We start from the raw sequence: 53,094 nt of genomic DNA, 5'->3' as shown, positions 1-53,094 counted from the left end.
GTACGGTAACACGTACTGGAGGACCGAACCCACATCCGTTGAAAAGGATCGGGATGAGCTGTGCCTAGGGGTGAAAGGCCAATCAAACTCGGAGATAGCTGGTTCTCTGCGAAATCTATTTAGGTAGAGCGTCATCCGTATACCCTCGGGGGTAGAGCACTGGATGGGTAATGGGGCCCCACAGGCTTACTGATCCTAACCAAACTCCGAATACCGAGGAGTACTAGATGGCAGACACACGGCGAATGCTAACGTCCGTCGTGGAGAGGGAAACAACCCTGACCTACAGCTAAGGCCCCTAATTCATGGCTAAGTGGGAAAGCAGGTGAGACGACCAAAACAACCAGGAGGTTGGCTTAGAAGCAGCCATCCTTTAAAGATAGCGTAACAGCTCACTGGTCTAAATAAGTTGTCTTGCGGCGAAGATGTAACGGGGCTCAAGCCATGAGCCGAAGCTTAGGATGCGTTTATCGCATGGTAGCAGAGCGTAGTGTGACATAATTCCATGTTTCCTTATTCCCTTCGGGGATATTGGAGACGCGGAGTTTTCTGTGAAGCCGGCGCGTGAGCGATCCGGTGGAGAGATCACTAGTGAGAATGATGACATGAGTAGCGACAAACAGTGTGAGAGACACTGTCGCCGAAAGTCCAAGGGTTCCTGCTTAAAGCTAATCTGAGCAGGGTAAGCCGACCCCTAAGGCGAGGCCGAAAGGCGTAGTCGATGGGAATCAGGTTAATATTCCTGAGCCAGATGGAAGTGACGAATTGCGAAGGTTGTTCATCCTTATCGGATTTGGATGGGCCGCTCAGCAGTTCCTGGAAATAGCTCCATCATGAGATCGTACCCTAAACCGACACAGGTGGACTGGTAGAGAATACCAAGGCGCTTGAGAGAACGATGTTGAAGGAACTCGGCAAAATACCTCCGTAAGTTCGCGAGAAGGAGGCCCAGTTTCTACGCAAGTATTGGCTGGGGGCACAAACCAGGGGGTGGCGACTGTTTATTAAAAACACAGGGCTCTGCGAAGTCGCAAGACGACGTATAGGGTCTGACGCCTGCCCGGTGCCTGAAGGTTAAAAGGAGAGGTGAGAGCCTTGAATTGAAGCCCAGGTAAACGGCGGCCGTAACTATAACGGTCCTAAGGTAGCGAAATTCCTTGTCGGGTAAGTTCCGACCTGCACGAATGGCGTAACGACTTCCCCGCTGTCTCCAACATCGACTCAGCGAAATTGAATTACCTGTCAAGATGCAGGTTTCCCGCGGTTAGACGGAAAGACCCCGTGCACCTTTACTACAACTTCACACTGGCATTAGGCCGAACATGTGCAGGATAGGTGGTGGGCTTTGAAGCGTGAACGCCAGTTTGCGTGGAGCCTCCCTTGAGATACCACCCTTGTTCTGCTTGATGTCTAACCGCGGTCCGTTATCCGGATCCGGGACCCTGTGTGGTGGGTAGTTTGACTGGGGCGGTCGCCTCCTAAAGCGTAACGGAGGCGCGCGAAGGTTGGCTCAGAGCGGTCGGAAATCGCTCGTTGAGTGCAATGGCAGAAGCCAGCCTGACTGCGAGACTGACAAGTCGAGCAGAGTCGAAAGACGGCCATAGTGATCCGGTGGTCCCGAGTGGAAGGGCCATCGCTCAACGGATAAAAGGTACGCCGGGGATAACAGGCTGATACTGCCCAAGAGTCCATATCGACGGCAGTGTTTGGCACCTCGATGTCGGCTCATCTCATCCTGGGGCTGGAGCAGGTCCCAAGGGTACGGCTGTTCGCCGTTTAAAGAGGTACGTGAGCTGGGTTTAGAACGTCGTGAGACAGTTCGGTCCCTATCTTCCGTGGGTGTAGGATACTTGAGAGGAGTTGCCCCTAGTACGAGAGGACCGGGGTGAACGATCCACTGGTGGACCTGTTGTCGTGCCAACGGCAGTGCAGGGTAGCTATGATCGGACAGGATAACCGCTGAAGGCATCTAAGCGGGAAGCCCCCCTCAAAACAAGGTATCCCTGAGAGCCGAGATAGACCATCTCGTCGATAGGCCAGAGATGTAAGCACAGTAATGTGTTCAGTTGACTGGTACTAATTGCTCGATAGGCTTGATTTGATCCAGTAGAAGAGAGATTTTCTATTGGTATCAGAAGCATACATACACAATCAGATGTGCGTGACTTGGACACAGAGGTTTTTCATGGTTTGGTGGTCATAGCGAGAGCAAAACACCCGGTCCCATCCCGAACCCGGCCGTTAAGTGCCTTAGCGCCGATGGTACTGCGTCTTAAGGCGTGGGAGAGTAGGTCACCGCCAAACCTAGTAAAACCTTTGTGCTCGTATCTCTCTTTCGATGTTTCGGCCTTAAGTAGCGTTTGGCGCGGTAGGCCGCATCAGTTGGCGCGGGATGGAGCAGCCCGGTAGCTCGTCAGGCTCATAACCTGAAGGTCGTAGGTTCAAATCCTACTCCCGCAACCAACTCAAATTTCGTTTGACCCGCCCTTGTGGCGGGTTTTTTGCATTTGAAGGAAACCGGAAGGACTCCGGCAAGAGCACTTCTTACGTCATCAGCATTTCCTCGTCACCGAATGTTATTGCGCGGGTATCATTGCAGCGCAGGACAGCCCTCTGCCCGGCGTACAAATGACGGGTTTTCCCGTCGCATTACAGCGCTCCGAAGATTGCCGACGTAGCAATTTTTGCGCAGCGCGCACGCAGCACAAAGCGAAAATAACTGAGATGCGCTCACTACCACCGCCTTTGTCCAATGCGCTCAATGCGCGCAAGCGGGAGCTGCCCAATTACGCATGATGCTTTGGGTCGGGAGCTAAGACTGCAAAGTCGACAACCCACGTTGATGCCGCGTTGTAGCGGCAGTTGAGCGCCAAACTGACGACCCGGCGCATTGCATTTGTCTATAGTGGAGTGGACCCTCGAATTGACGACACACCATCCTGCGCATGTGAACTCAAAGATCGGGCGCCTGCGCAGTCCAGTTATAAAACGTATGATATGCTTGTCCAAGTGTTAGGATATTGCGATCCGATCCGCGACGCCCGAAAAGCTGCAAGCCCATTGGAAGACCTTGAGCGCCAAACCCCGCTGGAATTGCCAAACAGGGCAACCCGGTCAAGCTGACGGGCACAACGATTTCCATCCAGCGATGATACGTATTCATTTTTGCGCCATTTATCATCTCGGGATATGTCCACTCTACCGGAAACTGCCAAACCTGTGCGGATGGAAGAGTGAACGCGTCATACTCGGTCGATAGGTCAACGAGTTTGCGGAACCAGGCTGATCTGATCTCACTTGCGTCGTGGACATCGCGCGCGCTCAGCAACAGTCCTTGCTCTATCTCCCATATCATCTCGGGTTTCAGAAGCGCGCGTTTTTCAAGATCGTCATAGGCGTCCTTCATCTTGCAGGCATTTGCCCAGGCGCGAAGGGTTCGCCAGGACCACCACAGATCTGTCGCATCAAATGGCGGCACTATTGGTTCGACAATGCAGCCAAGCTGTTCGAAGGCGGCAAGGCCCGTTTCGCACAAACTCAGAATTCCATCTTCACACGGGTAGGCGCCTCCCCAATCGGCAAGCCAACCCATCCGCTTTCCTGTCACTGTACCTTTCAGATCACACAGGTCCGGCGCGACACTGGTATCGTGCGGCAGGCGAGGGTCTGGGCCAGCGATGGTATTCAGGAGTGCGGCTAGATCCGCGGGTGAGCGTCCCATCGGGCCAGAGGTCGCAAGCTGCTGAAAGAACATTTCGCCCTTCGGTTCGGCGGGAACGAGACCCCAACTTGGCCTGAACCCGTAGACATTACAGAAGGCCGCCGGGTTGCGTACGCTGCCCATCATGTCAGAGCCATCGGCGATTGGAACCAATCGCGCCGCAAGCGCTGCTGCTGCTCCGCCCGAGGATCCACCGGCAGTCAGGGCCAGTGCATAAGGATTGCGTGTCGCGCCATAAACCGGGTTAAAGGTATGCGAGCCGAGACCAAATTCCGGCGTATTGGTTTTGCCGATAATGATCGCGCCTGCATCTCTTATCCGCTTTACCACCAGCGAGTCATGCTCTGGCGTATGCTCGGCGAAGAGTGGTGACCCGTACGTCGTGCGAATACCCTTCGTTTCGGCGAGATCCTTGATGGCGAGCGGTATGCCATGTAGCCATCCACGTCGCGGGGTTTCATCGGCACGCTGCGCATCGGCGAGAATATCTGAGCGTATGCGCAGACCTACGATTGCATTAATCTTCGGATTGAGTTGCTCAATCCTGTCGAGAAATGCAGTGGTCACCTCAACTGAGGTGAGTGCGCCCCGCTCAATTTGCGCCGATAGCTGCAAAGCACTCAGCTGCGTCAAATCCCGCATCAATCACCCTTCACTGATCCGAGCAGATAAGTGATCAGAAAATCCTAGCTCAGTTGCTGCCGCGCCGCCAGACGACGGGCCACAGGCAGCGAAGCCAGCGCCAGAAGGACAATCGCCGCACCGACCGGGCCAATCGGTCCGAACCCCGCATCGGCCAGTACAGCGCCCCCCGCCAGACTGCCCAGCGATGCGGCAACGTAGATCGCCGCAGCGTTGAGCGCAAAGAGGATCGGCGCGAGGTCAGGCTCGAGCGCTGCTAGGCGGGCTTGTTGCGGGACCATGAAGGACCAGCCGGCGAGACTCCGCAGCAGCACGAGCAGAGCCGCGCCCGCAATGCCGCCGGACCCTCCACCAAACGGAAAGAGTGTCAGGACAGGCATCAGGATCATTTGCGCCAGGCACAGCAAGGCGAGGGTGCGGTCAGGTCCGATCCGGTCTGTCAGGCGCCCGCCGAGGGCGTTCCCAAACACCGCACCGATACCGAAAACCAGGAGGAGCACACCCAGTCCGGTTCCGCCGATGCCGAGCCGATACTCGAAGAACGGCCCAAAGAAAGTGTAGAGCGTCCATACGCCACCCATGAACAGCACCGTGAATAGAAGCGCCACCGCAAGGTCTGGCCGCTGTAGCGCCTGCGCCAGCGCGCGAAGGGTCGTAATCGGCACGACAAGCCCGATCGGAAGCCGAACGCGTAGAAGTGCGGCTGACGATAGAGTGAGCAAAGCTGCCACGAGAAATGTCCCACGCCAGCCGAGAGTATATCCCAGCCAAGCGCCCGCGGGTATGCCGATTGCCTGTGCCAGTGTGAGGCCCCCGAAGACGTACGCAAGAGCACGGCCGCGTTCCATTGCGGACACGAGTCCAATTGCGACGGATGCGGCCACGGGTGTAACCACCCCGGCACCAATGGCCATAACGACACGCGCGCCCAGCACCGTGACCAAAGATGGAGCCAGCGCTGCCATCAAGCCCCCGACGCCGAACATCGCGAGCCCACCGGTGAGTACAGTGCGGCGGTCAACGCGTCCGGTCATTGCGACACCGATGGGCGAGCCGATCGCATAGGCTATGGCGTAGGCCGTCATGGTCCAGCCCGCCGTCGCCGGGGAGATCCCGAGGTCGCTGGCAAGGGGCGGCAGAATGGCAATAACAACAAAGGCACCAAACCCGACCGAAAAATTGGCCAGCGCAAGGTTAAGAAAGAGCCGACGCTGCGCCGCTGGTCCGACAGCCTTCTCCGGGGCAGGCTGGGGCGTCGCCTTACCGGCGTCTGCAGTTGAGCTGTCGGTTTGCTCTGATGGCTTCAGGGTCATTCTGAATCTCCGTTCCGCCTTAGATGAACCTTGGCCATTGCGTTGTCGACGTGACTGGACGACGATCAGCACTTTCCCGAAAACCGGTCTGCTTTTTCCATCGCATCATGAGCGACGATCATGCAACCGAACAGAAAGCACCGGGGGTCAGGGGGAGCGGTCAGCCGGCTTCGGTTGCTTGAGCAAAAAGAGCACGCTTCCGCACTTCTTGAAAGGCTTCGCAGTCCGTCGTGTGACGATGCTCAACATCCGCTTCCGCCAGAGGGCTAGATCGGGCCAATCAGATTCTCCGACTGTGGTTGGTACATAGAAGACCTCTCGCACCTCGGATTTTGGACTGAGACGCGGCCGCCACGTGCCTCAAGTGGCCGTTCCGGGGCAGCTAGGTGATACAAACACATTGATGCGGTGATCAAAGACACTGTGCGTCCTGCGCAGAAGGAAGAGACGAACACTCTTGGGCCGAGCGGCGAATGTCCAGCTTGACGGCTGCATCTCAGCGACAGGGCTTGCGCCTGAGCGGCATGTTTGGGCCCGGAACTTTGGTTTGAACGTCTGTGTATTGGCCGTACGGCCTATGGAGCTGCCTGCAAGGAACTCAGTGAGACCTGAGCGTGGGGGTCGGATGCAACGCGTATGGACTAACCGAGGTCTTGGAATGTTCATCTCCATTGACCCTGTGCGACGACGCAAGTTTCTAATGCCCGGTGCCCAAGGAAAGGGCAATCTCAGGCGGTCTGCCGCCGGGTGTCTGCGGTGACGGTTGAAACTTCACTCCGGGAGGTGGACCAGTAAGGAAGGTCGGTTGTCATGTCAGTCGGCTGTCCTTGGGAGCCTCGAACCAGTCGTGACACCGGATTTCATCATCGGAGGGGCGCCGAAGTGCGGCACGACATCGCTGCACCACATTCTCGACCAGCACCCAGACGCCTGGGTGGCCCCGAACGAACTCTACTTCTTTGATGCGGACGATCCGATCGCCCATGGCGATTTTCTGGAAATGGACGGCGACGATCTATCCTGGCGTGATCCCAGAGATCCGGCGATCCAGGCACGATACGAGCAGCGGTTCTCCGAAGCCCCGCCCGACCGGCTCATCGGCGAGGACACCACCACTTATCTCATGTCGGATGTCGCCGCATTTCGGATCAAGACGACAGCTCCCGATATCAAAGTCATTTTCATGCTGCGCGATCCGGTGGCGCGCGCTTTTTCCCAGTACTGGCATCTCCTGCGCAGCGGACGGACCACCCTCTCTTTTGAAAGGGCATTGAGCCGAGAACCCTCCATCATTTTGGGATCAACCTATGCCCCGCGTTTGCGGGTCTTCCTTGATGCCTTGGGGCCAGGGCGGGTGCATGTCGTCCTGTTCGAAGAGTTCAAGAGGGACAAACAGCGGGTGATGAACGGTGTCACAGAGTTTCTCGGGTTGTCGCCAATGTCGGTTGACGCCGTGGAGAGCTGGCATAACCGTACGAAATATCCGGCCAAGGCACAGACGCTTCTGCGTCTCAACCATGTGGGCCGGATTCTGGTGCGCCACCGGTACGCGCGGCATCTGAAAGGCGATATCCCGTGGTCGTCGCGCCTGGCTCATAAGGCCTATCGGCGCTGGTTCCGGTTCATCTCCCGTCGCATTCTGACCGAAGACCATCCGCCCTCGGATATGCGAGCGAAAACACGCGCATATCTGTGCCAGCATCTGTCGGACCGAAATGCCGGGCTTTCCGAACTGATCGGAAAGGATCTAAGCCAGTATTGGCCGGGTTTCCTGCAGTGAGGCGCGCCGCTTCATTATAGCTCGAATACTATGCAGCGGCGTGCGGAGTGATGTCGCCGTAGGCACCTCGGCGACTTGCCGCGTATCTCGGTGTTTATGGTTTGTAGGGGCTGGTCGCGGGATTTATTTTTGCCTCAAGCGAACAGCTTTCCCGGAACAGGACGACGCAAGATATGAGCAGATATCGAAGGCAGGCTATGCTGTCGGCAATCACCCTTGCCGTGCCGCTAGTCATGGGGCCGATGCGATCCGCAGCGGAGGACACATCTTTTTTCGAACCGTTTGATCGGCTGACAAAGGACAGATGGTTCATCTCCAGCGGCTGGACGAATGGCGACCATCAGAGCTGTTTGTGGCATCGCGATCGGGTCGCTGTGGAGGATGGCAAGCTGCTTTTGTCGCTGACGGCGGACGCCAAGGATGGCCATGATTTGAGCTGCGCGGAGATCCAGTCACGCACGCGTTTCGGGTACGGTACCTATGAGGCGCGGATGAAGGTGCCGTATGCGCGCGGCATGAATGCGAACCTCTTCACGTTCATCGGGGCCCCGCAGGACCGCCCTCACAATGAGATCGACTTCGAATTTATCGCGCCGCGGGGCCCGACGCTTCAGACGAACTTCCACACGGCGAACAACAGCAAAAACGAGGGTTTTCTCGAGATGGCCGACGATGGCGTATTTCGGAGTTACGCCTTCATCTGGGAGCCCGACCGGATCCGGTGGTACATTGACGGTGCCTTGATCCGAGATCAGCGGGGGGGTGTGCTGCCCGACGATCCGCAGAAGATCTACCTGAGCCTGTGGTCTACGGAAACGCTGGTGGAGTGGATGGGCGCATTCGATCCTGAATCGGCGCCGCAGACGCTTGTGGTCGACTGGTTGGCGTACACGGAACTGGGCGCGGGCTGCACGTTCGAGGGTTCCGTGCTGTGCCAGGATGGGGTCGATGTGTCGCAATGAATGTCAGAGTCTGATCGCCCGTCCAGGGCAGGAGATGTCGAAGGACATTGCCATGACAGCACGGACGCAAGGCTTGGGCTTGAGGACCGGCGGGGGACGGCAAACAGGGGTGCGACCACGCTTGGCGTGCCGCTCATGTTTTGATCATCACAGGGCTTCGAGACCGGGCGCTGATCGGTTTTGGTTGCAGTTCGGCCGCAGACTACATTTGCTGAACATGGGGTGCAGCGTGCGTCGCGTCCGCAAGGGCGGCAGTGGCGACCGCACTGCAGGGTACGGTTTCTTCGTGAGCCAAACGCCGGGGCGGAGCGTTCGCCGTCGGCTGTTGGCACAGATTGCAGACGTTGGGCCGCAGATCGAATGATTATACGCCAGGCCAGAATCGTCGATCCGGAGCAGAACACGGCATTTGCCGTGCCCGCCATCGTGCTTTCAGTGATCGTCTTTGCCTATTCAGTGAATTTCGGACCGCTGTCCGTTCTGGCGTTCTACGCCTGCTGGCTTGCGCCTTTTGTCATGGCTCCGCGGATCCTACTGGGCAGGCCCGGATCGGCTCTGCTGCTGCTGACGGTCCCGTTCTTCTTCGCTCTTTCCGTTTTATGGAGCGATGCACCCGGCACCACGTTGCGCGGTGCCATTCAATACGGCATCACCTTCTTTGCGGGCCTGGTTGCAGCGCGGATCATCTCGGCGGGAAATCTTGCGCTGGGCGGCACAATCGGAGGCCTTCTGGTGCTGGCCTATTCTGCTGCGAGCGGCGGCTATTCCTATGATTACATCGACGGCGATTTTGCGTTTAATGGCGCCTTTTCGTCGAAAAATCAGCTGGGTTACTTTGCTACGCTTGCGATCCTTTTCTCGGCAGCCTTGGTGTGGATGTTCCGCAGCCGCCGCGCGGTTCAGGCATTGGCCGTGCTGACCGCCGGGGTTGGGATTGTCATGCTGTGGATGTCGGATTCGGCCACATCCCTGCTCTCCGCCTTTGCCGCCTTCGCAGCGATCGCCTTTATGGGTGTGGTCCTCACGCTGGCGCCGTGGTTGCGCCGCGCGGTGGTTTTTCTGGTGTTGACCGGGAGCGTTGCCATCGCATTCGTGAGCCTGCGGCTTGGAGCCTTCGATGCCCTGTTGGCCGCTTTCGGGCGGGACTCGAGCCTCACGGGTCGTACCTATCTCTGGAGCCAAGCGATTGAATTTGGAGCGGAAAAGCCGGTTCTGGGAATTGGCTACAATGCCTTCTGGACACATGGCCGTCCGGCCGCAGAGATGCTTTGGGAAGAATTCTACATTACGGCGCGGACAGGGTTTCATTTCCACAATTTGCTGATCGAAACCTATGTGGGGACCGGGCTGGTGGGACTGGCGTTGGTGGCAACATTGTGTCTTCTGCTTTTCGTTTTGCCTTTAGGGGCCGCACTTGGGCAGGGCGGCGTGGGATCGCTGATGCTGATGTCAGGGCTGTCGGTCCTCTTCCTCGTCAGATCCGTCGCCGAGGTTGATTTCATCACACCGCATACGGTGGGCACCTTCCTTGTCGCTTTCGTTCTGCTGCGGCTGTTCGATCACAATCGGCAGGTCCGGCACGCGGCCCATCAAGCCAGACCGATGCGGCAGCCCCGACATCCGTCGCTGGGCCGATGGAGTGGGATCACCACATGACCATGCAATACACGCCGATAAATCCCATCTCTCTCGTCCGCAGAGCACGGGCCGCGAACACGTCCATGCGCCCCGGATTGGCGACCCTTTCGGAGTTTTCAAGATGACAAAACCAGTGCAGGAGCGCCGTATCACCTGGACGAAGGACAATGCGCATCTTCTCGCGGGGTATCGCGACGAGCCGCGTGTGGACATGGGTAGCATTCTGCGGGCGATGCGCAGGCAGGCGCCTCTTGCGATCATCTGTGCCTTGGCGGGCATTGTTATCGCTGTGTTGATGATCCTGGGGTCACTGCCGCGGTACACGGCGGTCGAGACTGTCTTGCTTGATGAGGAACGCGCAGAGTTGCTGAATGAAGTCTCACCGCTGCCGAATGCGGTGTGGTCGGACACGGCCGTTCAAAGCGAAATCGAGATTATCAAGTCACGCGCTTTGGCCTATCAGGTCGTGGATCTGCTGAACCTCGATGAAGATGCCGACTTTCTTTCGCCCCCGGTTGGGGCCACGCAAAGGGTGCTGGGCCTTGTGTCTCTGGTGACCGATCCGCTGGCGCGCCTGTTGACGCCGGCGCCGCCGGCTCCGTCCGCGTCTGGCAGCGACGAAAGCGAAAGCGGCGGCGGCACCGCGGTGGAACTCGATTTCAATCTGGACGTCACAGATCGTGATCGCGCCGTGCAGATCTTGCGCGATCGGCTCTCCGTTTCGCGGTCAGGCCGGAGCCTTGTCATTGAAATCGGGTTTGCCGATTTCGAGCCCAGGCGGGCAGCGATGATCGCTCGGGGCTACGGCTGGTCCTACGAAGGCTTCCAGTTGGTGACCACCAATGAGATTGCCGCAAAGGCCGAAGGTTGGCTGCGCGAGCGATTGGACCGGCTGGAGCAGAAAAGCATGGAAGCTGCTGCGGCTGTGCAGGAGTTTCGCGCCACCAACGATCTGGTGGAGGTGCGTGGAAATCTCCTGACCGAGCAGCAACAGTCCGAGCTGGCGAGCGCCTTGATGAACGCTTCGGCCAACGCGGCGGAGGCCGAAGCGCAGCTTGAAAGCATGGAGTCGTTGCTGGCGCGCTCCCGCGAAGGCGAGGAGATAATCACCGTTCCCTTCGTCGAAGGGCAATTTGGCGCTGGCAATGAGGCGTTGCGGCGCGATTATCTGGATGGGCGGCTGCGGTATCGTCGTCTCGTCACTCAATTCGGGCCCGATCATCCGCAGGCGCAACAGCTCAAAGGCAGCCTCGATCTGCTGCGCGAGGCCATCGAAGTCGAACTGGAACAGGCGACCGAAGCCGCGCGGGTGAGCTATCTTATGTCGCGCAGCCGCGAAGAGTCCTTGCGCGCCGATCTCGAGGCGATCACTGGCAGCTCCGATACCGCCGTTGCCTTGCGCGGCAGGCTGCAACAGCTGGAGGCGATCTCCGAGACCTATGCCCAAGTCTATCGTGATTACCTGGCGCGCCTTGAAGTCGCGACGCAGCAGCAGAATTTCCCAATTGCTGCGATCAAGATTATCTCGCCTGCCGAAGTGCCAAAGAGCGCGTCCAGCCCGCAGAAGAAGGCAATGCTTTTTGCTGGGATGTTGTTGGGGGGTATGCTTGGTGTTTTGATCGGAGCGGCGCGGGAATTATTGCCGAAACCGATCCGTACTGTCTCGACCCTGCGCCAGGAGCTTGGCCTGAGTTGCGTGGGCCTTCTTCCCGGACGCAAGAGCCTCGACGATCGTGGGGCTGCGGCGGCGCGGTCCCGCACGCTTGAGCGGTTGGCGCAGGCCTGCGAGGTCAATCTGAAGTCTCCCGGCGGTTTGCTCGTTGGAATTGCGCCTTTGTCGTCGGGTCTCGAAGACCCGACTGCGCTCCCGGTCGCGCTGGCTGCACATTTGTCGCGCAATGGAGCGCGGCGCGTGCTGGTGATCCACGAAGATCCCGCGCATGCGCCCGCGTCGTCTGAGAGCAAGGATGGTATCGAGACTGTGAGCCTGCCTGCGGTTCTGGACAGTTGGTCCGATACGAAGAGCGTGGTGGGAGGGCAGGGCTTTGATTTCGGATTGTTGGCCAAGCATCTTCGCGATGAGTTCAGCTTTGTCATCGTTGCGCTGCGACCGATCAGCGAGGCCAGCAGATCGGATCCCCATGCCTGGGCCTATGACACTACACTTTTGCGAATTCCATGGGGCCAGGTGCTGCCGGGTTTCCTCACGGACGCGCTGTTGGACCACCCGAGATTTCGGGACAGTCTGGCGACCACCGTGCTGGAAGACGCACAGCTCGCAACTGCTCGACGATACATGAACCGAGGCAGCTATGAGGAGCTCGCGATCAATGCTTGAGGGTCTGACAAGTCGGTTCTGGCGACGGAACGTCCTGTTGCCCGCAACTGCCCTCGCCCTGGGGATCGTTGTTGCGACCGTTGCGCAGGGGCAGTCGGACGAGGGTGCACCCGCAGTTGAGACGCTCGGTCCGCAACAGACCATCGACGTCAGGGTCGGGCGCTGGGATCCAATTCAGGAGATATATGCAAATTGGGAGGCTTTTGGCGGGGCGTTTTCCATCAGCGCAAGGGGCACCGTCACCTTGCCGATGATCGGCCAGTTGGACGCTGCCGGCATGACCCCGGATGAGCTGGGACTGCAGATTGCGCAGCAGGTGCAGGACCGCATGGGTCTCAGCGGTGAGGTTCAGGCAATCGTCACCATCACGGAGTTTGCGCCGATCTATGTGCTCGGCGATGTCCGCGCGCCCGGCGCCTATCCCCATGCGCCCCGCATGACCGTCCTGCAGGCGCTCAGCCTCGCGGGCGGGATAGACAGGGCCAGCCCCGCTCTTGTTCGGGGCGAGCGCAGCGCGCTGAATTCGCTGGGCAGCTACCGGGTGATGGAGTTGGAGCTCTTGCGGCGGTTGGCGACACTGTCCCGGCTGGAGGCGGAGGAGGCCGGCTCCGAGATGGCGCCGCCCGATGAGCTTTTGGCATCGGTCGTTGGCCCTGAGCTGATCGCACAGGAACGCCGGATCATGATCGCGCAGCGGGCGGCTTTGGAGTCGAGCCTTGCGCAGATCGACGAGTTGGAGGCCTTGCTTGAAGAACGTATCAGCCGGCTGACCACCCAAGCCGAACTGCGCCAGTCCCAGCTTGCCTTGCTGGAGGAGGAGCTTGGGAATGCAGCCAGTCTGGTGGAGCGCGGGCTGTCCACCGTTGCACGGCAAAGCGGCCTGCAACGCGAGGTGGCCGACCAGCAGGTGCGCCTGCTTGAGGTCGAAACTGCCCGGTTGAACGCAGAGCAACAACTCAACGAGACGCGCCGGGACCGGCTGGATCTGATCAACGAGCACAGTCGGGAGCGGGTGCAGGGCTTGCAGGATCAGCGCGCGGCCATTGGCGAGTTGCGGATCCGGATGGAGACCGAAGCGGCGCTCTTTGCAGAAGCCACGCGAACCGGCAACGGCCTTGTGGAGCTTTCGGCCCTCTCCCCACCGGAATTGCAGATCACACGGACAGGCCCCAACGGCCCGATAACTCTTTCCGTCCGTCGGGATGATCTGATTGAGGGTGGCGACGTTCTGGAGGTCGTGTTGGATGCACCCGGCCCGAATGACACGATCCCGGTCCGCCGGTTGCCGTTCGGTTCAGAAGACCTGCCGCCGCCGGGCGCACTGTCTGGCGCTGACCCGCGATCGGAACAGCGCGCAGAGCCACGTTCGGGGAACAGTGTTGTGCCACCCTCGTGAGCTTGTTTGCGGATCGCGCAGATCAGGTCGAGATGGGTGTTCGCAAGATGTCTACGAGCCGGTCGACCTGCCAATCGGGTACCATTTCCGGCCGTTCGGCATGTTTTAGTGCGGCGCGTGACGCTTCCGCGTAGGCCGTCGTATCATGCCAAAGATGTCGGAGGGCCTCGGCCCAGTCCGATATGGGGGCGGCCTTGTCCAGCAAGATGCCCCCAGGGCCGACGGCTTCCGGCAGCCCGCCTGTGCGGGACGCGACAACCGGGATACCGCTGAGTTGTGCTTCGGCAGCGATACGGCCAAAGGCCTCCTCCCACTGACTGGGTGCTAGCACGATGCGCGCATCCCGGTAGACGCTGCGCATATCGTCGGTGGACGGGCGGAGCGTGACGTTCGGCAAGTCGGCCAGCCCGGTTGCGAGGTGATTTTCCTGTTCCGGCGACAGTTCCCAGCCTCGGACGAAGACGAAAGGAATTTCCGGGCAGGCTCTGGCAAGTTGCAAGGCGACATCAACACCCTTGTGCGGGTGCGGATTGATGAAGGTCACGTTCTGTCGGGCGGGCGTCACGCGATACTTGTCCGCTTCGATCATCGGATGAATCACATCCGCCCTCACCCCATCCGTCTCGGCGAACCGCTGAGCGGTGAAATGTGAATTCGCGATGAAGCCTGTTTGTTTCAGCGACCCGAGGGATCCGCCCAGGTCCACTGTCTCAACATTGCGCAGATAGATGAACGTCCGGGTTGTGCTGCGGTCAATCGCGGCGGCCATCGGAACCGGAAGCCGGGATTGAAAAACGGCGACATCGGCCTGAAAGTCCTCGACCACGCGGCGAGCGACCGTCTCGGCGAACCAGGTGCGGAAGACCGGGTAGCCCAAGTGGTCGTCCCGGACATATCCCCGTCGCGTCAGTTTCAGAAGTAGACGCCCGCGCAGTCCCAACCAGCCTTCGCCCGTGAGTCCGCCGAGCACAGCCACCTCGTGCCCCCGCGCGCGCAGGCGCTTGACCAACTCGTGGGTGCTCGACTGGGCCCCACCGAACATCTGGGGCAAGTAGGGATGAGCGCTTCCGAACAGGATGCGCAGGGGTTGGTCGGCCCTGGTGCTGGGTGTGTTTACAGGCATCTCTGGGATCGAATCCCTACAGCGCAGACAGGCTGGAGGGGATGGCGGAAGGGGAGGAATGGTCGGGCGGCACGGGCCCGGTCAAACTGAAGGACTGGGCGGGCGAGTCCCCATCTGTACTCTGTCGCAGCGGTCGGGATGTCATAAATAGTTCATATATAACAATGACCTGACGGGGTGTTGCTGACATGCGGTTGCTGCCTTTCTCACGTCGGTGCGACTCGGCAACTCAAACCAAGCGGCGCTGATTCCCTGCAGAGTGAGCCTGCACCAATCGTCAGAAATCTGCTGTGGTTTTGTGCACTTTGATTGTTTCAAAATCAACGGATGCGCAGATCCTAGGCTGTGATGTGCGGAAACCGAGCGAATGAGCGGTTCTGCGTCGGCGGTGCTTTGCCGGCTTGGATATTCGCGTTTGCACGCGCAGAATTTGCTCTACCCTTGATACGGGAAGTCGGCGAGAAGGCGGGCAGACAACTGGATCGCGAGGGATCCATCCAACGCCTCTTCGGCGATCAATCGGGGCCTTGGTCTTTGCCTCTTACGCGGCGCCATCGCAATCCTGCGATGCCATGCACATGAGAAATGAGGATGGAGTCAGATGAAAACGATCGAAACAGAAGCTGTACATGGCAAGGCAACGTTTCCCGCGCTTGTCCGACCGCATCACGGGTCTTGGCCCGGGCGCACTCATAAGGATGCACCCATGGGTGGCTGGACCAAGCGGTCTTTGGACGTCGCCGTTGCGCTTGTCATGCTGGTCGTCTTGTCGCCTCTGATCGCCGGACTGGCGCTGCTGGTCTACATCTCCTCACCGGGGTCCGTCTTCTTTCGCCATAGCCGAGTAGGGTACCAGAACCGGCCTTTCGGCTGCCTGAAATTGCGGACAATGGTGGCCAATGCAGACGAAGTCCTGGAACAGCACCTTCAGCTTTGCCCGGATGCGCGCGATGAATGGGAACAGACCAAGAAACTGAGAGATGATCCACGGGTGACGCCGGTCGGTCATGTCCTGCGCAAGCTCAGTCTCGATGAGTTGCCGCAACTCTACAATGTTCTGCGGGGTGAGATGAGCCTGGTTGGCCCTCGCCCTGTGCCCGCCGACGAGTTGCGCCGCTATGGGAAGTCCAGCCGGTTCTATCTTCGAACCCGCCCGGGCATTACGGGCTTGTGGCAGGTCAGCGGGCGCAATGACACGACCTACAAACGCCGGATCGCCTGTGATCGTGCCTATGTCACCCACTTCAGTACTGCGACGGATATCGCGATTCTCGCTCAGACTCTGCCAGCGGCGATGCGCTCGGGCGAAACCTCCTAGTGGCAGACACCGGTCCAGCCGATGTGCCAGACCGGAGTGTGGACGCTGCTGATGCAAGTGCCTCCGCCCTGCAAGACTGCCCTTTCGCTCATGACAGCAGGTGATGTCATCTGATGACAGCAGAGCAATCGATGGGCGCGGGCGAGAGCAAGCGTGCGCCACTTGTTTCCGTCATTATGTCGAATTTCAATGGCGCAGATTATCTCGAGGCAGCGGTGGCCTCAGTCCTCGGCCAGTCTCATCGAACCATTGAACTGATCGTTGCAGATGATGCCTCCCAGGACGACAGTCTTGCAATCCTGCGCAGGCTGGCCGCTTCAGACGACCGGCTCAAACTCATCCTCCAGGAGAACAATACCGGCCCGGCCGGGGCGCGGAACGCCGCGCTCGATGCGGCCCGTGGTGTGTGGGTTGCGATCGTCGATGCTGACGATCTCATTCATCCCCGAAGGATCGAGAGGCTGCTGGCTGCTGCGGAAGCGCTGGAAGCGGATGTCGTCGCCGACGATTTGGTGAGTTTCGGCTCGGTCGAGATGGCGGGGCGGACCTTGCTGGAAAGCAGACGGCTGGCCGAACCTCTGCTCCTGACCGCTGCAGAGCTGATCCGAAGCGATACCGTGAACTCGGGTCTTGGATCGTTTGGCTATCTCAAGCCGATGATCCGCCGTGATGCGCTGGGACCGCTGCGCTATGATGATTCCTTGCGTGTGGGTGAGGATTTCGACCTCTATGCGCGCCTGCTGATTTGCGGCGCGCGGTTTCTGGTTCTGCCTGCGCCGCTCTATCTCTATCGACGTCACGGCGGGTCAATCTCGCATCGTCTGTCCGTGCCGGTCCTGCACCGCCTGCTTCAGGCGCATGATGCCGTGGCTGGTCCGGCGGCTCAGGGGCAGCCCGGAGACAGTGACTTGGCAAGTGCCTTTCGGGCCCGTCGGGCGGCGCTCTCGCGGGCGTTGCGGTATGAGCGCCTGGTCCGCGCGATCAAGACCCAGAAGGGTATGGAAGTAGCCCGGAGAGTGGTGCGCGACCCGGTTCTGTTGGTTGATCTCGCCGCAAGCCTGGTCGACCGTCTGCGTCGCAAACGCTCCAAAGGTGCCGCGACGGGTGGAACCGAAGCACAAACACTAGTGCTGGCGGCACCCGATCAGGTTGATCTGATCGCAGCTCCAGCGGGCGCCGTCAGATGTGCGGTTTCCGTTGTGGATTCGCTTCTGGATGCTGACTGGGCCAAACAGAGATCTCTGGCAAGCACGCTTGCGCGGCTCTCCAGTCAGGCGCCGCCGGATGTAATTGCTGAGGGTCAGGCGGGGTTGGAAGGCCTCGGTTACCTCCCAGCCTGGAGGTCCGCACGGTTGACGCTCGATCCGCACACGGCACGAGAGGCAATCATCCCGCCGGGTGTTGAGGTGGAGGTGTCAGCGGAGTTGGACTGATCCCTGCCCCTCCGTTGGCAGTAGCAACCGGGCGCCGCGGGCGGGTGCGGCTTCTCCGGCCGAAACAGTGAGCCCGAGCTTGTCGCGGGCGATCTGAAGCATGACGGGCAAGGGCCTGTCCAGTACCTCGAAGAGATAGCGGAGGGCAGCGCCCGCCCCCCGTTTCCGCCGCAGATCCAGAAATGCCCGGTGATCGCGTTTGCGCTCGACTTCCTTCAGATGCGCTCGCATGGCATGGGCAAGGTCAGGTGACAGACCGTTGGTTTGCAGATGCGCCGCCAGTCGGTCGCGCAGATGCGACAGTTCAACGGTGCCGTGTTCCGCGCTGAGAGACCCGGGCCGGACAACGGCTGCATATCCCGGGTATCGGGTGAGTTTCAGCCGGGCACCGGCGAGCAGCATGCGAACGTAGAGGTCGTAATCCTCGCCCAATCTCAGCTCCGAATCATAGCGCAGCCCGTGACGGGCGAGAAATGCGCGCGCCATGACAGGTTTCAAAAAACCCAGTTCGCTGCGTGCAACGCCGCGCGCCTGCAGATTTCCCCGCACAAATGCCGCGGCACCCAGCGGCGTAAACTCCGGAGTGATGTCGATCCAATCCTGCTCAATCAGCATGTCGAGGTTCTCGGGGGCAACGAAGGCGATGTTGTCGGCGACCATATCGGCGTCGACACTGGTCAGCAGCCGTGCGAGCCGTCCCGGCAGAAACACATCATCGGAATCCAGAACAGCGACATAGTCCGCGGTTGCCGCCTCCAGCGCACGATTGCGTGCGTTTGCTGGGCCTTGGTTGTCTTCCAATGGTATCAGACGGACACGCGCATCCTCCCTGGCCAGGTTCCGTGCCACCCCGCAGGTGTCGTCCTGCGACGCGTCGTCGACGATGATAACCTCGGCAGTCTCCGGCTCTGACAGAGCGGAGCGCGCGGCCCGGGCCAGCGTGTCCTGCGCATTGTAGGCGGCAATGATGACCGTGACGCTGGGCGGCATGGAAGCTCGTTTGTGAAAGTCTGCAGATGATCGGCCCGCAGGCGGATGATCAAAACGCTAGATGGTTCACCGGCAATATCCAAGATCGCCGAACTGATAGGGCGGTTCAGCAGGCGTTGATCCGCCATTGGCGCTGCAAGACTGTGCGTATATGAATCTGGGACTGCCCGACCCAAGAAACCGGCGGCAGACAGCCCAGGCGATATGTTCCAGCCGGTCTTATACTTCGTTTTTTTGTGACGCCTGTGTCGAGGTGGCGTTGGGAGATGATGTTCCGCGTCGGGACTTCTCTTGTTTGCGCTCTGCTGCGAGCAGCGCCACAAGGCCAACGTAGGCGAGTTGTACGACAACAGCGACGATCACGACGAATATGACCAATGCGACGCTATCAAACCCAGCCGCAAGGCCAAGCAAGGTCGATGCCACAATGGCAATACCCAAACCAAATAGAAAAATTGGCAATCGCATCGCTTCCCCAGATGCCGAAAAAACCGGCAAACTCATCGCCGGAACTAATATTAGACAAGGTATAGCGAATTTGGCCGTTACAACCAATTATAATTCATGCAAATTTTCGTCGATCGGCGCATACGATCAACGCTCAACGAAGCGGTTGGGACAAATCTCTATCGCTGCCAAAGGTTTGGCAGCCTTCCGTTGCAGCCGCTGGCCGCGATAACACGCGCGATGTGTATCAGGATTATGACGTTTGGTCCTTGTTCCCGGCGCCATGGCCATAGATTGCGACCTCACGCAGGCCGATCAGAGAGGCAATCGTTCCGAAATGCAGAGCGCCTCGCAGTAGATTTGCGTTCCGCGGCGCGGCGAATGGAGCGGTCGCAAGCGCAAAAACTGCGCAGTAGAACACTTTTGCGCAGGCCAAGGGCAGAGCCATCAGCTGTGCCGCAAAACCCTTATGTTTGCGGAGCAGGCTGCCGTGGGTCTGCCCCATTCGGAAGCGGCGGCGCAGCAACCAGGCGAATGTGGCCCGAGACGGCGCTACCGGCTCGTCCAAGCGGGCTTGCGGGGCCAATGCCAAGCGGGCGCCTGCGGCCTGCGCATCCTTGAAGAAGGCGGTATCCTCTCCACCAGAGATGCCAAGTGTGAGGTCGAAGCGGCGGTCCATCAGCGCTGGGGCGGCCAGATTCATGATGACATTGCAACTGTGACCAGCAAGCGGGCGGCCATCTGGCCCAAGTTCCGGTCGCGTGTCGTGAATGCGCAGGCGCTGCATCCAGCGCGGCGCCTCCGTTGGATAGACGGCGTGGACCGGCCCGACCACCACATCCGCGTCGCCCTGCGACAGTCGCTCCGAGAGAGTGGCCAGCCAATTGGCTGGCGCGCGCTCGTCATCGTCGATGAAGGCAAAAATCGTCAGTCCTCTGCGCTTTGCTTCATCCAGCGCTGCGTTCCGCGCAATGGAGATGTTTCCGGAGGGGGCGTGCTTGTAAATCACATTGTGACGTGATCGCGCTGCGAAGGCTTTGACGGTTTCCTGCGCCGTCGGCGTACGGTCGTTGTCCACCACGATGATGGACAGCTGCAGATCCGGCGGCAACTTCTGTTGCTCCAGCGTCTGAAGCGTGTCGACGAGTGAGGGACGCTGGAACGTACAGACACCCACCGCGACGGCGGTGTAGGAGGGGATCGGTCGCACGGGAGCAATGCTCTCTGGACGCGCAGGTGCAATCCCTCGCCGTGTCTTGAGCAATTGCTGCCAGAAACCGACAGACCATGACAGATGCATGACCATCGCAATTGGAGCTGCGGCGAGCGCCAAGAGATCACGCCGTACGACCGCCATCATGAGGCTGCCAGCGATACATGCGATGGCCCACGCGGCAGCGGGGATCGCAAAGACTGGTGCAATGACACCCAAGACGGCCAAGGCAACCAGCGGCGCGACTGCGATTATGATCATCTGGCGCAGACGTGGTTTCAACCGGTGCTTGAGGACGGTCCGCGCCCGCCCACGGCCAAAATTGAGGTACTGCCGTGCCAGCGCCTGGATGGTTTTGCGGGGGACATAGTCAAGCCGGGTCCGAGATGTCAGCCATATCCGGTAGCCGGCCCGGGTGAGCCGCAGGTCAAACTCGGCGTCTTCGTTATGGGAAAAGCCGTCGTCGTATCCGCCGACGGCGCGAAACGCCTCAAGCCGCATCAGCGCGTGGTGCCCATGATCGACAAAGCGTCCGGAGCCGCCCGTGCGATGCGCCGACCCACCGTTGCCGAGCCGCCCATTCTGGGTCAGGCTGATCGCCTGCTGCAAGGGTGTTCTCCCAATGGCATGCATCGCGACGACCACGCTTTCCGCCTCGGTCCGCTGCGCCTCGGCGAGCAGGACATCCGCGTAGGTTTCGGGATATGCCGCATGAGCATCTAGGCGCAGCAGCCAGGTCATGTCGTTTCCGAAGGTGGCGCAGGCGCGGTTCACACCGGCGCTTTGCAGGCGCGCCGGGTTGTCCAGCAGATGAAGATCGACATGTGGCAGGGTTGAGATCCGGTCGGTGACGATTGCAACCGTGTCGTCAGTGGAGCCGCCATCGACAACGACGACGCGAACCGGTGCTCGGTAACGTTTCAAGAAGCCTTTCAGGCCGTCAATCACACCGCCAATATGCGCCGATTCGTTCAGGGTCGGAATAACGATCAGAACGCCGCCGCAATTGGTGGGGTCTATGCGGACTGCTGATGCGGGGGTGATCTCGTCAACGAGATGGCGCGCCTCGGACCGGCTCACGGCCCATGTCTCTGGTGCGACAGCCTTCTGCCGCTCCCGCAGACGGGTAAAAGACGCTTGGTCCAGCCTGTCCAATGCGGCGGTCACCTCTGATACATCGGCGGTAGGCAGCAAGACCCCGATCCCGAGGCTGCGCAGACGCGTCGCGATCTCGGTTCCGTCCAGCGCGATGGGAGGAACGCAATTGAGACCACTTTCGTAAAGCCGGTTCGGCAGCAGCCAGTCGGAGTTGCTGCCCATATCATATTGGTCGACCAACCAGGCAAGATCGACTTCGCCGTAGATCCGAGCGAGGTCATCTGGATAGCTGTACGGGCCGTCAAAGATGAGATCAGGGTTGGCGGCAATCACATCGTGGAAGTTCGGAAGCGAGTCGAGCGCGGGTCGCCCGCGCGATATGACCTGGTAGCGCCCCGGGCGCGCCCGTGTCACAGCGTCGAGGCACGCGAGCGAAAACGGACATCGCAGGATGCCAAACCAACCGATCCGCAAGGGTCCCGCGTGATCGGCGAGGCGATCCGTTCGAGTGACGGGTTTGATGCAGGACTCTGATGACATCACCTTGTTCTCAATCAGCAAAGCCGGAGCCGTGGTCTGTTTGTGCACGTCGAAGTATGCGCGCTGGAAGGCGGGCGAGGAGACGATGAGCCGGTCAAGGTCGCGGCTGAGCCTGCGTTCCAGCCACCGCAGGCCGCGCGCCAGCCAGCCCTGCCCGATCATCAACCGGTGGATGTCCAGCACCTCGTACACCAACGCTACATGCTGATGCTGCCGGAGCGCTCGGTGGAGCGGTGCACCGAGCGCGAGCATCTCCAGGTTGCGGCACAGGATCACGTCGATGGGCCCGATACTGGCAAGCTCCGATGGCGGCTTCAGACGTAGGCGCAACACCTGAGCCGCGCGATGCAGCATTTTGCCGTTGTGTGTTTGCCCCAAGACCAGCGCGCGCTCCGGCAAGGTGCCTGTGCTGCGGCGAAAGCCGGCAATGATCACATCCGCTCCACCCATACGCAGCATATCGGTGCGTCGCCAGATGGCGGCATCATCAAGATCATGCGCCAGATAAAGGATGCGAGTCATCTGGGGCGATGACCGGTTCGGACTTCAGCGATGGGCTGCGAATCTGTCATTCTCGGCTGTGCCATTTGATGTGAAGCTGCTTTGACTTGGGCAGTTGGGGTGCTGTGCTGCGTCAAGTCAAAGCCTGCGCGGCGGACTCGCGAAAGCCAGCCGGTTTCGCCTGATGAATGAGCAAGAATCCGTTCACCGGTCCAATAAGCCTGCATGTTGAGGACAGATGTCATGAAACCATCTGCCTGTTGGCCCTCGACGTGGTTCTGACGGCGCATCTTTGCTGAGCAACTTGGTCTCGCATGCTCTTTTGCAGGGCATCCGATGGGCAGGAAGCTGCTGAAATAGATGCTGCAGCTGCAAAGGGCGGGTGTCCTGTCACGCGTTGTGGTCAGGTCTGCCCAACGGCCAAGAGCCGGATCACCTGAGAACTCGAATGACACGACGCAAGCCCCATGAAACGGTCGAGACCGTTGCGCAAGAGAGCTATGGCGGAATAGCCATACGCGGCAGCCTCTACACGGCATCCAGCCAGGTGGTCACAGTGGGATGCCAGATCGGGTCGGTCATCATTCTGTCGCGGCTGCTGACCGCCGCAGATTTTGGCTTGATTGCGATGATCGGGCCAATCATCGCGTTTCTGTCGATGTTCAAGGAAATGGGGCTTCTGCAGGCGGTCATTCAGAAACGGACCTTGACCTACGGGCAACTCAATTCTCTGTTCTGGATCAATCTTGGTCTCAGTGTCGCGCTGACGATCTTTCTCATCCTGATGGCGCCCGCAATTGCACGATTCTACGATGAGCCCGATCTCACGTGGCTGATCCGGGTCATGGCGCTCAACATGATTCTGACGGCGCTGGGTGCGCAGCACTTCGCGCTTTTGAACCGCGGGATGGTGTTTGGCAGGATAGCGATCAACGCCGGTGTGGTGGCGGTCTGTACGCTTTCGGTCTCGATTGGCTGGGCCCTCGTCTCTCCGACCCCCTGGGCTTTGGTGGCCGGTACAGTCGCCGGCTCGGTTGTAGGGACAGTGATGGCATGGGCATGGGTGCCTTGGGTGCCATCCCGCCCGGCGCTGGCACCGGGGACGAGAGATCTGCTGGGCTTTGGCGCCGGAGTGACCGGGTTCAAGCTGGCAAACTTCTTCTCGCGCAACCTCGACAGCATTCTGATCGGTCGGGTTTGGGGGGGGGCGGCGCTCGGGTTCTACGACCGGGCTTATAAGCTGCTGCTGTTTCCATTGAGCCGTGTCGCGCAACCCTTGTCGCAGGTTATGGTGCCGGTGTTGTCCCGGATGCAGGATGAACCGGAGCGCTATGCGCGGGCGTTTTTTCGCGTTTTCGGATTGATGCAGCTTGCAATTCTGCCTGGCGTTGCGGCGATGACGGCCATGGCTGATACCGCCGTGCCGTTCTTGCTGGGCGCGCAATGGGCACAGAGCGCGCCGATTTTCGCGGCACTGGGAATTGCCGGCCTATCACAGCCGCTCGCCAACCCGACCGGTTGGTTGTTTGTGAGCCAGGGCCGCACAACCGAGATGGCCTGGTGGGGCTTTGTCTCTGCCTTGATAAGCTGTGCCGCATTCGTCTGGGGAGTGCAATTCGGCGTGTGGGAACTGGCCATGGCCTACGCGGTGGTCACCTTGCTGAAGCTCTTGCCGCTATGGCTTCTGGTGACGCGGACAGGGCCCATCGGGCGAGACAGCCTGCGCAGCCGCATTCTGCCGATTTTTTGTGCTGGGGTAGTGACCTATGCTGCCATTCTGGCATTGGGCGAAACCTTGCCTGATGCGGCGCTCCTGAAACTTCTGAGCGGAACCGCAGTTTGCTATGCTGTGTTTGTCTGCGTGTTGAGCCTCACCGCTTTCGGGCGAAGCGTTCTCGCTGATGGGGCGCAGTTGGTTGGCAAAACCTTTCGGGAAATGCGTCGACGCAGCAGCAGGAGCGCGGCATGACACCTGTGAAATTCATGAGCTTACGTTCAGGCGGGCCATATGATCGACAGAAGGGCAAAGGGACGCGCCGTCTGAGCCGCCTCGCGACGAACATCGGCTGGCAGCTCGCTCCGCGTTATATGATCGGCACCGCATATCCCAAGGCCGATCCCGCTCTTGAAGATGTGTATTTGGGCCGTGGTCTCATTCTGATCCACATCCCGAAGAACGCGGGAACTTCGGTCGAGGACGCGATTTACAACTATCGCGTACGGCACCGAACATGGCGGGACATACGCGACAGCTGCCCGCGTGCCTGGGCATCTTTGCCAAAGATCGCGATCCTTCGTGATCCGGTTGACCGGTTTCTGTCGGCCTTTGATTACCTGAAATCTGGCGGGCGCAACGAGGCTGATCGGCGGTTTGCGGCGCGCGTGATCGCTCAGAGGTCGATCGAAGAGTTCGTCGACCGCTTTGCGTCGCGGGCAGGATTTCGACACACCGCGATGCGCTATTTCCATTTCCGCCCGCAGTCGGATTTCATCTGCGACGCCGAGCAGGTCATGGTGGAGCATATGATCCCGTTTCCGAAGATGGCCGATGGGCTCGTCAAATTCGCGGGTGTTGCCCCCGGAGCCTTGGCTCATGCCAACCGCACAACCGGACATCGCACGCGCAAATCGGACCTATCCCCCGACACATTGGACGTGATGACCCGGTTCTATGCGCAGGACGCAGCCCTCTTTGCACAAGCTTGTCAGGACTGGGAGGCGACCGAGGCCGTGGAGGCCCGTTCTGAAACATGACGTGGTCGAAGCTTGCACTCACCTCTCTCAACTCTATGCCCGTGCAGTGCCGCTGCACCCAACGTTAAAGGTTTAGTCATGCGAATTCTTTTTGCCGGCGGAAACGGCTGGTTGCCGGAAGCCAGCGGCGGCACCCAGAACAGCACCGACCACCTCATCCGCCAGAGCATCGCGCAAGGCCACGAAGCTGCCGTCTATTGCGGCTTTGCTGGCCGCGGGGTCTTCGGGTTCAGGATGCGGGTGCAGCGAAAGATGACGGGCAGGCCCTTCAGCATTGACAGGACCCAGGGCTATGAGGTCATGCGGACGTGGGAGCCCTTGGAGGCTGCGCGGATCGAAGCCGCTGTCGCGCGGTTCCGACCCGATGTTGTGGTGATCCAAACCCGCCGATCCGCCGCACTTGGGCAGGCGTTTGCCAAGTTGGGCGTGCCCGTGGTGCTGTATCTGCGAAATGTGGAATTCGAAGAGAACGACGGCGACGTCAGCGCCATTCCGGGGGCCCATTTCATTGCCAATTCCTACTTTACAGCGAATGCTTATCATGACGCCTATGGTATTGATTGTACTGTGATTACACCGACCATCGACTTTGAAAAATATCGCTGTGATACGACCAGAGAATGCGCGACGCTGATCAACATCCACCCCAAGAAGGGGTATGAGGTGGCGCGGGACATGGCGCGCGCTTGTCCGGATATCCCCTTCCTTTTCGTCGAGGCGTGGACGCTATGGGACGGATTGTTCAAGGAAATCATGACCGAAATCGACGCCTTGCCTAACGTCACCTTCATGCGGCGCACCTCGGATATGTCGACGATTTATGGACGTACGAAAATCCTGCTTGCTCCCAGCCAGTGGGAGGAAGCGTGGGGCCGTGTCGCTTCGGAGGCGCATTGCAGCGGTATTCCTGTGATTGGATCGAACCGAGGTGGTCTTGGGCAGGCCATCGGGCCGGGGGGGATTGTTCTTGCGCATGATGCCCCAATCGAGGACTGGGTCGCGGCGTTGAGGCAACTGTGGTTCGATAACGAGGCGTATGCCGCACTGTCGGAGAAGGCAGTTGCCTATGCGAAGCGGCCGGAACTCGACTTCGAGCAACAACACCGGACCTTTATCTCTGTGCTGGAAAACGCCGTGCCATCCCCCGAGTTGCGCAACCGTGCGTAACGGCTGCGAACCGGACGGTGTCGGAGGCCCACATTGAAAATCTGCTTTTGCGTCTCGAGCTTTCCAGCTTTGTCGCAGACCTTCGTCACCACCCAGGTTCTTTATGCTGTGCGTGCCGGCCATGAGGTAACGGTGGCCTGCAAGGTCTTTGAGCCCGATGCGCCGCTCTCGCGCGACATCCGCGATTTCATCAATCAGGTGAACATCGTCGTCTGGCCAACACAACATCCAGCGATGCTCAAGCGTCTGCCCACAGCACTTTTTGACCGCCTCGTCGCGCGCCTTGATCGCAACGCCTGGCGCCAACAGATTGATGCGGATCTGGTCATCGCCCATTTTGGATATCGGGGCGCCGCGGTTGTGCGTGCACAGCATGGATGGGCGGCGCGACCACCGCTGGCGACTGTGTTTCACGGTCGCGATGTCAGTGTCGAGTTGCGCAAGAACAGGATGGCGAAGTATCGCGACCTGTTCGTCGAAGGAGATCTCCATCTGACGGTCAACGCGCTGTTTGCCACGCAGTTGATTGACTGCGGCGCGCCTGCGACACGCGTGGATACGCATCACTTGGGCATTCCCGTGGCACGCTATGCGTTCGAGGCACCCAATCCCGGAAAGACGCTCCGTTTTCTCAGTGTGTGTCGACTGGTGCCGAAAAAGGGCTTGCAGGTTGCTATCGAGGCTCTGGCATTGCTGCGCGACAGCCACCCCGAAATCGACTGGTGTTATGACATCGGTGGTGACGGCCCCCTTCTTGCAGATCTCAACGCACAGGCGATCCGCCTCAACCTTCAGGATCGGATCCGGTTCATCGGTGCGCTGCCGCACGAGGACACTCTCGCCCGCATGTCACAGGCTGATCTGCTGTTGGGGCCGAGTGTGACAGCGCCGGACGGAGATCAGGAGGGTATTCCGGTCACTCTGATGGAAGCGATGGCGCTCGGCACGCCCGTCTGCGCAACCTACCACTCCGGTATTCCGGAACTGGTGAGCCATGGTGAAACGGGGCTGCTTTCGCACGAAGGCGATGCAGGCGGGTTGAGGGACAATATCGCTGCCCTTGCTTTGGATCGCAAACTCGCCGAGTCTTTGGCTAAGGCGGCGCGACGGAAGATTGAGCATGACTTCAACGAGGACAGACAGAACGAACATCTGCTTGCGCGCTGTCGGATGCTCTTGCAGCGCGCCGCATCTTGATTGCTGGTCTACGAAACCTTCGTGGTCGAGAGTCAGACCGTCTCGCGCGCTGAAACTCCTGTCAAGCCGATGCCTGCTTTTGGCGTGAATTTGGTACTTCCCGCAGACGGACAAGCTTCAAACCTCCAAGGCCATGGCAAAGGATCTTCATGGTATTCCGCTTACTCATCTTCAGCTTTCGCATGTAGGCATCTTCGAATATTTTTGTCGGTCGTAGATCGACCGAGCATCGGGGATCACCAGAATGATATCAAATATTCAGTCGCTTTACTGACTTGCGGCGGAGTTGGACGAGTTCGGCCAAGATGGACAAGGCAATTTCCTCGGGTGTTACGGCGCCAATATCAAGGCCGGCGGGCGCCTTGACCTCGTCGATGGCGCCACGATCAATTCCGGCACGTTCCAACTGATTGGCGAGGCTGGAGAATTTCTGCGTGCTGCCGACGAAGGCGATGTGAGCGGCCGGCCCCTGCAGCGCGCTTGTGAGCGCATCGAGATCACCTTGCCCTTGCGTGGCAATCACCACCGCCGGTGCCGCTTGCCCGACAACCGCTTCGTTGGTGGTTGGAGCTGCCGTCACCGTCCAGTCAAACTGTGGGGCGAGTTCCCGAAGTGCGACAGCGACAGGGGACGACCCCAATACAACGAGTTGCGGCCTTGGAAGACATGGCTCGATGAAAATGTCGACTGTGCCGCGTGACGGGCAGCCATTGCGCGCGTATTGGGTGCCCTCGTGGGCGTCCCCGGGTGCGAGGCCTTTTTCGGCCAGCAAATCTTCAGGTGCGATGGAGACCAATTGCGGCTCTCCGCTTTGCAGGGCTGCAAGAGCTGCACGTTTGACCGCACCGCGGGTGCAGCCACCGCCGAGCCAGCCGCGCACCAGTGTTCCATCGGAGCTGAGCAAGGCCTTGGCGCCCGGCTTGGCCGCCGTAGCCCCCGCCGTCCGCACGATGGTGGCGAAGGCAAATGGCTCCTGTTGCGCGCGCAGTTGTTCTGCGGCCTCGGCGAAGTCATCCGACAGGATCTCAGCGGGTGTCATAGGGATGCGAGCTCCTTTTCCAAGGCAGCTAGATCAGCCAACGTGTTCGCTGGAGCGAACAGGTCAAGATGCGGCAGCGCCGCAGCCATCCCCGCGGCCACCGGTTGGTAGTCGCGCCATCCCTTCAACGGGTTCAGCCAAATGATACGACATCCGCGCTTGCGCAGCTTTTTGAGAGCCTCGTCGATGAGATCGGGTGGGCTGGTGTCGTACCCGTCTGACAGAATGAGCACGACGCTGCGGCCATCGACGAACCGCCGCGCATAGGTGTCCGCAAAAAGCTGCAGCGATAGCCCGATTTTTGATCCGCCTCCAAAGCCGTCGGCCATGAGAGACATCCGGCCGATAGCGCGCAGCGCGTCTTTGTCGCGCAGAGCCTCGGTGATCCGCACCAGCCGTGTGTGAAAGAGATAGGCGTCCGCCGCGGTGTCGGCCCGCATCAGCCCGGTCAAAAAGGCGAGAAATGTTTGAGAGTAGGCGCCCATTGAGCCCGAGACATCGCAAAGCGCAACAATCTTGCGCGTCCGGTCGGGCCGTCGTTTGCGCAGCAGTTCCAGTGGTTCGCCACCCGTAGCAAGACTGCGGCGAATGGTTTTTCGAAAATGCAGGCGATCACCCTTCCGCGCTGCCCGGCGTCGCCTGGAGCGCCGATCTCGAAGCGCGGCTCCGAGACGTCGCGCGACCGCTTCGGCAGCGGCAATTTCGTCTGCGTGTACGAGATCCCGCAGGTCTCTGCGTGAGAGATTGCGCAGGTTGGTCGCAACCAGCTTTCCGGTGCCGTTGCTGTCTGCCTCGCCCTGATCGTCGTCCGGCGCGACAGCTGAGCCGGCGGCGTTGGCATCCTGTCCGCGTCCTTTTCGGGACGAATGCACACCGTCATTTGCAGAGGGTGGGGTGCTCTTCGTCAGCTTCTGCTTTACCCGTCCGGCATCCATCCAATAGCTGTCGAAGAGGGCGTCAAAGCGCTCCGCGTCGTCTTTGCAGCCTGTGCAGACAGCGCGAAGGGCACGGCGGCAGGTATCAGGGGTCGTCGCGTTGGTCGCGCACAGGGCTTCGAGTGAAAGCTCCGCTTCGGCTACGCCCAATCGCATGCCATTGTCGCGCAGGTGGGCGATGAAGCCCGCCACGCGTGCGGTTGGGCCCGGATCACGTCCGGAAAACCGCGTCACGCGAGTCATGCCGCACGTCCGGCGATCCGCTCCGCAACCTCGGGCGTGATCTGTGCCTGATCGCTCTGGGTCTTCAGGAGTGTGGTCAGCGTGGCCTGCAGAACGCTTGGGTTCGCAGTGAGATCGGCGATCCCGAGGCCCATCAGCGCGGCAGCGAAATCGAGCATCTCCGCGATTCCCGGCGTTTTTTCCAAGTCTTCCTCTCGCAGCTTCTGCACAAATCCGATGACCTGTGCCGCAAGCCGGGCCTCTACATCGGGGCAGCGCGCCTTCAGGATCGCCAGTTCGGTCGCGTGGTCGGGATAATCCACGTAGGTGTAAAGGCAGCGCCGTCTCAGCGCATCGGACAGATCCCGCGTGCCATTGGAGGTGAGGATCACGATAGGCCGTGTGGTGGCCGTGATCGTGCCCAGCTCCGGCACCGAGACTTGGTAATCCGACAGGATTTCGAGCAGATATGCTTCAAATTCCTCGTCCGCACGGTCAATTTCGTCGATGAGAAGGACAGGCGTCACCTCTTGTGTGATGGCGGCCAAAAGCGGCCTCTCGAGCAGGAATTCGCGTGAAAAGATCCGCGCCTCGACGGCTGCGCCCGTTTCGCCATCTTCCGCCGCGGCACGAATGCTTAGCAATTGCCGCTGGTAGTTCCACTCATAGATGGCTTGTGCGGCATCCAGGCCCTCGTAGCATTGCAGCCGGATCAGTCGCGTGTCGCGCGCCTGGGCGAGCGTTCGTGCCACTTCAGTTTTGCCCACGCCCGCTGCGCCTTCGAGCAGGAGCGGACGTTCCAGCGAAACGGCCAGTTGCAAGGCGACCGCCAGATCATCGGAGGCGACGTATCCTTCCGCCGCAAGAGCAGTTTGCAATTCGGTCCAACTCATCCCAACCCCCGCGCAAACGGCTCGATCTGACGCTCGGCGTCTTCGGGCTTCGGTCTAGTCGTGCAGACCGAGCGCATTCGCCGTCTTCCAGATCCGCCAATGGTCGTGGGGCATGTTGGTGTGACGGTTGCCAAACGGGCGAAACGCGTCCTGAATGGCGTTCGAGAAACAGGGCACACCACCGACATGCGGGCTTTCGCCGACCCCCTTCGCGCCAATCGGATGATGCGGGCTCGGGGTGACAGTGTAGTCAGTTTCATAGTTGGGCACCTCCCATGCTGTTGGAAGGAAGAAGTCCATCAGCGTGCCGGTTTTGACGTTGCCCATATCGTCGTAGGCAATCTCCTGTCCCATTGCGACGGCCAGCGCTTCGGTCAGCCCGCCATGTACCTGACCTTCAATGATCATCGGGTTGATCCGCGTGCCGCAGTCGTCCAGCGCATAGAAGCGCCGGATCTCGGGCACGCCGGTATCCACGTCGATGTCCATGACGCAGACATAAGCGCCGAAGGGGTATGTCATGTTGGGTGGGTCATAGTAGCTGACTGCCTCAAGGCCTGGCTCAATGCCCGGGATCGCCTGATTGTAGGCAGCGAAGGCAATGTCCTTCATGGTCTTGAACCGCTCAGGTGCGCCCTTGACCACGAAGCGGTCCACGTCGAATTCCACGTCGTCGTCATGCACTTCGAGCAGATAGGCAGCGATCATTTGCGCCTTTGCGCGGATCTTGCGTCCGGCCATTGCGGTGGCCGCCCCGGCAACGGGTGTGGAGCGAGACCCATAGGTGCCCAGACCATAAGGTGCGGTATCTGTATCGCCCTCTTCGATGGTGATGGAATCCGCAGGCAGACCGATTTCCGAGGCGAGTATCTGGGCGAAAGTCGTGGCATGGCCTTGGCCTTGGCTGATCGTGCCGAGCCGCGCGATGGCGGAGCCAGTTGGGTGAATACGGATCTCGCAGCTATCGAACATGCCCAAGCCAAGGATATCGCAGTTCTTGACCGGACCCGCCCCAACGATCTCGGTGAAAAAGCTCAGTCCGATGCCCATAAGCGAGCGGGTTTTGCCTGCCTTGAAGTCTTCGACCCGGTGCGCCTGCTCGGCCCGCAAGCCCTCGTAATCCACGGCCTTCAGCGCCTTCTCCCAGGCGGTGTGGTAGTCTCCGCTGTCATACTCCCAGCCGAGCGCCGCCGTATAGGGAAACTGCTCCTTGCGGATGAAGTTGATCCGGCGCAGCTCGGCTGCGTCCATGTCGAGCTCGATGGCGAGCACCTCGATCATCCGTTCAATGAAGTAGACCGCTTCGGTCACACGGAAGGAGCAGCGATAGCTGACCCCGCCTGGGGCCTTGTTGGTATAGACGCCATCCACTTCCAAATAGGCGGTCGGTATGTCGTAAGATCCGGTGCAGATATTCATGAAGCCTGCGGGGAATTTGGTGGGGTCGGCGCAGGCGTCGAATCCACCATGATCGGCTGTGACGTGACATTGCAGCGCTGTGATCTTGCCCTCTTTGGTGGCCGAGATCCGCCCTTTCATATGGTAGTCCCGCGCAAAAGCGGTGGTCATGAGATTGTCCATGCGGTCTTCGATCCACTTGACCGGTTTGCCAGTGACAATGGAGGCCACAACAGAGCAGACATACCCCGGGTATGCGCCGACCTTGTTGCCAAAGCCACCGCCGATGTCAGGGCTGATCACCCGGATATTATGCTCTTCGATACCGGAAATGAGCGAGACAACGGTGCGGATCGCGTGGGGTGCTTGGAACGTGCCCCAGAGGGTCAGCTTGCCGTTAACCTTGTCCATCGACGCAACGCAGCCACAGGTCTCGAGTGGGCAGGGGTGAGTTCGGTGGTAATACATGCTCGCTTCGGCAACGACGTCCGCATTGGCCAGAACCTCCTCCGTCGGTTCCTTGTCGCCAGCCTCCCAGGTGAAGATATGATTGGGGTGCTTGCGCGGCCCATGGGCGCCGGGGGCGTTGGGGTCCAGATCCTCGCGCAGCACTACGTCGGATTGGAGGGCTTCGAACGGGTCAACGATCACGGGCAACTCTTCGTAGTCCACTTCGACCAACTCGATCCCGTCCGCCGCGGCATAGCGGTCCTCAGCCACCACAAAGGCGACTTCCTGCCCCTGGAACAGAACCTTTCCATCAGCCAGCACCATCTGCTTGTCGCCGGCCAGTGTCGGCATCCAGTGCAGGCCGAGCGGTTCGAGGTCTTTCGCCGTCAGCACTGCCAGCACGCCCGGAACCTCCAGAGCGGCGGCTGCGTCGATGCTCTTGATCCGCGCGTGGGCATAGGGTGAGCGCACGAAGTCACCGAAGATCATGCCGTCGAGCTTTATGTCATCGACATAGTTGCCCTTGCCTTGCGTAAAACGTGCGTCCTCCACTCGTTTTCGGGAGCAGCCAAGCCCCTTGAGGTTGGCCACGCGATCTTCGCGATTTTCAACGTCGTCTTTCATTCCGCAGCCTCCTTGGCAGCGTTCATCTCGGCCGCAGCGGCGAGAATGGACTTCACGATGTTCTGGTAGCCCGTGCAGCGGCACAGGTTGCCCGCCATGCCGAAGCGTATTTCCTCTTCGGTGGGGTTCGGGTTCTCCTCCAACAACTTGACTGCGCGTGTGATCATGCCTGGCGTGCAGTAGCCGCATTGCAGTCCGTGATGCTCCTTGAAGGCCTCCTGCAGCGGGTGCAGGCTGTCTGGTCCACCAATCCCCTCGATCGTCGTGACCTCGGCACCATCAGCTTGCGCGACAAACATGGTGCACGACTTTACCGATTTTCCATTCAGTGTGACGGTACAGGCTCCGCAATGCGACGTTTCGCAGCCGATGTGCGGCCCGGTGATGTTGAGCCGCTCACGGAGTGTGTAGATCAGCAGCTCCCGCGGTTCGGCCAGGAACTCCTCTTCCTTCCCGTTCACGGTCAGTGTGATGTGCATTTTCTTCGACATTTGCGTCCTCCCTCAGGCGCGCGACCAGGCGCGCTCGATGGCGCGGCGTAAAATGACACCGGCCACGTGTCTCTTGAATGCAACTGGCCCGCGGTTGTCCTCCGTGGGGTCGATGTCATCCAGCATGGCGCTCACGGCTGATTTCAGCGCGGTGTCGTCGACAGATGTGCCGAAGAGGGCAGCACCCGCTGCTTCGGAAAAGACAGGAACGTCGCTGAGGTTCGTCATGGCGATGGCTGCAGAGCCGCAGACGTTGCCGTCTTTCACGATTTGTACCGCGGCGGCGGCGGTGGCGTAGTCACCAATTTTCCGCTTTTGCTTCTCGTAAGCATACCCACCTTGCGGTCGTGGCAGAGTTATCGCGGTGAGAACCTCCTCATCCTCACGGGCGGTCATGTAGGCGGCTTCGTAGAAGTCGCGCGCCGCAACCGACCGTTCCCCCTCGGCGCCTACGAGAGTGAACGTAGCGTCCAAGCATTGCATCAGCCCCGGCATGTCATTCCCGGGATCGCCATTGGCCACATTCCCGCCGACGGTTCCCATGTACCGCACTTGCGGATCGGCGATCTGTAAGGCCGCCTCTCTCAGGATTGGCGCAACACTGGCGAGCTCGGCATGGTCGATAATGTCGGCTTGAGTGACCATCGCACCAATTCGGATGCTGTCGGCTGATATGTCTATGCCCGACAATCCCCCGACGTCTTGGAGGTCTATCAGATGTGGCACGTCCGCCATGCGCAATTTCATCATGGGTATCAGGCTGTGGCCGCCCGCCATCACGCGGGCATCATCACCATGCTCGTTCAGAACAGCGAGCACACCCTCCATATCTTTGGGACGATGGTATTCAAAAGCGGCTGGGATCATCAGCTCTCCTCCCCGAAAAAGCGATTGTCTTGGCTCGGTATCACCCTGCCTGCACAGACGACCGCTGGCTTCAGAAAACCAATGAAAAACGGGTCTTTTGCATGAAATGCGCCCTAGCTTGCACGAACTGCGCCGTCTTGTGCAGCGAGGGCGTCCTGAACGGTCTTGAGCTTCGAGCGGCTGACCGGAACAGGCGGTAAACCTCCGGTGTCAAAGAGGCACCGGCCCTTGTCCTTGGAGCGTTCAAAGCGGGCCACTTTCAGCGGGTTGACCAGATAACTTCGGTGTGTCTGAAGCAATCCCTGAGGTGCCAGCCTTTTATGAGCTTCGGTGATCGGCCAGACGCAGAACAGGCGGTCCTGTTCGGTGTAGACTTGGGTATAATGCCCATCGGCGCGAACAATCGCCACGTCTTGCGCCGCAACAAACACCTTTGTGCCGTCGCGCTCGCAGGGAACTTGCAGACCTGGTCTATTGTCGGCTTCGGGCGGCTTTGGCGCAAGGTTTTCCGGACTAGCAACAAGGTAGGTGACACTGACCCACAGGAATGTCCCAAAGAGAACGAAGCTCGTGAGGATGACACCGAGCGCTAAAAACTCGTTGCTCATGATTGGCCCGAACTCGCCGAGAGTGGGTTCAGGCACGAACCGTGTACCGGCCATCGCCAAGAAATGTACTAAGCTGACGGCGGCGGCGAAGCACAAAGTGCCGAGGATAATGTTGCGGTTGGTACGGCTGCCGTATGCGACGCTGAAAGCCACAATACAAAGCCCAATGGCGACGACCGAAGATGCGGCAATACCGAGGGGAGTATAGACCGCCCGGCAGAGTTCGAGCCCGGCCATCCCGATGTAGTGCATGACCAGAATACCCAAACCGACGAGGCCGCCGGCGGCAGCGATGAGGCGCGGGGTACGGTCGAGGAAATGCAGAAGGACCAAGGCGGCTGCGACGATCAGAATGGCTGTAAGGGCGGATACCAAAGTGATGGCCGCGTCATAGTAAAAGAGAATAGGGAGCTGGAGGCCGAGCATGGCCACGAAGTGCATGGACCATATGCCTCCGCCGAGAGCGATGGAGGCCAACGCGATCGAAAACTTCTTTTGAACGACACTCTTCTGCGACAAATCCCGGGTCAGGGAAAGTCCGATGAAGCCGGCCACGAGCGCAACAAGACAGGACATTGACACCAGGAGCAGGTCATGATTGTGGTCCAGAAACTCCATCTCCGCAGGATGACCAAAATGCCTGGGTTTGGCAAATACCGAGCCGCCGCGGCGACTGGATCTGCATCACAGGTTCAAAAGTTCGATAACTGCATTCTGATCAATGCCGGCGACCGTTGTTCGGTCTTGATGGTGCTGGATACGTGCGCTGATTGTGACCCATATCTCTTGGCGGTCTTTTTTGAAGGTGACGGTCATCAGTATGAGTTTGGGCCTCGTAGGCAACATCAATTGTTGGTGCTTCACTAGGAGGTCGGTTGACAGGTCTGGAATGCTATCACTGCGCAGTCTGTGGCCCAGAGCGCGATGAGCCGCAGATTGCGCGGCATGGTAGCTATGTCTTCGGTGTGGGCATGAGAGCATGGCGGTGCGACCGGGCGTGCCCTAGGTCACCAGAAACGTGTTTTCTGAGGGTACACCAAGGGACCTGCGCTAATCTCGTGGCACAATAACGTGTGTTTCGCTGGGGATCGGCCAAGAACTCGATAGAGACCGCCGCCACAATAACTTGGGACCACCAGCCATGATCTTTCTGATCATCCCAAACTTGCTTCGGACATTTTGCTTTGCCACAACCCCGCAGAGCTTTCTAGGGCTGGCACCTCATTGCCTCTGATCACCATCGCGATGAACTACGACAAGGCCGACACCAAAGGCTCAGATTGCGTTATCGGGACGAAGTATTCGTCCAAGTTCGAGGGTGCGGGCATGTGCGTCTTCTAGGGCAGGGCAAGCAGCCCATCAATGCACGGTCTTTTGATCAGTGTATCGCGTGCTCAGAGGGGCAAGCCCACCGCGACATGGCCCGCTGCCTTCGCCGGCTCATGGTCATCGGTTGGTCGAATCGGGCTGGATCACGCTTTTGATCGTGATGTCGGTCACTCCGACGAGGCCGGATAGACATTCTCATTGAAGCCCATCTTGAAACAATCGCCGCACCAGGCGATCTTGGGGCCGCTCTTCTGCCCAATGCGCGGCGTGCCCAGGAAGCTGTAGACCGGGGCGAGTTCTGTAACGCCGCTGATCGAGTTCAAAGCGGTACATATGTTAAGGGGTGAAATCTTTGTCTCCCGTTGTCGCAGTCTCGTCTGTGCCGCCTGCTAAATGGAGATGTTCCGATAACTCTGTTTACCCCCTTCAGGGTGGCGCCAAGACACCTTCGGCATAACAGCTGGAAAAGATATCTCAGTTTAATCTAAGACCTCTAAAGATCGGTGCGTGCCGACGATTGATGGTTTAGATCTGCCGGTGGCGGACTTTAGTGCGCTGTTTATCGGCAGCGCGCGGCTGGCTGCTGCGCTTTTAGAGGTCGAGCGGAGGTCGGGCTTTTCCTCAATGATTGAAGACGACATTCTGCAGGCGCGATCAATGCGTCCTTCGTGCCTTCGAAATAGCCTCACTGGAGGCCGCGCCGCTTCCAGGTGAAGTCTCGGTCCGGCTTCACCATCGGTTACTCTGACTATGCGCTTTCTTGACGAGAACGGCGGCGACTTGGCGAGGTCGGCTAGTTTCAAAGAGGCCTATGGCATGTCCTGTCAAGTCTGGGTCAATCGACCCTCAGACGACTTCGCATTCCGTCGCATTACGACCGGACCATCTGGCCCTATGGTCCTGGCTGGACCGACACCGGCTTTTGCGGCGGCCCGCAGCGGGCCGACGCCCTAACCCCGGACCTGCGTTTCGAGACCGAGGAAGTGACCCGATAGATTGCCAGTCTCACCTGCCAGCTGTGCTACGTCGAGAATGAAATGCTGTAACGAAGGCTCTGGTTGGCATTGTCGCGCATTCTGATTTCGAGTGTTTTGCCATGGTGCTCAAGTGCTGCACGGGCCAACAGGCGATGAACGCTGAGGACATTTGTATCGAGGCACAGCAAATGTGCGGTCGTCCGTCGTCAACATCGGCGACATCTTCGAGACCAGGTGCCGAGGGCGATCTGAATTGATCGAGAGCGGCTTCACCAATATCTAGCCGAGCACCCGCAGATACTTAAAAGCTCCCTCTACGATGCCGGTGTTCGCGAGAAGGGCGAGCAGACACTCCACTTCGAGACAACCCGTCAGGTACGAAGCCAAAGACATCGAGGCACCGATGCAGCCCGATCGCGACTCTCTATCTAGCAGCTTGCCGCGCGAGGCGGCGCTTGGCTCTTTCCGAGTGATACCTTTTCGGTCGCTCAGGTCGACGATTGTTTCGAAGCCTCGTCCGGCTCAATCCGAGTGTTCGGGAGCCTTTAGGGTGATGACTGGTCGGGCGGACCCACCCGTCCGATAGCATGGTGGACATAAACCTTCAGGACCTCGAGTTCGTGGTATAGCACTGCATTTACCGGTCCACCCGCACGGGAGACGGGTTCCATCTGCGACTGGATCCGTCTCTATCCCACGATCAGCGCGCCCTGGGCGCGGCGAATTCGGGATTGCGATGTGCCACACATTCGACCGACTTAAGAACCACGTGGACTTGGATGTTGCCCTCCGTGACAAGTTCAAACTCTTTGTGTTTGTGGGCCATGAGCGGAGTTCGACGTCTCGCGATCAACCCACAGTTCTATTGTGCAGGTTCCGGTGCCGTGGGTCGCATGCGCGCCCAGAAGAAGAGAGCTGCGGCGATGGCGGCACCTATGAGATCGGTCAGCAGACTTCCGGCAATCATGCAAAGCGCGGCGGTCAACAAGATGGCTCGCAACACCAGGCCTGCGGCACGACCGGCCCACCAGCCCTGTACGCCGGATGACAACAGAAACACGCCCAGAATGGCGGTGACCGCGGCCTGAACGATCTGGAGCCAGGTGCCATCCATCAAAATGGCGGAGTGGTAGAAGAACATGAACGGTACGATAAAGGCCGCGATGCCAACCTTGAAGGATGTCACGGATGTGGCCATCGGGTTGGCCCCCGAGATCCCCGCCGCAGCGTAGCTTGCCAAAGCCACTGGTGGTGTGATGGCAGAGACAACCGCGAAATAGAACACGAAGAAATGGGCCGTGAGCGCTGGTATGCCCAGCTGAACCAATCCCGGCGCCACAACCGAGGCGGCGACGGCGTAGGCCGCTGTGGTCGGCATGCCCATGCCGAGAAGGATTGCGATGCACATGGCAAAGAAGAGTGCCAACAACTGATTGGCGTCCGCGATGCTGAGCAGCACAGATGAAAACCGAGCTCCGACCCCGGTGAGCGAGATCACCCCGACGATGATACCTGCGCAGGCACAGACCGCGATGATCTGGATCGACATTGTGCCAGCAAGTTCAAAGGCCTTTGCGATGGCTCGCGGTCCCATTCGAAAGGGTGTCAACCACGAGACGACAGCGGCTGCGGCCGTGGCCAGGGTTCCGGCGCGGATGACCGAATATCCCATGAACAGAGCGCCAATCAATATAAGGATCGGCAGGAACAGAAAGGCTTTCCGGGCCATCTCGCCGAGCTTGGGCAGCTCATCTTCGCGCATCCCGCGCATCCCGAGCTTTGCGGCTTCGAAGTCCACCATGAAGTAGACCGACACGAAGTAGAGGACGGCAGGAATGATCGCCGCGATCGCGATGTCGGTGTAGGGGATGCCTGTTATTTCAGCCATGATGAAGGCACCGGCCCCCATGATCGGGGGCATGATTTGTCCGCCTGTGCTGGCTGCGGCTTCCACCGCACCAGCCGTCTTTGGTCGGTATCCGACCCGTTTCATCAGCGGGATTGTGAGCGAGCCGGTCGCCACAACATTGCCGGCGCTGGTCCCGTTGATCATGCCCATGAGGCCGGAGGCAAAGATCGCAACCTTCGCCGGCCCCCCACGGGCACGGCCCGCGGCTGCGAAGGCGAAGTTCACGAAATACTCACCCACGTGAGAGGCCTGCAGGAAGGCCGCGAAAATGATGAATAGGATGATGTAGGTAGATGAGACGGCGGTGGTGGGGCCGAGAATTCCGGCGTCTGTGTAGACTTGGCTGAAGAACCGGGCCCATTCAATATTCGGTGCGTTGAGGAAGCCGGGAAGCATGTCGCCGACAAAAACGTAGATGAGGAATATGCCTGCGATGATCACCAGGGCGAGACCCGCGACCCGGCGGGTGAGCTCCATGATAAGTGCCGTGCCAGCCACAGCTGCCAGGCTGATGCCAATAGGTGCGAAAGGCGTTCCGGTGGCATTGCGCATGAGCGTGCCGTATATCGTCATGAGGTAGGTGGCGACCGCGATGGCGCACACCGAGAGCACGAGATCAGCGGGCGCGATCGCACCTCTGTCACGGGGTCGTAGCCAACCAATCAGAATACCGATGGCCGTGGCGACGAGCAGGGGTGCGCCGAATTGCCAGATCTCTGCGGATCGGATACCGGGATCCACCCCGTTCCACAGCACACCTCCTGAGATATCTGATGCAAATCTTAACGCTGTGATCCAGGCGAAGACTGCGGGCAGCATTGCGGCCCAGGCCAGCCAGTCGAGTGGGTGCCGTCTTTGCCCCTGTCGAAAAGGACGGGCGCCGTAGAGCAGAAATCCGAGGATCAGCGCTCCGGCAATATGTACAATTCGGAAATTCCAGGTCTCCATAGGGAAGACCGGCAGACTTGGTATATCCACGCCCGTCCATTCGCGAATGGACCACCCGTTGAGCACGGCCATATGGAACACCGCATAGAGACCCGCAACGATCGCGATGACCAGCCTGAGGTGCCCGGCAAAGACGCTTCGGTTCTCTTCCACCAGCTCTTCGTCTACGGCTTTGGTGTCGAGTGTCGTATCAGTATTGGGGTCTGACGTCATGCGGCGGCCCGTCCCATTGTCCAAAGTTCACCGGGCGGCATGCCGTCCCCGCTTGCAAGAAGGGCTCCGCATCTGCTGCGGAGCCCTGTGGCTTTAGCCGCCGTGGATTTGGTCGGCAGGGATGTCAGCTCCGGCATTTTCGATGAACCAACGCGCAGCGCCGGGGTGCCAAGCGATCACGCCGCCGTTCTTGTCCCAGTTCTCTGGGACGGTGGAACGTGCGGCGCGGTGGATGTTCACCATCCGATCATTGTCCGACATGATGATATCGACGACCGCGTGTACGAAGCTCTCCGGCAGATCGCAATTGGCGATAGCGAAGTTCCACATCGAGACTGATCGTGCATCGTTTTCGAGTGTGGTGTAGGTGTCGGCTGCGATCTCGAAGGACGCCACGGGGAACGCCTCCATGATCGTCGACTGCTCGTCTTCAGTGAATTCGATGATGTTCACATCGGTCTGCACTTCAAGCTGGCTTACGGCCGGAACCGGTACACCGGCGGCGAAGGCGATCACGTCAATCAAACCATCCTGCAATTGACCGCCAAGGTCGGACCAGGACCCATTGCGACGCTCGAAATCCACGCCAAGCGTTTCCATCATCCGTGGGAAATAGGTGTCGGAAGTGGAGCCGGCAGGACCGAAGCCAATGCGGGCGCCATCCGGGATTTCGCTGATTGCAGTGATCCCTGACGACGACAATGCCGTGACCGAGAAAGGGGTCTGATACATGGGGAACATCGCGCAGGCGTTGGTCATCTGAAGACCGGGTGCGATGGGGCTTTCACCGCGGATGGCCTCCGCTGCCGGGCCCATGGTCGTCATCCCGAACTGGGTGTCGCCTGTATGAACCAAAGCCATGTTCTGTCCCGGCCCACCGGTCACCTCTCCACCGCCGGTCAGACCCAGCTCTTCCGCGACGAGGTTGGCCCAGCCGGATCCGTAGGCAAAGTAGGTGCCACCTTGGGATGCCGTTGCAACCGTGAAGCTGTCTGGCCAGCCTGTCCGGTCCTCTTCGGCAAAGGCTGCTGTCGATACAAGCAAGCTCGCAAGTGCGAAAGCAGAATATTTCATCAAGTTTCCTCCAATGTTGGTGCCGACCGTACCTGATCGGATATCTTCAACACACTGTGAGATGTGCGGAATTGTTGCGATCTCAAGTGCATGACCGAGCGATGACACCGAAGTTACCCGAATAAATACGCGGGTTGAAAGTCGCTTTTGAATAATTGCGGTGCCTTCGTCGCGGTTGTAACGCCGCGGCGTTTGGTCTGTTCGCCTTCTGCGCGTGGACCATCCTGCCATTTGCAACCTTAGGTGCGGGCCGACTGTCAAACCGCGCGCGCTTGATTTTTGTTATTTTATAAAATAACAAAACTGTGCGATGAAGGAGGTGCGTCATGCGAAAACAGGCGGCAACGCGACAATCCGATATTATGACAATTCTTCGATCATCAGAGACACCGATGACGGCGTATCAGATATTGGAAGCCTTGCAATGCGACGAGCCTGATATCGCGCCGCCGACGGTTTATCGGGCATTGACGGCGCTAACGGAGCAGGGCCGGGCACATCGCCTTGAGTCGCTTAAGTCGTTTGTCCCATGCCGGTGTGACCATGCCCAGAGTTTGGCGGTCCTCACGATTTGCGAGACCTGTGGCCTGGTTCAGGAACATGATGGTGGTCCGCTTTTGCCCAAATTGTCATCTTTAATTGCGGATACGAACTTCAAGCCTGCCCGACACATCTTCGAGCTTCGCGGACAGTGTGGTGAATGTTCCGCATAAGCGCCATAACTTCCTGTGAAATTGAGAGGTCTAAATGAAACGTCTTTCTGCTTTGCTTCCCGTCTTCCTCGCTGTGCCGGCCTTCGCTGACGCACCACGTCAACTCGACGCACACGAACATGGCGTGGGTCAGCTCAACATGGCTCTGGATGGAGATACGGTGGTTCTCGAGCTGCATGCGCCGGGGGCCGATATCGTCGGTTTCGAGTATGCCGCAAAGAGCGCGGAAGATCGCGCAGCCATAGATGCAGCGGTGGCGACGCTTGCGCGCCCGCTCGAGCTTTTCTTGATGCCTGCGGCGGCCGAGTGTTCGGTCGTACAGGCCAGCGCGGAGTTGGAGGGCGCGGACGCTCACGACGCGCATGAACACCATGATCACGACGGGCATGATCACGCCGGCCACGATGACCATGACCACGCGGCAGAAACGGAAGAATCTGGCCATTCGGAATTTCATGCGCAGTATCGGTTGCGATGTGCCAATCCCGATGCGTTGTCAGAGATCACCTTTGCTTACTTCGACACATTTGAGAACGCCCGGAAGCTGGACGTTCAGATCGTTTCACCATCGGGTGCCGTAGCCGCCGAGGTGACCCATGACGCTCCGGAACTCAATCTGCGGGGCATGTTCTGAGCGTGAGGTCCGCAGGCGCCATGCTCCAGCTGTGCGGGGTCAAGTTCCGCTGGCCGGGGCAGGGCGCGTTTGGTCTGTCATTGTCGGATTTTGCCGTCCATCAGGGCGAGACTGTTTTGCTGCTGGGTGAAAGTGGATCGGGTAAATCGACGCTGCTGTCCTTGATCTGCGGGACGGTTCTTGCCCACAGTGGTCAGGTGCTGGTTGCGAAACAGGACATCTCGGAACTCTCCGCCGCTGCGCGAGACAGGTTTCGCGTCGAGCATATCGGAATGATTTTCCAGCAGTTCAACCTTCTGCCCTTCGGATCCGTGGTCGACAACATCCTGTTGCCAATTCGCTTCGCCCCGCAACGGCGGCGGCGCGCCGGCGACGGGCAGGCGGAAGCACTCAGACTCTGTCGGAAGCTTGGCCTGCAACCGAATATCCTGCCGGCAAAGGCAGCGCGGCTTAGTGTGGGACAGCAACAACGTGTTGCTGTTGCGCGGGCCTTGATTGGACAGCCTCCAATTGTCATTGCAGATGAACCGACATCCGCGCTCGATGCCGGGAGCCAAAGCGCTTTTCTCGACTTGCTTTTTGATCAGGTCGCCGAGAACAACACGACCTTGCTGATGGTCAGCCATGACCCGCGTCTCGCCAGACGATTTGACCGCGTGTTGCAGATGGAAGACATCGCGCAGATCGAAAGCCTTGCAGCATGATCCTGAGATTGGCGATTGGTTCGCTGGGGGCACGCGCGCTGACGGTGGCCATGACAATCCTAGCCATCGCGCTCTCCGTGGTCTTGTTTCTTGGTGTTGAGAAGGTCAGGGCTGGGGCGAAAGCAAGCTTCGCTGACACCATCTCCGGGACCGATCTGATTGTGGGTGCGCGTTCGGGCTCGGTTCAGTTGCTGCTCTATTCGGTCTTTCGCATCGGCAACCCCACCAACAACGTCACCTGGCAGAGCTATCAGGAGATCGCGCGACAGCCGCAGGTGGATTGGATCGTTCCGATTTCTCTGGGGGACAGTCATCGTCAGTTCCGAGTGATGGGTACCAGCCTCGCATTCTTTGATCATTACAAGTACCGGCAAGGCCGCGGTCTGGCCTTTGACGAAGGCGTTGTCATGGCGGATCTCTATGACGCAGTCATCGGTGCGGATGTGGCCGCGACACTGAGCTATGAGGTAGGCGACCCAATTGTGGTTGCCCATGGCATCGCATCCTTTACCGAGCACGATGACCAGCCCTTCCGCTTGTCAGGAGTTCTGGAAAAAACGGGCACGCCAGTGGATCGAACGGTGATTGTCAGCATGGAGGCCATCGAAGCCATCCATGTCGACTGGCGAAATGGCGCCAAAACACCGGGAACCACCACGCCAACAGAGGTGATCCGGCAAATGGATCTGACGCCCAAGGCCGTGACGGCGGCGTTGGTGGGTGTGGAAAGCCCATTGCAGACCTTTTCGCTGCAGCGGGCAATCAACCAGTATCCGAACGAAGCGCTGTTGGCTGTGTTGCCGGGGGTCGCGTTGCAAGAGTTGTGGGGCATTGTAGGCGTGGCGGAGACGGCGCTTTTGGGCGTCTCCGCTATGGTTGTCGTAACGGCGTTGATCGGGATGATGGCAACGATCTTCTCAAGCCTGAACGAACGCAGGCGAGAGATGGCGATTTTTCGAGCGATGGGCGCGCGGCCTTCGATTATCATGGGCCTTTTGGTGCTGGAGGCCGCGTTGACGGCGGCAGCGGGTGCTGTGCTTGGCCTGGGATTGCTGTACGTGGGCCTGATCATCGCACAGCCGATTGTTGACGGTGCATTTGGCCTCTGGCTGCCCATTGAGGCGCCCTCTCTGCGGGAGATCTGGGTAATCGTCGGAGTTGTAGCCGCTGGCGCGATTGTGAGCTTGATCCCTGCACTCCGGGCCTATCGCCTCTCTGTGGCCGATGGTATGATGGTGCGGATATGACTGTTCTGACACGCCGCTCTCTGATTACATCCAGTCTTGCGAGTGCTGCACTGCCGAGCACCGCCTTTGCAGCAGCGCCGCGGGATGTCGCTTGGGATGATCTTATTCCGCCTGGTGTGCCTTACGCAGAGATTATTGGTGAAGGGGCCATCGATTTCATCAACGACACGTGGAACCCGATCTACGACGCCAATGCCACCAAGCTGAACCAGACGCTAGATGGTGCCTACATCAGAATGCCGGGCTACATCATTCCTATGGAACTCGGCGCGGAAGGCGTGACGGAGTTTCTGCTTGTGCCGTATGTAGGCGCCTGCATTCACGTGCCGCCACCTCCGCCAAACCAGTTGGTCTTTGTTGTGACCGAGACGCCATGGCCAAGCAACCAGCTCTGGGACGCCGTCTGGGTCACAGGCACCATGCGGACGCAGATGAAGTCAACCGATATCGCGGACACAGGCTATGCCTTGGCGGCGGTCGAGGTAGAGCCTTTCGACTGGTAGCCGCAGCCCTGCTGCAAAAAGACGGCCGGATCGCTACCTTCGAGCGCCCAAGGAGCTGGTCTTCGCCAAGAGCTGCTTTGCGCAACGCATCAGGTAGATTTTGACCTCGGTCACATCTCATTTCCATCAAGCTCAGCGAACAGTTCCGTCCGCATGCGGTGTCCTGACGACCGAATGAATATCAAATGAATTCGGAGTTAAAGGATGCTAAATTTAGTATTAAATATCATAATGTTAGTTGATATACTCGATAAGTCTTCTGATGTTGGGTGCGTAACGTCCGAGCGACCTGCGGTCAACCTTGGCGACCATTCAATTGTATTGGCTTCAACACCGTTCACACCATCAGGAGATCGACATGAAGTACTTCAAGCGCATCAAATCTGAGATTGATCCCACACCTTTTCTGGAGGAGATCCGAGGGGTGACGGGTGCATGGAACGTGGCCACCGGCCGACAGGACAAGATCCCGGTTCAACGAGAGGCCAAGGCCATTCCGTTGCGTGGGTTACGCAAGTCGGCCATTGGCGACCGGAAGCGTCGGGATGTGCATGAAAGCCGCTGGACCACGGGGTCGAAGCAATATCCGGTTGCCTGCGCGTTCCTTGAAGCCTTCGCTGCTGAACAGGACAGCATTCTCGGGCGCGCCAAGATCGTGTGTCTACCAGCTGGAAAGCGGGTCTACCCTCATATCGACCGCGGGGACTACTACCGCGTGCGCAATCGCTATCACTTCGTGCTCACCTCGACCCACGGATCCTGGATGAAGGCAGGCGATGAGGAGGTGCGCATGCAGCAAGGTGAATTGTGGTGGTTCGACAACGACCAAATGCACGAAGCCAACAACGATGGCGATCAGGATCGAATTCATATGATTTTTGACATGCTGCCAAGCGCGTGCGCTGGTGACGTGTTTGGGAGTGCCGCTTAGGCCAATGCGTTAAGGGAGTGCTTGCCATGTGTATACGTTCCAACCGCGCTGATGGCCATCAGCCGTCCTTCCGACTTGAATTCCGGTCGGGGTCGGGCGCATCAGGTCTGGCATGCTGGCTCGCTCTCCCTGAAACCGTCGCACATGATGCGATCCCGCTCGTGGCAGTTCACGGCATCCGCCGGGGCGCGGAGCTTCAGGCGGCCCTCTTCGCCCGCCGCGCCACGGCTCTTGGCCGCCCTGTCATCGCGCCGATCTTCGACAAGGCCAGATGGTTGGGCTACCAGCAGGTTCTCCTTTGCGGTCGGGCTGATCTCGCCTTGCTGGACCTCATCTTGTCATTGAGACGCAATGGGATCGTGCGGTCTGAACAGATCGATTTGTTTGGGTTTTCGGGCGGCGCTCAGTTCGCACATCGCTTTGCGATGTTGCATCCCGAGCGCATCGCCAACCTCAGCATCGCATCCCCCGGCTGGTACACCTTTCCGGACGATGCCAGTTACCCCTACGGCCTGTGGCCGCGCCCGGATTTCGAGGATGTCTGGAGCTACCGTATGGTGAATAGTCTCGATCAATTCTTGTCTATCCCAATGCAAGTCTGCGTGGGCGAGAAAGACTGCAAGCGCGACAAGAACACGCGCAGCGGCAATGCAATTGATGCGCAGCAGGGTTCACATCGCCTGGACCGCGCGAGACGATGGACCGGCGCTTTGCGCGCCGCTGCGCGACAGCTGAGCGTAAACCCGGACATCAAGTTCCATATCCTGCCAAATTGCGGGCATGACTTCGAGGCTTGCGTGCGTCAGGGCGGGCTGGACCGCATTGTCGTTCCACACCCGTCGCCAGGCCAATGCCGAGGTGGGTGCTCTGCCACCGCGCGTGCCGCTTGCTTTCGATCACGGCAAAGATCCTCCACGAAGTTGGAGGAGGCTATACTATGAGCGCGCTTCCACGGATCATGAGTGAAGACCGCAAACGCAGCATCTATTTGCTCGTCGCATTTGCGTTGGGTCAGGCCGGAGCCACAGGCTTGGCCGCCTTTGCCACCCGCGATATCTTTGCCGCGTTTCGGGACGGCTCCACCGCGTTACCGATTGTTGCCCTTGTTACACTTGCCGTTACGGGCGGAGCTATCGGTGTCTTGCGTTTTTGCGAGCGGCTGACTGCGGAAAGGGTTGGGCAGCACTTCGCCGCGGCTCTGCGCATGCGGCTCTTCAAGCACATGGCGCGGGTGTCCGCGCGGGACCTGGCCGCAAGACGAAACGGAGCGCTTGCCCTACGTTTCGTGGGGGACCTGACCGCAGTTCGGGCTTGGGTCAGCTTGGGATTGGCGCGTTTGATATCCGCTTTGATCGTGCTGCCCGTCGCGACAGGTGTGTTGTTCTACATGAACATCGACATTGGAATTGCGGTTGCGGTTCCGATGGTGCTTGGCCTGCTGTGCCTTGCCGTCCTCGGTCCCCGGTTGGGTCCCGCCCATCGCCGTCTCCGATCGCGGCGGGCACGCCTTGCAGCTGACATGAGTGAGCGCATTCCTCACGCGCCGGAGCTTCGCCTTCTTGGTCGGATACAGATCGAGACCCGGCGACTGCAGACCCGGACAGACAAGCTCGTCGATGCCGCGCTCGCCCGCGCCAGGGGTGCAGCGCTCTTGCGTGCGGTGCCGGATGTCGTTTCGGGACTGGCGGCGGCGAGTGTCTTTGGGGTTTCGCTGACACGCGGGTTGCCGGCGGCCGAAGCTGCGGGCGCCTTGGCCGCCGTGGGACTGATGATCCAGCCGATGCGGGAGCTTGCCGGAGTTTGGGACCGTCATCGCGCCTGGCAGAATGCCCGTGAGAAATGCTTGAACCTGCTCACTGTTCCAAAGCTCGAGATTGCACGCTCAGACGACCTCACGGCACCAAAGGCAGCGCCTAGCGTCGTGTTCTCGGACGTGTCCTCTGGTACGCTGAGAGATCTAAATGTCACAGCGCTCCCAGGTCAGAAGATCGGCATTGTCGGTGCAAACGGTGCAGGGAAGTCCACGTTGCTTAGCCTCGCGGCTGGATTGGAGCATCCCCCCGCAGGGCAGGTGATGCTTGGAGAGATTTCACCAACGGCGCTGACCACACGAGAGCGCCGGGAGATGATTGCGCTTGTCGGTTCCCGCTCGCCAATTTTAAAAGGCTCTATGCGCCGGGCTCTGACCATGGGTGTGCCAGGACGGCCTGCTGATGCGGAGATCTTGCGGGAAGCGGAGGTCTTTGGGCTCGGTAAGGTTCTGGACCTTCTGGGTGGTCTGGATGGCACCGTTGCAGAGGGCGGGCGAAATCTCTCCGCGGGAGAATTGCGTCGCGTTCTTCTGACGCGTGCGTCTCTGTCGAAACCGCGGCTGTTGTTGTTGGATGAACCCGATGACGCACTTGATCAAGAGGGCCCTGACCTCGTGCGTCGATTGATCTGCGGGGCAAGTGCGACCACGCTCCTGATCACTCACAATATGCAAATTGCGCGGATGATGGATGTACTGTGGGTGATCGAAGACGGTCGTATCGCAGAGGCAGGCACTCCGGACGATCTGCTGGTCGATGTCAGCCTGGCAGACTGATCTGGGTGTCAACGCGTCTCGAGGCAAGCTCCCAGCCTTGAGACGCGTTTTCCGGTGAGAAATCTGGAAGTTTTGCCGCTGAAACCTCAGCCAAAGCGATAGCCTGCACCCCGTACGGTCGTGATCAACCCGCCGTAGGGGCCCAGCTTCTTGCGCAGGCGCCCGATGTAGACGTCCACTACATTCGTCATCGGATCCTCATGGGTGCCCCAGACCGAATTCAGAATGCGCTCGCGGCTGAGCGCCTTGTTCTTACTGGCCATCAGGATGGAGATCAGTTCGCGTTCCTTGGCGGAGAGATCGACGACGATTCCATCCACGGTCAGAACCATTGCAGCGCTGTCGTAGATCAGGCCGTGGTGCTGATACTTCCCGTTACTGTCCTCGTTGCCATAGCCGGTCATACGGCGATGAAGCGCCTGAATGCGCGCGATCAACTCATCAAAGTCGAATGGCTTGGGCAGATAGTCATCGGCGCCGACACGCAGCCCCGCCACGCGTTCGTCGGTGCTGTCCAATGCCGTCAACATCAGAACCGGCGTCGTATTGGCGCGCGCGCGCATTTTCTGGCAGACCTGTTGGCCACTGATCCCAGGCAACATCAGATCGAGGATGATGACGTCGAAATCCCGATCCTGCATGATAGCAAGGCCGGTTTCGCCGTCGCCCGCATGTTCGACAACCCATCCTTCTGCCTTCAATCCGCGCCGGACGAAATCCGCTACCCGCAGTTCGTCTTCAATCAATAGGATGTTCATGGTCTTGCGCCTTTTCTGTGTCGTATGGGCGCATGCATCGCCCTTTCAGAAAGACAAACGGAGGGGGCCGCCAGTTATTCCCAAACTGTTGAGATATTCCTCGATTTTTGCTGCAAAAACCTTGTCTCAGCTTTGCGAAACAACACGCAAGGGTGCTGTGGTTGGCAGATCCATAATGCTCGAAAGTCCGCCACCATACCGGTCCTGAAGGAGCGCATTTCCACCGTGGGCGCGCGCGATCGAACGCACGACCGGCAGCCCAAGACCTGCCCCATCTTCGTAGCGGTCCGCCGCATTTGATCCGCGGAAGAACCTTTCGAAGGCTTTTTCCTTCTCATCATCAGGAAGGCCAGGACCGTTGTCGTCTACGCTCACCCGGTAGCCCTGGCCTGTGCGGAGGAGGCGTACGGTCACCTCAGGTCCACCATACCGGCGCGCATTTTGTATCATGGCGGCGATGCACTGTCGGATCCGTGCCACATCCAGAGACATCTCAGCTTCGTCGACATCAGTTACAAACGGAATATCCGGGCCGAAGACAGCCACGGCTTCTTTCAGCAGGGCCTTTAGGTCCACTCGCTCCAGCTTCAACCGGGTCTGGCCAGCCTCCTCGCGCGAGATGAACAGAAGGTCGTTTACAAGCAGATTGGTGTGCTTGGCGGTTTCACGCGTCCGTCGCAGGGCCTCTCGGTACTCTTCGACGGTCTTGTCCGCGCCGCGCAAGGCGACGTCGCTCTCGCCTTGAATGATGGTCAAAGGAGTGCGCAGTTCATGGCTTACATCGGCCAGCATCTGCCTGCGCGCGTCTTCAGCCACACGCGACTTCGTGAGCAAGCTCTCAAGCTCGGCCGTTCGCGCGCGAACGGCCTCCTCCAGTTCGGTGTTCTGTGTGGTGAGCGACTCGGTTCGTGCTTCGACCATTGCGGCCATGCTGTCCAGAACCTCTCCGATCTCGGCGATTTCGCTTCGCCCTCGAAAAGCGATCCGATGATCGAACTGGCCGTCCGCCAAGGCGTTGACACCCTTCATCAGCCGCTGCATCGGATGGAGGATGTGGGTGGTGTAAACCCACAGCGCGACCATCACGACGCCGACCGCCAACACGACCAAGACCAGCGTTACGCTGTTGGCGGTCTGCAGATGTTGTTCTGCTGCAGCGCGAGTTTCTCTCACCTCTTCAAGTTCCCCGGCCAGAGCCGCTTGGATCATCGAGTGGAAATCGCGGTCAATGTCGTCGTCGAGCATGACGGACAGTCCCGTCCAATTGCGCCCGAACTTTTCAACCTCAGTCTCCGTGCGGACAACTTCGAAACGTGCGATAAGATCCTCGATCTTGCGTTCGATTTGGGCGAGAAGCTCGAGCTCATCAATCTCTTCATCCCCGACGAGATCAATCTCCCGGCCAATCAGTGCGCGGATGGATCTGATGTTCTGGCGGATCAGGCGGATCAGTTCAGCCTCACCTGCACCCTCGTCCCGGTCGCCGATAAGCATTGCGTCGCCATATTGCTTGAACAGCTGATATGTGTTGCCGCTCAGCTTGAGGTGAAACTCGTATGATTCATGCGCCAGATTGATCCGCTCGTTGAAGAAGGCGGCTCGCTGAGCAGACCAGTAAGCCAAGGCGGTTCCGCAGAGTGCTACCACCAGCATAAGGGCTGCGAGACCGCGTAACAGATTGGCAATACTCATCCTCTTATCTCCAATGATCCCGGTGTGCGCTGGGTATCAGGGCCGCGGCCGGTGTAATAGTCCATTCGAGATGCTCACAAATGTCAAGAGAGGGCTGCAATGGACATGCGGCCCTCTCTCGTCAGGTATCGCGGGGTGGGTCAAGCGGCGGTCATCTCCTCAACGGTGGTGTTGAGACTGACATTCGGAGTGCGCAGGATGGGGCTGGTCACCGCCATAACCGAGGCAGGTGTGCACAGATCTTCACGTGAGAGCTGTGGAATGCCTGTCGCGATCTTGGCCTCCATCATGGCAAGTGGGGACTGCGTGAGTTTCCCGGACATCGCAAAGGGTTTCAGCCCGTAGTCTGCCAGAACACGCGTACCGCCAACTGCACCGAGGGCGTCCGGTGTGGCAAAGAGTATCGCGTCGAGCCTGTCACGGATTTTCGATCCTGCCAGAATTTCCTGGGTCTCCTGCTGAAAGACACCGTCGGCGATTTCGACCACGACGATATCGGCACCATTGGTCGCGGCAGTGCCAACGAGCGTCTCAAAGCCCTTCTCGATCCGATCCATCGGCATTCGGTATGTGGTCGGCATGCCCGCATCGGTAAAATCCATCGCGCTGACGCCTGCATCTTCGAAGGCGTTGAAGTCGCTGAAGGCACCGGTGCCGGTTGCCTTCAAGCCTGCGACGCTGAACCCGGCACGTGACAGACCATGGGCGAGGCTGACCGCGGCGGTGGTCTTGCCGGCGTTCATGGACGCCCCGAAGACACCGATCACGGTGACATGGTCCGGTATCTCCCTTTCGCGCAGGCTATACCGGGCAATGTTGATGACGTCCCCGGCGCGGTCAGTCAGCAGGGCAATTGGGCGCAGCTTGGTCGGCTCGACCATGCGGGCATGTGCATGCTCCATGGTGCCAACGACGCCTCCGCCGGCGAGCAGGTCTGCGCCGCTCGTCGTGATGCGCGCAGCTCCCTCGAATTGGTCCGGCGCATAACGATCGCCGATGCACAGAACAACCTTGTCGCCGAGATAGCTGGTCGATGCGCGTCCGCTGGCAAGTTGGATTTTCTGATGCTGGTTGATTTCAATGATCTCACAGAGCACGAGGTCGCCCGCAATCCCGAGCGCTACAGCAGGATCCAGACCAGCCACATCGTCATGATTGACGCGACGGGTGGTAAAGGCCCATTTTGCATTGAGATGGAGCATCGTCAGATCGAAGTCGAAGGTGTGAACGGTCATGTCAGTTATCCTCTTGGTTTGGTGTCTTCGAGATCAACCTAAGAGGCGAGCCTGTCTCTGTCCTGTTGGCGCAGTGAACGGTTTCATAAAAGCTGATGAACGAGAGATGAATATATAAATATATGTTTTGAAAAGATAAAATCCCCGCTCACTTGGGCGAGGCGATGAACTTCCGGGCTGGTCGACGTTCAGCGCAGGGCGTCGAGAGCGGCAGCTTCTGCATCGGGTTCAAGCGGCGGTCCTGCCTCGCTCGCTGTCAGATAAGCATCCAGAACTTCCAGCGAGGAGGCGGGGGCGTATCCGGCATCGGTCGCTGCTGCAGCCACCGCCATTCGGACATTCCATTGACCACCTTTCTGGCATGCGACGGAGACGACCGTTCCGCCTTCAGGGCGATCAAACTCGAACTCCCGGCACAAGGTGTTCTCTGCGTCGAAGAAGGTGGCAATCAGCGCGATTCGGGAACCGTTTTGCAACGTCACCTCATCGCCCGACAGTGTGGTGTCGAGTGCCGATGCAATACGATCATCTGCAAGTGCTGC

40 protein-coding genes, 1 tRNA gene and 2 rRNA genes (2 of these 43 cut by a window edge) are annotated in these 53,094 nt (G+C 59.4%); 23 read left to right on the top strand and 20 right to left on the bottom strand.

What is annotated here, in order from left to right; translation table 11 throughout:
- The 3 genes from Q1A71_RS14965 to Q1A71_RS14955 form a co-directional block, all read left to right on the top strand.
- A 23S ribosomal RNA gene (locus tag Q1A71_RS14965) occupies positions 1 to 2,101 on the top strand; it begins 1,274 nt to the left of the window's first position.
- Positions 2,102 to 2,189: 88 nt separating this feature from the next.
- Positions 2,190 to 2,304: ribosomal RNA gene (rrf, locus tag Q1A71_RS14960) — 5S ribosomal RNA — on the top strand.
- Positions 2,305 to 2,386: 82 nt separating this feature from the next.
- Positions 2,387 to 2,463 (top strand) — tRNA-Met (locus Q1A71_RS14955).
- Between the two features lie 490 nt (positions 2,464 to 2,953).
- Here the strand turns inward: Q1A71_RS14955 and Q1A71_RS14950 are convergent.
- Both Q1A71_RS14950 and Q1A71_RS14945 read right to left on the bottom strand, forming a co-directional pair.
- Positions 2,954 to 4,363 carry an amidase gene (locus tag Q1A71_RS14950; protein WP_299677785.1) on the bottom strand — a complete coding sequence of 470 codons (1,410 nt, stop codon included), beginning with the start codon at positions 4,361 to 4,363 and terminating at the stop codon, positions 2,954 to 2,956.
- 44 nt (positions 4,364 to 4,407) lie between these two features.
- Positions 4,408 to 5,676, bottom strand: a complete 1,269-nt coding sequence (locus Q1A71_RS14945) for an MFS transporter (RefSeq protein WP_299677782.1) — start codon at positions 5,674 to 5,676, stop codon at positions 4,408 to 4,410.
- Between the two features lie 847 nt (positions 5,677 to 6,523).
- Here Q1A71_RS14945 and Q1A71_RS14940 point away from each other — a divergent pair.
- The 5 genes from Q1A71_RS14940 (at position 6,524) to Q1A71_RS14920 (ending at position 13,790) form a co-directional block, all read left to right on the top strand.
- Positions 6,524 to 7,456: a sulfotransferase gene (locus Q1A71_RS14940; RefSeq protein WP_299677778.1), complete on the top strand. Its 933-nt coding sequence runs from the start codon at positions 6,524 to 6,526 to the stop codon at positions 7,454 to 7,456.
- A 173-nt stretch (positions 7,457 to 7,629) separates the two neighbouring features.
- Positions 7,630 to 8,418, top strand: a complete 789-nt coding sequence (locus Q1A71_RS14935) for a family 16 glycosylhydrolase (RefSeq protein ID WP_299677775.1) — start codon at positions 7,630 to 7,632, stop codon at positions 8,416 to 8,418.
- A gap of 360 nt (positions 8,419 to 8,778) precedes the next feature.
- Positions 8,779 to 10,074: an O-antigen ligase gene (locus Q1A71_RS14930; RefSeq protein ID WP_299677772.1), complete on the top strand. Its 1,296-nt coding sequence runs from the start codon at positions 8,779 to 8,781 to the stop codon at positions 10,072 to 10,074.
- Positions 10,075 to 10,177: 103 nt separating this feature from the next.
- The gene (locus tag Q1A71_RS14925) at positions 10,178 to 12,394 is read left to right on the top strand and encodes a GumC family protein (protein ID WP_299677769.1); all 2,217 of its coding nucleotides are present in this window, start codon (positions 10,178 to 10,180) and stop codon (positions 12,392 to 12,394) included.
- Between the two features lie 37 nt (positions 12,395 to 12,431).
- Positions 12,432 to 13,790, top strand: coding sequence for a polysaccharide biosynthesis/export family protein (locus Q1A71_RS14920; protein ID WP_299677766.1), 1,359 nt, complete (start codon positions 12,432 to 12,434; stop codon positions 13,788 to 13,790).
- 22 nt (positions 13,791 to 13,812) lie between these two features.
- Here the strand turns inward: Q1A71_RS14920 and Q1A71_RS14915 are convergent, their stop codons facing one another.
- Complete coding sequence (locus Q1A71_RS14915) at positions 13,813 to 14,913, bottom strand: glycosyltransferase (RefSeq protein ID WP_299677763.1); 1,101 nt, start codon at positions 14,911 to 14,913, stop codon at positions 13,813 to 13,815.
- Positions 14,914 to 15,619: 706 nt separating this feature from the next.
- On the opposite strand from Q1A71_RS14915, the gene Q1A71_RS14910 reads away from it, so the two are divergent.
- Both Q1A71_RS14910 and Q1A71_RS14905 read left to right on the top strand, forming a co-directional pair.
- Entirely contained in the window at positions 15,620 to 16,231 is a 612-nt protein-coding gene (locus Q1A71_RS14910; RefSeq protein ID WP_299677760.1) for a sugar transferase, read from the top strand.
- 113 nt (positions 16,232 to 16,344) lie between these two features.
- On the top strand, positions 16,345 to 17,664 hold the full coding sequence (locus tag Q1A71_RS14905; RefSeq protein WP_299677757.1) for a glycosyltransferase family 2 protein: 1,320 nt from the start codon (positions 16,345 to 16,347) through the stop codon (positions 17,662 to 17,664).
- Here the strand turns inward: Q1A71_RS14905 and Q1A71_RS14900 are convergent.
- The 3 genes from Q1A71_RS14900 to Q1A71_RS14890 form a co-directional block, all read right to left on the bottom strand.
- A complete protein-coding gene (locus Q1A71_RS14900; protein WP_299677754.1) occupies positions 17,647 to 18,654 on the bottom strand; it encodes a glycosyltransferase family 2 protein in 1,008 nt (335 codons plus the stop codon). The genes Q1A71_RS14905 and Q1A71_RS14900 overlap by 18 nt on opposite strands.
- Positions 18,655 to 18,873: 219 nt before the next feature.
- Complete coding sequence (locus tag Q1A71_RS14895) at positions 18,874 to 19,158, bottom strand: hypothetical protein (protein WP_299677751.1); 285 nt, start codon at positions 19,156 to 19,158, stop codon at positions 18,874 to 18,876.
- Between the two features lie 196 nt (positions 19,159 to 19,354).
- A complete protein-coding gene (locus tag Q1A71_RS14890) occupies positions 19,355 to 22,474 on the bottom strand; it encodes a glycosyltransferase (protein WP_299677748.1) in 3,120 nt (1,039 codons plus the stop codon).
- Positions 22,475 to 22,901: 427 nt separating this feature from the next.
- Here Q1A71_RS14890 and Q1A71_RS14885 point away from each other — a divergent pair, with 427 nt between their 5' ends.
- From Q1A71_RS14885 to Q1A71_RS14870, 4 genes are all read left to right on the top strand, one after another.
- Positions 22,902 to 24,422: a lipopolysaccharide biosynthesis protein gene (locus tag Q1A71_RS14885; protein ID WP_299677745.1), complete on the top strand. Its 1,521-nt coding sequence runs from the start codon at positions 22,902 to 22,904 to the stop codon at positions 24,420 to 24,422.
- Positions 24,419 to 25,207, top strand: coding sequence for a sulfotransferase family 2 domain-containing protein (locus Q1A71_RS14880; protein ID WP_299677742.1), 789 nt, complete (start codon positions 24,419 to 24,421; stop codon positions 25,205 to 25,207). The genes Q1A71_RS14885 and Q1A71_RS14880 overlap by 4 nt, the downstream gene beginning before the upstream one ends.
- Positions 25,208 to 25,285: 78 nt before the next feature.
- Complete coding sequence (locus Q1A71_RS14875) at positions 25,286 to 26,374, top strand: glycosyltransferase (protein ID WP_299677739.1); 1,089 nt, start codon at positions 25,286 to 25,288, stop codon at positions 26,372 to 26,374.
- 33 nt (positions 26,375 to 26,407) lie between these two features.
- Entirely contained in the window at positions 26,408 to 27,571 is a 1,164-nt protein-coding gene (locus Q1A71_RS14870) for a glycosyltransferase (protein WP_299677736.1), read from the top strand.
- Between the two features lie 250 nt (positions 27,572 to 27,821).
- Here the strand turns inward: Q1A71_RS14870 and Q1A71_RS14865 are convergent, their stop codons facing one another.
- The 8 genes from Q1A71_RS14865 to Q1A71_RS14830 form a co-directional block, all read right to left on the bottom strand.
- Complete coding sequence (locus Q1A71_RS14865; RefSeq protein ID WP_299677733.1) at positions 27,822 to 28,610, bottom strand: XdhC family protein; 789 nt, start codon at positions 28,608 to 28,610, stop codon at positions 27,822 to 27,824.
- A complete protein-coding gene (locus tag Q1A71_RS14860; protein ID WP_299677730.1) occupies positions 28,607 to 29,788 on the bottom strand; it encodes a VWA domain-containing protein in 1,182 nt (393 codons plus the stop codon). The genes Q1A71_RS14865 and Q1A71_RS14860 overlap by 4 nt, the downstream gene beginning before the upstream one ends.
- Positions 29,785 to 30,660 (bottom strand): MoxR family ATPase, encoded by an 876-nt coding sequence (locus Q1A71_RS14855; protein ID WP_299677727.1) that lies wholly within the window; start codon positions 30,658 to 30,660, stop codon positions 29,785 to 29,787. The genes Q1A71_RS14860 and Q1A71_RS14855 overlap by 4 nt, the downstream gene beginning before the upstream one ends.
- Before the next feature lie 54 nt (positions 30,661 to 30,714).
- Positions 30,715 to 33,132, bottom strand: coding sequence for an aerobic carbon-monoxide dehydrogenase large subunit (locus Q1A71_RS14850; protein WP_299677724.1), 2,418 nt, complete (start codon positions 33,130 to 33,132; stop codon positions 30,715 to 30,717).
- Entirely contained in the window at positions 33,129 to 33,623 is a 495-nt protein-coding gene (locus Q1A71_RS14845) for a (2Fe-2S)-binding protein (RefSeq protein WP_299677721.1), read from the bottom strand. Before Q1A71_RS14845 ends, Q1A71_RS14850 begins: the two co-directional genes overlap by 4 nt.
- A gap of 12 nt (positions 33,624 to 33,635) precedes the next feature.
- On the bottom strand, positions 33,636 to 34,490 hold the full coding sequence (locus Q1A71_RS14840; RefSeq protein WP_299677718.1) for a xanthine dehydrogenase family protein subunit M: 855 nt from the start codon (positions 34,488 to 34,490) through the stop codon (positions 33,636 to 33,638).
- Between the two features lie 113 nt (positions 34,491 to 34,603).
- Positions 34,604 to 35,716 (bottom strand): MHYT domain-containing protein, encoded by a 1,113-nt coding sequence (locus tag Q1A71_RS14835; RefSeq protein ID WP_299677715.1) that lies wholly within the window; start codon positions 35,714 to 35,716, stop codon positions 34,604 to 34,606.
- A gap of 878 nt (positions 35,717 to 36,594) precedes the next feature.
- Complete coding sequence (locus Q1A71_RS14830) at positions 36,595 to 36,750, bottom strand: hypothetical protein (RefSeq protein ID WP_299677712.1); 156 nt, start codon at positions 36,748 to 36,750, stop codon at positions 36,595 to 36,597.
- A gap of 184 nt (positions 36,751 to 36,934) precedes the next feature.
- Here Q1A71_RS14830 and Q1A71_RS14825 point away from each other — a divergent pair, with 184 nt between their 5' ends.
- On the top strand, positions 36,935 to 37,141 hold the full coding sequence (locus tag Q1A71_RS14825) for a hypothetical protein (RefSeq protein WP_299677709.1): 207 nt from the start codon (positions 36,935 to 36,937) through the stop codon (positions 37,139 to 37,141).
- A 1,125-nt stretch (positions 37,142 to 38,266) separates the two neighbouring features.
- Here the strand turns inward: Q1A71_RS14825 and Q1A71_RS14820 are convergent.
- Together Q1A71_RS14820 and Q1A71_RS14815 are read right to left on the bottom strand one after the other, a co-directional pair.
- Positions 38,267 to 40,474 (bottom strand): TRAP transporter fused permease subunit, encoded by a 2,208-nt coding sequence (locus Q1A71_RS14820; protein WP_299677706.1) that lies wholly within the window; start codon positions 40,472 to 40,474, stop codon positions 38,267 to 38,269.
- A 93-nt stretch (positions 40,475 to 40,567) separates the two neighbouring features.
- On the bottom strand, positions 40,568 to 41,548 hold the full coding sequence (locus Q1A71_RS14815) for a TAXI family TRAP transporter solute-binding subunit (protein ID WP_299677703.1): 981 nt from the start codon (positions 41,546 to 41,548) through the stop codon (positions 40,568 to 40,570).
- A gap of 326 nt (positions 41,549 to 41,874) precedes the next feature.
- On the opposite strand from Q1A71_RS14815, the gene Q1A71_RS14810 reads away from it, so the two are divergent.
- From Q1A71_RS14810 to Q1A71_RS14775, 8 genes are all read left to right on the top strand, one after another.
- Positions 41,875 to 42,261: a transcriptional repressor gene (locus Q1A71_RS14810; protein ID WP_366140268.1), complete on the top strand. Its 387-nt coding sequence runs from the start codon at positions 41,875 to 41,877 to the stop codon at positions 42,259 to 42,261.
- Between the two features lie 34 nt (positions 42,262 to 42,295).
- Positions 42,296 to 42,895, top strand: a complete 600-nt coding sequence (locus Q1A71_RS14805; RefSeq protein WP_299677700.1) for a DUF2796 domain-containing protein — start codon at positions 42,296 to 42,298, stop codon at positions 42,893 to 42,895.
- A 20-nt stretch (positions 42,896 to 42,915) separates the two neighbouring features.
- Positions 42,916 to 43,599: an ABC transporter ATP-binding protein gene (locus tag Q1A71_RS14800; RefSeq protein WP_299677697.1), complete on the top strand. Its 684-nt coding sequence runs from the start codon at positions 42,916 to 42,918 to the stop codon at positions 43,597 to 43,599.
- Positions 43,596 to 44,846, top strand: a complete 1,251-nt coding sequence (locus tag Q1A71_RS14795; protein WP_299677694.1) for an ABC transporter permease — start codon at positions 43,596 to 43,598, stop codon at positions 44,844 to 44,846. The genes Q1A71_RS14800 and Q1A71_RS14795 overlap by 4 nt, the downstream gene beginning before the upstream one ends.
- Entirely contained in the window at positions 44,843 to 45,349 is a 507-nt protein-coding gene (locus Q1A71_RS14790; protein ID WP_299677691.1) for a DUF3299 domain-containing protein, read from the top strand. Before Q1A71_RS14795 ends, Q1A71_RS14790 begins: the two co-directional genes overlap by 4 nt.
- Positions 45,350 to 45,707: 358 nt before the next feature.
- Positions 45,708 to 46,280, top strand: coding sequence for an aspartyl/asparaginyl beta-hydroxylase domain-containing protein (locus Q1A71_RS14785; protein WP_299677688.1), 573 nt, complete (start codon positions 45,708 to 45,710; stop codon positions 46,278 to 46,280).
- A gap of 26 nt (positions 46,281 to 46,306) precedes the next feature.
- Positions 46,307 to 47,221: a hypothetical protein gene (locus tag Q1A71_RS14780; protein WP_299677685.1), complete on the top strand. Its 915-nt coding sequence runs from the start codon at positions 46,307 to 46,309 to the stop codon at positions 47,219 to 47,221.
- On the top strand, positions 47,218 to 48,867 hold the full coding sequence (locus Q1A71_RS14775; protein ID WP_299677682.1) for an ABC transporter ATP-binding protein: 1,650 nt from the start codon (positions 47,218 to 47,220) through the stop codon (positions 48,865 to 48,867). The genes Q1A71_RS14780 and Q1A71_RS14775 overlap by 4 nt, the downstream gene beginning before the upstream one ends.
- A gap of 86 nt (positions 48,868 to 48,953) precedes the next feature.
- On the opposite strand, the gene Q1A71_RS14770 is transcribed toward Q1A71_RS14775, so the two are convergent.
- The 4 genes from Q1A71_RS14770 to Q1A71_RS14755 form a co-directional block, all read right to left on the bottom strand.
- A complete protein-coding gene (locus Q1A71_RS14770) occupies positions 48,954 to 49,625 on the bottom strand; it encodes a response regulator transcription factor (protein WP_299677679.1) in 672 nt (223 codons plus the stop codon).
- Positions 49,626 to 49,751: 126 nt separating this feature from the next.
- A complete protein-coding gene (locus Q1A71_RS14765; protein ID WP_299677676.1) occupies positions 49,752 to 51,317 on the bottom strand; it encodes an ATP-binding protein in 1,566 nt (521 codons plus the stop codon).
- A gap of 140 nt (positions 51,318 to 51,457) precedes the next feature.
- Positions 51,458 to 52,552, bottom strand: coding sequence for a hypothetical protein (locus Q1A71_RS14760; RefSeq protein ID WP_299677674.1), 1,095 nt, complete (start codon positions 52,550 to 52,552; stop codon positions 51,458 to 51,460).
- 188 nt (positions 52,553 to 52,740) lie between these two features.
- Positions 52,741 to 53,094 carry the 3' end of a hypothetical protein gene (locus tag Q1A71_RS14755; protein WP_299677672.1) on the bottom strand. The gene runs 411 nt beyond the window's last position, so only the last 354 of its 765 coding nucleotides appear in the window; its start codon lies beyond the right edge, outside the window; it ends in the stop codon at positions 52,741 to 52,743.

The organism is uncultured Roseobacter sp. (genome assembly GCF_947493125.1).
GTDB lineage: Bacteria > Pseudomonadota > Alphaproteobacteria > Rhodobacterales > Rhodobacteraceae > Roseobacter.
The sequence above is the reverse complement of the archived record's forward strand: the minus strand, read 5'-3'. Positions and strand labels throughout refer to the sequence as shown.

What these genes read in the sequence shown, in the direction of transcription:
- Q1A71_RS14860 (WP_299677730.1), bottom strand. Translation starts at nt 29,788, where the DNA reads ATGACTCGCGTGACGCGGTTTTCCGGACGTGATCCGGGCCCAACCGCA.
- Q1A71_RS14845 (WP_299677721.1), bottom strand. Translation starts at nt 33,623, where the DNA reads ATGTCGAAGAAAATGCACATCACACTGACCGTGAACGGGAAGGAAGAG.
- Q1A71_RS14805 (WP_299677700.1), top strand. Translation starts at nt 42,296, where the DNA reads ATGAAACGTCTTTCTGCTTTGCTTCCCGTCTTCCTCGCTGTGCCGGCC.
- Q1A71_RS14795 (WP_299677694.1), top strand. Translation starts at nt 43,596, where the DNA reads ATGATCCTGAGATTGGCGATTGGTTCGCTGGGGGCACGCGCGCTGACG.
- Q1A71_RS14880 (WP_299677742.1), top strand. Translation starts at nt 24,419, where the DNA reads ATGACACCTGTGAAATTCATGAGCTTACGTTCAGGCGGGCCATATGAT.
- Q1A71_RS14915 (WP_299677763.1), bottom strand. Translation starts at nt 14,913, where the DNA reads ATGCCTGTAAACACACCCAGCACCAGGGCCGACCAACCCCTGCGCATC.
- Q1A71_RS14760 (WP_299677674.1), bottom strand. Translation starts at nt 52,552, where the DNA reads ATGACCGTTCACACCTTCGACTTCGATCTGACGATGCTCCATCTCAAT.
- Q1A71_RS14945 (WP_299677782.1), bottom strand. Translation starts at nt 5,676, where the DNA reads ATGACCCTGAAGCCATCAGAGCAAACCGACAGCTCAACTGCAGACGCC.
- Q1A71_RS14815 (WP_299677703.1), bottom strand. Translation starts at nt 41,548, where the DNA reads ATGAAATATTCTGCTTTCGCACTTGCGAGCTTGCTTGTATCGACAGCA.
- Q1A71_RS14850 (WP_299677724.1), bottom strand. Translation starts at nt 33,132, where the DNA reads ATGAAAGACGACGTTGAAAATCGCGAAGATCGCGTGGCCAACCTCAAG.
- Q1A71_RS14835 (WP_299677715.1), bottom strand. Translation starts at nt 35,716, where the DNA reads ATGGAGTTTCTGGACCACAATCATGACCTGCTCCTGGTGTCAATGTCC.
- Q1A71_RS14935 (WP_299677775.1), top strand. Translation starts at nt 7,630, where the DNA reads ATGAGCAGATATCGAAGGCAGGCTATGCTGTCGGCAATCACCCTTGCC.
- Q1A71_RS14765 (WP_299677676.1), bottom strand. Translation starts at nt 51,317, where the DNA reads ATGAGTATTGCCAATCTGTTACGCGGTCTCGCAGCCCTTATGCTGGTG.
- Q1A71_RS14855 (WP_299677727.1), bottom strand. Translation starts at nt 30,660, where the DNA reads ATGAGTTGGACCGAATTGCAAACTGCTCTTGCGGCGGAAGGATACGTC.
- Q1A71_RS14840 (WP_299677718.1), bottom strand. Translation starts at nt 34,490, where the DNA reads ATGATCCCAGCCGCTTTTGAATACCATCGTCCCAAAGATATGGAGGGT.
- Q1A71_RS14785 (WP_299677688.1), top strand. Translation starts at nt 45,708, where the DNA reads ATGAAGTACTTCAAGCGCATCAAATCTGAGATTGATCCCACACCTTTT.
- Q1A71_RS14790 (WP_299677691.1), top strand. Translation starts at nt 44,843, where the DNA reads ATGACTGTTCTGACACGCCGCTCTCTGATTACATCCAGTCTTGCGAGT.
- Q1A71_RS14895 (WP_299677751.1), bottom strand. Translation starts at nt 19,158, where the DNA reads ATGAGTTTGCCGGTTTTTTCGGCATCTGGGGAAGCGATGCGATTGCCA.
- Q1A71_RS14810 (WP_366140268.1), top strand. Translation starts at nt 41,875, where the DNA reads ATGCGAAAACAGGCGGCAACGCGACAATCCGATATTATGACAATTCTT.
- Q1A71_RS14865 (WP_299677733.1), bottom strand. Translation starts at nt 28,610, where the DNA reads ATGACACCCGCTGAGATCCTGTCGGATGACTTCGCCGAGGCCGCAGAA.
- Q1A71_RS14910 (WP_299677760.1), top strand. Translation starts at nt 15,620, where the DNA reads ATGGGTGGCTGGACCAAGCGGTCTTTGGACGTCGCCGTTGCGCTTGTC.
- Q1A71_RS14820 (WP_299677706.1), bottom strand. Translation starts at nt 40,474, where the DNA reads ATGACGTCAGACCCCAATACTGATACGACACTCGACACCAAAGCCGTA.
- Q1A71_RS14950 (WP_299677785.1), bottom strand. Translation starts at nt 4,363, where the DNA reads ATGCGGGATTTGACGCAGCTGAGTGCTTTGCAGCTATCGGCGCAAATT.
- Q1A71_RS14780 (WP_299677685.1), top strand. Translation starts at nt 46,307, where the DNA reads ATGTGTATACGTTCCAACCGCGCTGATGGCCATCAGCCGTCCTTCCGA.
- Q1A71_RS14930 (WP_299677772.1), top strand. Translation starts at nt 8,779, where the DNA reads ATGATTATACGCCAGGCCAGAATCGTCGATCCGGAGCAGAACACGGCA.
- Q1A71_RS14890 (WP_299677748.1), bottom strand. Translation starts at nt 22,474, where the DNA reads ATGACTCGCATCCTTTATCTGGCGCATGATCTTGATGATGCCGCCATC.
- Q1A71_RS14770 (WP_299677679.1), bottom strand. Translation starts at nt 49,625, where the DNA reads ATGAACATCCTATTGATTGAAGACGAACTGCGGGTAGCGGATTTCGTC.
- Q1A71_RS14925 (WP_299677769.1), top strand. Translation starts at nt 10,178, where the DNA reads ATGACAAAACCAGTGCAGGAGCGCCGTATCACCTGGACGAAGGACAAT.
- Q1A71_RS14905 (WP_299677757.1), top strand. Translation starts at nt 16,345, where the DNA reads ATGACAGCAGAGCAATCGATGGGCGCGGGCGAGAGCAAGCGTGCGCCA.
- Q1A71_RS14900 (WP_299677754.1), bottom strand. Translation starts at nt 18,654, where the DNA reads ATGCCGCCCAGCGTCACGGTCATCATTGCCGCCTACAATGCGCAGGAC.
- Q1A71_RS14800 (WP_299677697.1), top strand. Translation starts at nt 42,916, where the DNA reads ATGCTCCAGCTGTGCGGGGTCAAGTTCCGCTGGCCGGGGCAGGGCGCG.
- Q1A71_RS14885 (WP_299677745.1), top strand. Translation starts at nt 22,902, where the DNA reads ATGACACGACGCAAGCCCCATGAAACGGTCGAGACCGTTGCGCAAGAG.
- Q1A71_RS14775 (WP_299677682.1), top strand. Translation starts at nt 47,218, where the DNA reads ATGAGCGCGCTTCCACGGATCATGAGTGAAGACCGCAAACGCAGCATC.
- Q1A71_RS14875 (WP_299677739.1), top strand. Translation starts at nt 25,286, where the DNA reads ATGCGAATTCTTTTTGCCGGCGGAAACGGCTGGTTGCCGGAAGCCAGC.